This window comes from Enterococcus sp. AAFC-DPL-6103, from assembly GCF_058216595.1.
Window position 1 is genome coordinate 172096 of record NZ_CM177102.1, and the last position, 57671, is coordinate 229766.

Annotated in this window: 58 protein-coding genes and 1 other annotated feature (2 of these 59 only partly in view); of the genes, 40 read left to right on the top strand and 18 right to left on the bottom strand. The window is 36.6% G+C overall.

The genetic code is table 11. The features are described 5' to 3' along the window. The 3 genes in view from AC4BC3_RS00890 to AC4BC3_RS00900 are tightly spaced (at most 3 nt apart) and all read right to left on the bottom strand, a layout consistent with a single transcriptional unit that may run on beyond the window. Window positions 1–283: the start of an osmoprotectant ABC transporter substrate-binding protein gene (locus AC4BC3_RS00890; protein ID WP_490466718.1), read on the bottom strand. The gene continues 638 nt to the left of window position 1, outside the view; 283 of the gene's 921 nt are visible here — the first part of the coding sequence; it begins with the start codon at window positions 281–283; its stop codon lies beyond the left edge, outside the window. Continuing rightward, window positions 280–921 carry an ABC transporter permease gene (locus tag AC4BC3_RS00895; RefSeq protein ID WP_206907424.1) on the bottom strand — a complete coding sequence of 214 codons (642 nt, stop codon included), beginning with the start codon at window positions 919–921 and terminating at the stop codon, window positions 280–282. Before AC4BC3_RS00895 ends, AC4BC3_RS00890 begins: the two co-directional genes overlap by 4 nt. 3 nt (window positions 922–924) lie before the next feature. Next, window positions 925–2100 (bottom strand): betaine/proline/choline family ABC transporter ATP-binding protein, encoded by a 1176-nt coding sequence (locus AC4BC3_RS00900; protein WP_206907426.1) that lies wholly within the window; start codon window positions 2098–2100, stop codon window positions 925–927. A 212-nt stretch (window positions 2101–2312) separates the two neighbouring features. On the opposite strand from AC4BC3_RS00900, the gene queA reads away from it, so the two are divergent. Beyond that, entirely contained in the window at window positions 2313–3344 is a 1032-nt protein-coding gene (queA, locus tag AC4BC3_RS00905) for a tRNA preQ1(34) S-adenosylmethionine ribosyltransferase-isomerase QueA (protein ID WP_490466719.1), read from the top strand. A 667-nt stretch (window positions 3345–4011) separates the two neighbouring features. Next, a complete protein-coding gene (locus tag AC4BC3_RS00910; protein WP_206907430.1) occupies window positions 4012–6654 on the top strand; it encodes a cation-translocating P-type ATPase in 2643 nt (880 codons plus the stop codon). A 65-nt stretch (window positions 6655–6719) separates the two neighbouring features. On the opposite strand, the gene AC4BC3_RS00915 is transcribed toward AC4BC3_RS00910, so the two are convergent. Continuing rightward, window positions 6720–7430 (bottom strand): DUF975 family protein, encoded by a 711-nt coding sequence (locus tag AC4BC3_RS00915; RefSeq protein WP_206907433.1) that lies wholly within the window; start codon window positions 7428–7430, stop codon window positions 6720–6722. Between the two features lie 211 nt (window positions 7431–7641). Here AC4BC3_RS00915 and tgt point away from each other — a divergent pair, with 211 nt between their 5' ends. From tgt to AC4BC3_RS00960, 9 genes are all read left to right on the top strand, one after another. After that, the gene (gene tgt, locus AC4BC3_RS00920) at window positions 7642–8787 is read left to right on the top strand and encodes a tRNA guanosine(34) transglycosylase Tgt (protein WP_067483328.1); all 1146 of its coding nucleotides are present in this window, start codon (window positions 7642–7644) and stop codon (window positions 8785–8787) included. Window positions 8788–8886: 99 nt separating this feature from the next. Next, window positions 8887–9264, top strand: a complete 378-nt coding sequence (yajC, locus tag AC4BC3_RS00925) for a preprotein translocase subunit YajC (protein ID WP_206907436.1) — start codon at window positions 8887–8889, stop codon at window positions 9262–9264. 314 nt (window positions 9265–9578) lie between these two features. Then, on the top strand, window positions 9579–12176 hold the full coding sequence (adhE, locus tag AC4BC3_RS00930) for a bifunctional acetaldehyde-CoA/alcohol dehydrogenase (RefSeq protein WP_206907438.1): 2598 nt from the start codon (window positions 9579–9581) through the stop codon (window positions 12174–12176). A gap of 394 nt (window positions 12177–12570) precedes the next feature. Beyond that, window positions 12571–13680: a beta-galactosidase BglB gene (gene bglB, locus AC4BC3_RS00935; protein WP_206907439.1), complete on the top strand. Its 1110-nt coding sequence runs from the start codon at window positions 12571–12573 to the stop codon at window positions 13678–13680. Window positions 13681–13698: 18 nt separating this feature from the next. After that, entirely contained in the window at window positions 13699–14712 is a 1014-nt protein-coding gene (locus tag AC4BC3_RS00940) for a TRAP transporter substrate-binding protein (RefSeq protein ID WP_490466720.1), read from the top strand. 3 nt (window positions 14713–14715) lie between these two features. Next, complete coding sequence (locus tag AC4BC3_RS00945) at window positions 14716–15177, top strand: TRAP transporter small permease (protein WP_490466721.1); 462 nt, start codon at window positions 14716–14718, stop codon at window positions 15175–15177. A 29-nt stretch (window positions 15178–15206) separates the two neighbouring features. Then, window positions 15207–16502 carry a TRAP transporter large permease gene (locus AC4BC3_RS00950; protein WP_206907445.1) on the top strand — a complete coding sequence of 432 codons (1296 nt, stop codon included), beginning with the start codon at window positions 15207–15209 and terminating at the stop codon, window positions 16500–16502. A gap of 10 nt (window positions 16503–16512) precedes the next feature. After that, window positions 16513–17355, top strand: coding sequence for a sugar phosphate isomerase/epimerase family protein (locus tag AC4BC3_RS00955; protein ID WP_490466722.1), 843 nt, complete (start codon window positions 16513–16515; stop codon window positions 17353–17355). A 108-nt stretch (window positions 17356–17463) separates the two neighbouring features. Continuing rightward, window positions 17464–18363, top strand: a complete 900-nt coding sequence (locus AC4BC3_RS00960) for an AraC family transcriptional regulator (RefSeq protein ID WP_206907449.1) — start codon at window positions 17464–17466, stop codon at window positions 18361–18363. A gap of 105 nt (window positions 18364–18468) precedes the next feature. Here the strand turns inward: AC4BC3_RS00960 and AC4BC3_RS00965 are convergent, their stop codons facing one another. Then, on the bottom strand, window positions 18469–19338 hold the full coding sequence (locus tag AC4BC3_RS00965; RefSeq protein ID WP_490466723.1) for a helix-turn-helix domain-containing protein: 870 nt from the start codon (window positions 19336–19338) through the stop codon (window positions 18469–18471). Window positions 19339–19485: 147 nt separating this feature from the next. Between AC4BC3_RS00965 and rhaB the strand changes: the two genes are divergently transcribed. The 10 genes from rhaB (at window position 19486) to AC4BC3_RS01015 (ending at window position 28894) form a co-directional block, all read left to right on the top strand. Beyond that, the gene (gene rhaB / locus AC4BC3_RS00970) at window positions 19486–20934 is read left to right on the top strand and encodes a rhamnulokinase (RefSeq protein WP_490466724.1); all 1449 of its coding nucleotides are present in this window, start codon (window positions 19486–19488) and stop codon (window positions 20932–20934) included. Beyond that, the gene (rhaA, locus tag AC4BC3_RS00975) at window positions 20931–22187 is read left to right on the top strand and encodes an L-rhamnose isomerase (protein ID WP_490466725.1); all 1257 of its coding nucleotides are present in this window, start codon (window positions 20931–20933) and stop codon (window positions 22185–22187) included. Before rhaB ends, rhaA begins: the two co-directional genes overlap by 4 nt. Before the next feature lie 12 nt (window positions 22188–22199). Then, entirely contained in the window at window positions 22200–23045 is an 846-nt protein-coding gene (gene rhaD / locus AC4BC3_RS00980) for a rhamnulose-1-phosphate aldolase (RefSeq protein WP_206910163.1), read from the top strand. Between the two features lies 1 nt (window position 23046). Next, window positions 23047–23358, top strand: a complete 312-nt coding sequence (rhaM, locus tag AC4BC3_RS00985; protein WP_206910162.1) for an L-rhamnose mutarotase — start codon at window positions 23047–23049, stop codon at window positions 23356–23358. Window positions 23359–23413: 55 nt separating this feature from the next. Beyond that, window positions 23414–24565 carry a lactaldehyde reductase gene (gene fucO, locus AC4BC3_RS00990; RefSeq protein WP_490466726.1) on the top strand — a complete coding sequence of 384 codons (1152 nt, stop codon included), beginning with the start codon at window positions 23414–23416 and terminating at the stop codon, window positions 24563–24565. A 126-nt stretch (window positions 24566–24691) separates the two neighbouring features. Beyond that, complete coding sequence (locus tag AC4BC3_RS00995; RefSeq protein ID WP_490466727.1) at window positions 24692–25453, top strand: IclR family transcriptional regulator; 762 nt, start codon at window positions 24692–24694, stop codon at window positions 25451–25453. Window positions 25454–25551: 98 nt separating this feature from the next. Then, window positions 25552–26196 carry a bifunctional 4-hydroxy-2-oxoglutarate aldolase/2-dehydro-3-deoxy-phosphogluconate aldolase gene (locus tag AC4BC3_RS01000; RefSeq protein WP_490466728.1) on the top strand — a complete coding sequence of 215 codons (645 nt, stop codon included), beginning with the start codon at window positions 25552–25554 and terminating at the stop codon, window positions 26194–26196. A 6-nt stretch (window positions 26197–26202) separates the two neighbouring features. Next, entirely contained in the window at window positions 26203–27210 is a 1008-nt protein-coding gene (locus AC4BC3_RS01005; RefSeq protein ID WP_490467270.1) for a PfkB family carbohydrate kinase, read from the top strand. A gap of 14 nt (window positions 27211–27224) precedes the next feature. Next, on the top strand, window positions 27225–28067 hold the full coding sequence (gene kduI, locus AC4BC3_RS01010) for a 5-dehydro-4-deoxy-D-glucuronate isomerase (protein ID WP_490466729.1): 843 nt from the start codon (window positions 27225–27227) through the stop codon (window positions 28065–28067). A 23-nt stretch (window positions 28068–28090) separates the two neighbouring features. Further along, on the top strand, window positions 28091–28894 hold the full coding sequence (locus tag AC4BC3_RS01015; protein ID WP_490466730.1) for a gluconate 5-dehydrogenase: 804 nt from the start codon (window positions 28091–28093) through the stop codon (window positions 28892–28894). Window positions 28895–29112: 218 nt separating this feature from the next. On the opposite strand, the gene fni is transcribed toward AC4BC3_RS01015, so the two are convergent. The 4 genes from fni to mvk are packed head-to-tail and all read right to left on the bottom strand — an operon-like array spanning window position 29113 to window position 33171. After that, window positions 29113–30156 carry a type 2 isopentenyl-diphosphate Delta-isomerase gene (gene fni / locus AC4BC3_RS01020; RefSeq protein WP_490466731.1) on the bottom strand — a complete coding sequence of 348 codons (1044 nt, stop codon included), beginning with the start codon at window positions 30154–30156 and terminating at the stop codon, window positions 29113–29115. Continuing rightward, window positions 30153–31238, bottom strand: a complete 1086-nt coding sequence (locus AC4BC3_RS01025; RefSeq protein ID WP_206910149.1) for a phosphomevalonate kinase — start codon at window positions 31236–31238, stop codon at window positions 30153–30155. The genes fni and AC4BC3_RS01025 overlap by 4 nt, the downstream gene beginning before the upstream one ends. Before the next feature lie 12 nt (window positions 31239–31250). Further along, window positions 31251–32228 (bottom strand): diphosphomevalonate decarboxylase, encoded by a 978-nt coding sequence (mvaD, locus tag AC4BC3_RS01030; protein ID WP_490466732.1) that lies wholly within the window; start codon window positions 32226–32228, stop codon window positions 31251–31253. Then, window positions 32221–33171, bottom strand: a complete 951-nt coding sequence (gene mvk, locus AC4BC3_RS01035) for a mevalonate kinase (protein WP_490466733.1) — start codon at window positions 33169–33171, stop codon at window positions 32221–32223. Before mvk ends, mvaD begins: the two co-directional genes overlap by 8 nt. 330 nt (window positions 33172–33501) lie before the next feature. Between mvk and AC4BC3_RS01040 the strand changes: the two genes are divergently transcribed. Together AC4BC3_RS01040 and AC4BC3_RS01045 are read left to right on the top strand one after the other, a co-directional pair. Beyond that, a complete protein-coding gene (locus AC4BC3_RS01040; RefSeq protein ID WP_490466734.1) occupies window positions 33502–34161 on the top strand; it encodes a deoxynucleoside kinase in 660 nt (219 codons plus the stop codon). Between the two features lie 89 nt (window positions 34162–34250). After that, window positions 34251–35156 (top strand): magnesium transporter CorA family protein, encoded by a 906-nt coding sequence (locus AC4BC3_RS01045; protein WP_490466735.1) that lies wholly within the window; start codon window positions 34251–34253, stop codon window positions 35154–35156. Here the strand turns inward: AC4BC3_RS01045 and AC4BC3_RS01050 are convergent, their stop codons facing one another. Continuing rightward, a complete protein-coding gene (locus tag AC4BC3_RS01050) occupies window positions 35157–35789 on the bottom strand; it encodes a pentapeptide repeat-containing protein (protein WP_206910140.1) in 633 nt (210 codons plus the stop codon). It lies immediately after the preceding gene. A gap of 140 nt (window positions 35790–35929) precedes the next feature. Beyond that, window positions 35930–36056: a sequence feature (ribosomal protein L20 leader region), on the top strand. A 43-nt stretch (window positions 36057–36099) separates the two neighbouring features. Here AC4BC3_RS01050 and infC point away from each other — a divergent pair. The 10 genes from infC (at window position 36100) to AC4BC3_RS01100 (ending at window position 44259) form a co-directional block, all read left to right on the top strand. Further along, entirely contained in the window at window positions 36100–36624 is a 525-nt protein-coding gene (gene infC / locus AC4BC3_RS01055; protein WP_067483298.1) for a translation initiation factor IF-3, read from the top strand. A gap of 71 nt (window positions 36625–36695) precedes the next feature. Beyond that, on the top strand, window positions 36696–36896 hold the full coding sequence (rpmI, locus tag AC4BC3_RS01060; protein ID WP_067483297.1) for a 50S ribosomal protein L35: 201 nt from the start codon (window positions 36696–36698) through the stop codon (window positions 36894–36896). 57 nt (window positions 36897–36953) lie between these two features. After that, window positions 36954–37313, top strand: a complete 360-nt coding sequence (rplT, locus tag AC4BC3_RS01065; protein WP_144776139.1) for a 50S ribosomal protein L20 — start codon at window positions 36954–36956, stop codon at window positions 37311–37313. A gap of 264 nt (window positions 37314–37577) precedes the next feature. Further along, on the top strand, window positions 37578–38315 hold the full coding sequence (locus AC4BC3_RS01070; RefSeq protein ID WP_490466736.1) for a GntR family transcriptional regulator: 738 nt from the start codon (window positions 37578–37580) through the stop codon (window positions 38313–38315). A gap of 187 nt (window positions 38316–38502) precedes the next feature. After that, window positions 38503–39690, top strand: coding sequence for a glycoside hydrolase family 88 protein (locus AC4BC3_RS01075; protein WP_490466737.1), 1188 nt, complete (start codon window positions 38503–38505; stop codon window positions 39688–39690). Between the two features lie 22 nt (window positions 39691–39712). Then, window positions 39713–40216: a PTS sugar transporter subunit IIB gene (locus AC4BC3_RS01080; RefSeq protein ID WP_206910134.1), complete on the top strand. Its 504-nt coding sequence runs from the start codon at window positions 39713–39715 to the stop codon at window positions 40214–40216. Window positions 40217–40235: 19 nt separating this feature from the next. Further along, on the top strand, window positions 40236–41051 hold the full coding sequence (locus tag AC4BC3_RS01085; RefSeq protein ID WP_206910132.1) for a PTS mannose/fructose/sorbose/N-acetylgalactosamine transporter subunit IIC: 816 nt from the start codon (window positions 40236–40238) through the stop codon (window positions 41049–41051). Next, window positions 41041–41856 carry a PTS system mannose/fructose/sorbose family transporter subunit IID gene (locus AC4BC3_RS01090; RefSeq protein ID WP_490466738.1) on the top strand — a complete coding sequence of 272 codons (816 nt, stop codon included), beginning with the start codon at window positions 41041–41043 and terminating at the stop codon, window positions 41854–41856. Before AC4BC3_RS01085 ends, AC4BC3_RS01090 begins: the two co-directional genes overlap by 11 nt. A 36-nt stretch (window positions 41857–41892) precedes the next feature. Then, entirely contained in the window at window positions 41893–43818 is a 1926-nt protein-coding gene (locus tag AC4BC3_RS01095; protein ID WP_490466739.1) for an alginate lyase family protein, read from the top strand. A gap of 18 nt (window positions 43819–43836) precedes the next feature. Next, window positions 43837–44259, top strand: coding sequence for a PTS sugar transporter subunit IIA (locus AC4BC3_RS01100; RefSeq protein ID WP_206910127.1), 423 nt, complete (start codon window positions 43837–43839; stop codon window positions 44257–44259). 166 nt (window positions 44260–44425) lie between these two features. On the opposite strand, the gene AC4BC3_RS01105 is transcribed toward AC4BC3_RS01100, so the two are convergent. The 3 genes from AC4BC3_RS01105 to AC4BC3_RS01115 all read right to left on the bottom strand — a co-directional run bounded on the left by AC4BC3_RS01105 (window position 44426) and on the right by AC4BC3_RS01115 (window position 45954). After that, entirely contained in the window at window positions 44426–44593 is a 168-nt protein-coding gene (locus AC4BC3_RS01105) for a hypothetical protein (RefSeq protein ID WP_172843716.1), read from the bottom strand. A 73-nt stretch (window positions 44594–44666) separates the two neighbouring features. Further along, window positions 44667–45110, bottom strand: coding sequence for an acyl-CoA thioesterase (locus AC4BC3_RS01110; protein ID WP_490466740.1), 444 nt, complete (start codon window positions 45108–45110; stop codon window positions 44667–44669). Window positions 45111–45126: 16 nt separating this feature from the next. Further along, a complete protein-coding gene (locus AC4BC3_RS01115) occupies window positions 45127–45954 on the bottom strand; it encodes an NAD(P)H-hydrate dehydratase (RefSeq protein ID WP_206910123.1) in 828 nt (275 codons plus the stop codon). Between the two features lie 145 nt (window positions 45955–46099). On the opposite strand from AC4BC3_RS01115, the gene pepV reads away from it, so the two are divergent. Beyond that, the gene (pepV, locus tag AC4BC3_RS01120; protein ID WP_206910120.1) at window positions 46100–47524 is read left to right on the top strand and encodes a dipeptidase PepV; all 1425 of its coding nucleotides are present in this window, start codon (window positions 46100–46102) and stop codon (window positions 47522–47524) included. Between the two features lie 60 nt (window positions 47525–47584). Here pepV and AC4BC3_RS01125 read toward each other — a convergent pair whose 3' ends face one another. From AC4BC3_RS01125 to AC4BC3_RS01140, 4 genes are all read right to left on the bottom strand, one after another. Further along, window positions 47585–48772 carry a hypothetical protein gene (locus AC4BC3_RS01125; protein ID WP_490466741.1) on the bottom strand — a complete coding sequence of 396 codons (1188 nt, stop codon included), beginning with the start codon at window positions 48770–48772 and terminating at the stop codon, window positions 47585–47587. Next, complete coding sequence (locus AC4BC3_RS01130; RefSeq protein WP_490466742.1) at window positions 48759–50534, bottom strand: DUF6020 family protein; 1776 nt, start codon at window positions 50532–50534, stop codon at window positions 48759–48761. The genes AC4BC3_RS01125 and AC4BC3_RS01130 overlap by 14 nt, the downstream gene beginning before the upstream one ends. A gap of 15 nt (window positions 50535–50549) precedes the next feature. Beyond that, window positions 50550–51497, bottom strand: coding sequence for a glycosyltransferase family 2 protein (locus AC4BC3_RS01135; RefSeq protein ID WP_206909445.1), 948 nt, complete (start codon window positions 51495–51497; stop codon window positions 50550–50552). Between the two features lie 172 nt (window positions 51498–51669). After that, window positions 51670–52023 carry a PepSY domain-containing protein gene (locus AC4BC3_RS01140; RefSeq protein ID WP_490466743.1) on the bottom strand — a complete coding sequence of 118 codons (354 nt, stop codon included), beginning with the start codon at window positions 52021–52023 and terminating at the stop codon, window positions 51670–51672. A gap of 195 nt (window positions 52024–52218) precedes the next feature. On the opposite strand from AC4BC3_RS01140, the gene pepA reads away from it, so the two are divergent. The 4 genes from pepA to ytpR all read left to right on the top strand — a co-directional run bounded on the left by pepA (window position 52219) and on the right by ytpR (window position 55048). Further along, window positions 52219–53298: a glutamyl aminopeptidase gene (gene pepA, locus AC4BC3_RS01145; protein ID WP_206899439.1), complete on the top strand. Its 1080-nt coding sequence runs from the start codon at window positions 52219–52221 to the stop codon at window positions 53296–53298. A gap of 147 nt (window positions 53299–53445) precedes the next feature. Continuing rightward, window positions 53446–53766, top strand: a complete 321-nt coding sequence (locus tag AC4BC3_RS01150) for a thioredoxin family protein (RefSeq protein ID WP_206909443.1) — start codon at window positions 53446–53448, stop codon at window positions 53764–53766. 21 nt (window positions 53767–53787) lie between these two features. After that, window positions 53788–54249 (top strand): universal stress protein, encoded by a 462-nt coding sequence (locus tag AC4BC3_RS01155; protein ID WP_490466744.1) that lies wholly within the window; start codon window positions 53788–53790, stop codon window positions 54247–54249. 193 nt (window positions 54250–54442) lie between these two features. After that, window positions 54443–55048, top strand: coding sequence for a YtpR family tRNA-binding protein (gene ytpR, locus AC4BC3_RS01160; RefSeq protein ID WP_206909441.1), 606 nt, complete (start codon window positions 54443–54445; stop codon window positions 55046–55048). 71 nt (window positions 55049–55119) lie between these two features. Here ytpR and AC4BC3_RS01165 read toward each other — a convergent pair whose 3' ends face one another. Beyond that, window positions 55120–56400, bottom strand: a complete 1281-nt coding sequence (locus tag AC4BC3_RS01165) for a S1C family serine protease (RefSeq protein ID WP_490466745.1) — start codon at window positions 56398–56400, stop codon at window positions 55120–55122. 431 nt (window positions 56401–56831) lie between these two features. On the opposite strand from AC4BC3_RS01165, the gene rlmH reads away from it, so the two are divergent. Both rlmH and AC4BC3_RS01175 read left to right on the top strand, forming a co-directional pair. Next, window positions 56832–57311, top strand: coding sequence for a 23S rRNA (pseudouridine(1915)-N(3))-methyltransferase RlmH (gene rlmH / locus AC4BC3_RS01170; RefSeq protein ID WP_490466746.1), 480 nt, complete (start codon window positions 56832–56834; stop codon window positions 57309–57311). A gap of 313 nt (window positions 57312–57624) precedes the next feature. Further along, a protein-coding gene (locus tag AC4BC3_RS01175; protein ID WP_425165107.1) for a hypothetical protein crosses the window boundary here: on the top strand, window positions 57625–57671 show its beginning. It continues 877 nt past the right edge of the window; the window shows 47 of its 924 coding nt (coding positions 1–47); the start codon lies at window positions 57625–57627; the stop codon falls past the right edge of the window.

The following is a 57671-nucleotide window of genomic DNA, read 5'->3' on the forward strand; positions in this document are numbered from 1 at the left end:
CTGTTCCTGTATAACGCGCCGCGGAAATTGAAGCATCACCGTTGATCATCGCTTGGTGATTGATCGTTGTTGTTGCTAAATTATTGATAATCGTTGTGTTTTTGTCGGTATAATGTTCGACCATTCCAGCAACCATTCCAGCAAGAATTTGTGCTTCTGAAGTAATTCCACCAGTAATTGAGATGGTTTGGTCATCCGTATTACTTGCCAAACCTGGCAAAGAACAGCTACCGAGAATGAGTGAGAGACCAAAAAGTAAAATGAGTTGTTTTAATCGTTTCATTCATCATTCTCCTTTCTAAGTGCAATCGGAGTGAGCCGTGTTTCTAACAAACCAAGTAAAAAGTCTGCAAGTAAGGCCAAAATAGTTACAGGAATCGTTCCAGCAAAAATTAAATCTGGTTGATAATTATTTAAACCGCTAAAAATCAGATCACCTAAACCACCAGCACCAATGTAAGAGGCTAAAGTTGCCCAAGCAATCACATAGACTGCGGCCAAACGAATCCCTGCCATAATAGTTGGCATTGCAATAGGTAGTTCCACAGAAATAATAGATTGCAGATTCGTCATACCCATTCCTTTGGCGACATCTCGATAGTTCCAATCTACATTTTTCATCCCAATATAAGTGTTTCGTAAAATAGGTAATAGTGAATAAATAAAGAGGGCAATAATTGCGGGTGTTTTTCCAACGCCTAGTAAAGGTATCATCAAAGCTAACAATGCCAAAGAAGGAACTGTTTGAAGTGCGCTACTAATACCAATCACAATCGTTGCCGCTTTTTGAAAACGAGTCAAAAGAATCCCTAGCGGAACTGCGACCAAAATACCAAGTGCTAAAGCGAAGAAAGAAATATAAAGATGTTCAGCACTTTTTGTTAATATTTCAGCGCCATGCTGATTAAAAAACTGCTGCATGAGCTAGACCTCCTTTGTTTCTGCAGGCTTCGTCGACTCAATCGCATCTGTGATGGATTGCTCTTCTCCCCAAATAACATCGTAAACAATATCGACAAGTGAAGCACGCGTTAAGATGCCAACTACTCGGTTTCGATCATCAACGACAGGGACGTATTTTAGTCCACGTTTTAAAATCCGTTGTAAAGTGTCACGTAAATAAGCAGATTCTTTTACGTAAAATACATGAGGATTTAAGATGTCTCCTACACTTGAAACTTTGCCACGTTTTCGGTCAAGAGTCTCAACATCGATGAAGCCTTTTAGTACATTGGAATTGTCTGTTACTAAAAGGGTATCCACACGTTTTTCACGCATGAGTTTGATTGCTTCTTGCAATGATTTTTCCGGCGTAATCGAAATGGCTGTATTCAACATTACTTCGTTAACGCGAGTCGTGTCTGGTTTTGCTTGCAGCAAACGATCCTCACCAATTAGTTCTTCCACGAATTCATTGGCTGGGTTACGTAAAATATTTTCTGGTGTATCAAACTGAATCACTTTTCCTTCACTCATGATAGCGATTCGACTTGCCAGTTTCAATGCTTCGTCCATATCATGAGTAACAAAGACAATCGTTTTTCCCAAGCGTTCTTGCAAGTCTTTCACCAAATCTTGCAATGCGTCACGAGTAATGGGATCGAGTGCACCAAATGGTTCATCCATCAAAATAATATCTTGATTAGCAGCTAATGCTCGAACAACACCAATCCGTTGCTGTTGTCCACCAGATAGTTCACTTGGATAGCGGTCAAGCATCTCACGAGGTAATTCGACAAGGTCAATCATTTTTTCGGCAGTTTTATTTCGTTCTTCTTGACTGACTTTGAGTAACTTTTGAACAAGTGTGATATTTTCTCTAATGGTCATGTGTGGCATTAAACCAATATTTTGGATAACGTAACCGATTTGTCGGCGCAACTCAACGGGATTGATATCTAGGATGTTTTTCCCATCGATTAAAATCTTTCCTTTAGACGGATCAGTCATTCGATTAATCATACGCATTGTCGTTGTTTTTCCACTACCACTGGTTCCGATAAAGCAGATGAATTCTCCTTTTTCAAACGAAAGATTCACATCATCGACAGCAACTTTGTTTCCTTTATAAATTTTTGATACATGTTGAAATTCAATCAAAATTTCTCACCTCAAATTATCATTTTTTTAATCTTCACATAACTAGTATGGCTGAAAATTCGTTAACATACAAATCGAAGGGTTTGGAAGAAAAAAATTTTTCGTTTCAACATGGAATTATATGGACAAAAAAGTATAGGCGAAGCTGTTCGCCAAGTTTCTGAAAAAGTGTTAGAATAGCTGAAGATAAATGACCAGAAAGAGTGGATAAGATGTTAACAACAGAGGATTTTGATTTTGATTTGCCAGAAGAACTCATTGCACAAACACCGTTAAAAAATCGTGACCAATCACGTTTGTTAGTGGTAGACCGTACAACAGGAGAGTTAGAAGATAAACATTTCCATGATATTATTGATGAATTGAACCCGGGGGATGCCCTAGTCATGAATGACACGCGCGTACTACCTGCACGCTTATATGGAGAAAAGCCAGATACTGGTGCTCATCTGGAAGTATTACTTTTAACGAATACAGAAGGGGATACATGGGAAACGTTGATCAAACCAGCTAAACGTGCCAAAGTAGGTACAACGATTTCGTTTGGCGATGGTCGACTAAAAGCTGTGGTGGAAGAAGAACTAGAACACGGCGGACGTATCATTACGTTTAAATATGACGGAATTTTTCTTGAAATTTTAGAATCGCTGGGTGAAATGCCTTTGCCACCTTATATCAAAGAACGCCTAGAAGACCCAGATCGTTACCAAACAGTGTACGCCAAAGAAAATGGTTCTGCGGCAGCCCCAACAGCGGGATTACATTTTACAAAAGAACTATTGGAAGAAATTGAAGCCAAAGGAATTGAATTAGTCTATTTGACACTTCATGTTGGCTTAGGAACGTTCCGTCCAGTTAGTGTGGATAAGATTGAAGATCATCACATGCATAGTGAATTTTATCGATTAACAGAGGATGCTGCGAAACGTTTGAACCAAGTTCGCAAGAATGGTGGAAAAATCGTAGCAGTAGGAACCACTTCGATTCGGACGTTAGAAACAATTGGAACGAAGTTCAATGGTGAAATCAAAGCAGACAGTGGTTGGACCGAAATTTTTATTACACCAGGTTATGAGTTTAAAGTCGTCCAAGCATTCTCAACAAACTTCCATTTGCCAAAATCAACATTGGTTATGTTAGTAAGCGCGTTTGCTGGTCGTGAATTGATTCTGTCTGCATACCAACATGCGATTGACGAACGTTACCGCTTCTTTAGCTTTGGTGATGCGATGTTTGTCAAATAAATTTCCAAATGAACACAAAAGAGTGAACGATTCTCGATCGTTCACTCTTTTTTTCTAGAAAAAAGTTCTATGTAGTTTTCGACGAAATAAAAAAAGCTGGACTCTCGACAAGTCCAGCCTCTGTATTTCGGAAGGAATCAAATAAGTAGAATTTTTGTTACTTTCCATGATACATGTAAAGCACTTTGTTGAATTTCTTCTTGATAAACAAAAAATCTTGTTTTCGTTACATCTTCAACACTCATTGACACATCTTTTACTAGTATTCAATTTTCAGATGTTCACTGTTTATTTTACGTATCTTTGTTACTTCTGGTTTTGGGAAACGAATCATCCAAACTTTTTATACGCATTCACTATTTTCATCAATTTGACGCTGTGTACTTCACACGTATACTTGGTGAAACCTGTACTTCTAACAACTTTGTTTGCTTACAATACTTCATCGAGAAATTCTTCGACTTATTTGATGTTATCCTCCTTCCTTACACCTATATAATAGCATATTTTGTTAGCGCTTGCAAACGGAATGCTTGCAATTTTGTGCCTTTTTTATGAACAAAATCCATAAATTGTCCGAAATAGTTTATTAAGTTGAAAAAAATAAAAAAATGATGTTATATTTAATATAGGATTATTATTTAATGAAGATTAAAGGAGGAATAGGATGGAAGAATATAAAAAAACAGTGAGAGAAGTCCGAGAAGAAACCAATGTAAATTTAGAGCGTGGATTGACTTCCCAAGAAGCAACTAAGCGAAGCAAGGAACAGGGGCCTAACCGTTTTGATGAAGCAAAGAAAGAATCATTAGCCAGAAAATTTTTTAGAAGCTTAGCCGATTTTACAACAATTATTTTATTAGTTGCTGCTGTAATTTCTTTTTACACGGCCTTTGCAACAGAACATGGAGATTTGTTTGAAGGTCTGTTGATTATCGCTATCGTTGTCATCAACTCTGCACTTACAATTGTTCAAGAAGGAAATGCAGAAAAAGCTTTAGAATCGTTACAGGATATGAATAAGCAGACGGCGCTAGTTTTACGAGATGGTAAACGTGAACAAGTTGATGCCGAACAATTAGTTGTTGGAGATATCTTGATTTTAGAGTCTGGGGCAACCATTCCTGCAGATGCTCGTTTGATTCAAAGTTCACAACTTCGAGTGGAAGAATCGGCGTTGACTGGTGAGAGCGAAGCAGTTGAAAAAGATGCCACTTATGTTAGCGAAGAAGAAGTACCTCTAGGTGATCAAATCAATATGGTCTTTAAAGGATGTAGTGTAGCTGCCGGTCGTGGTCAAGCAATTGTTACGGCAATTGGGATGCAAACTGAAATGGGAAAAATTGCTGGACTATTAAGTGGCGATATGATGCAGAAAACACCTTTACAAGTTCGCTTGAATCAGTTAGGTAAACGAATTAGTTTTATTGCATTAGGAGCTGCTGCATTAGTCTTCATTATTGGTGAACTGCAAGGGGAACCATTACTAGAAATGTTTATGACGTCTGTCTCTTTAGCAGTTGCTGCAGTACCAGAAACATTGACAGTTATCGTGACATTGACTTTAGCATTTGGTGTTCAGAAAATGGCAAAAAAACATGCAATTATTCGTCAACTGCCTGCAGTTGAAACATTAGGAACAGCTAACGTAATTTGTTCTGATAAGACGGGAACTTTAACCCAAAATAAAATGCGTGTGCGTCGAGTTTGGAGTCGCGGAGATGAAGTTACTGACACAGAAGATGCTATGACAGATAGTGCGATGGAAGTCTTAAAAATGGCAGCTTTGTGTACAGATGTAAGTGTTGAAAAAGAAAACGATGAGCTAATTATCAAAGGCAATCCAACAGAAGCCGCAATTGTGCGTGCAGTGGAAGAAAACTATCATACAAAAGCAGAGTTGGAAGAAAATTATCCTCGAATTGGAGAATTGCCGTTTGACTCAGAGCGAAAAATGATGACAACGGTACATAAGATGGGAAAAAAATATATTTCCATTACTAAAGGTGCTTTTGATGTATTAGCTCCGCGTTTCCGTTATGGAGATATCGAACAAGCGACAGTTGTCAATGACCGTTTCGGAAAACGTGCACTCCGCGTGATTGCAGTTGGCTTTGCTGTCTATGATGAAGAACCACAAGATATTCGTTCAGAAGTCTTAGAAAAAGATTTACGTTTGATTGGTTTGATTGGTATGATTGATCCACCTCGTCCAGAAAGTAAAGGAGCAATCGCTCGTGCGAAAAAGGCTGGAATCAAAACAGTAATGATTACTGGTGACCATGTGGTGACAGCGAGTGCGATTGCTAAAGAACTTGGGATTCTGGAACATTCTTCTGAAGCTTTAACAGGTGCAGAACTACATGCGTTGACGGATGAAGAATTAGATGAACGAGTGAAAGAATTGGCTGTTTATGCACGAGTAACGCCAGAAGATAAGATCAGGATCGTCAAATCATGGCAACGAACGGGTGCGGTTGTGGCGATGACTGGTGACGGAGTAAATGATGCGCCTGCGTTAAAAGCAAGTGATGTTGGCTGCGCCATGGGAATCACTGGGACGGATGTAGCTCAAAGTGCGTCTGATATGATTTTAACCGATGATAATTTTGCAACGATTGTCGATGCAGTTAGCCAAGGTCGTTCTGTTTATCAAAATATTCGAAAAGCAATCAACTTCCTTTTGAGTTGTAATATCTCAGAAATTTTCATTGTGTTGATTGCTATGCTTCTAGGATGGGGCGCGCCATTTACGGCAGTTCAATTATTATTTGTCAACGTAGTAGCTGATGGCCTACCAGGATTTGCGCTTGGAAGAGAGCCAGCAGAAGCAGGAATTATGGATCAAATGCCAATTCCTCGGAATGAGGGGATCTTTGCGCGCGGATTGTGGCAAAAAATTGCAGTGAATGCAAGTGTGTTTACGGTTGTGACACTCTTCGGATACTATTTAGGAAGTTTTGTTGATACAATCAGTCCTTGGGTCGATGCTAGTCAAGAAGTTGGTCAAACAGTTGCTTTTCTAGTATTAGCTTACTCTTCCATTTTGCATGTCTTTAATGTGCGAAGTAGCCAATCCATATTTAAGGTCAATTTATCTTCAAATAAATCATTATTAGAAATGGCAGTGTTGGCGGTAGTGATTACTACGGCAATGGCACTATTCCCATTCACACAAGAACTTTTTGGACTTGTTCATATTAGTTTGAATCATTGGTTACTGGTATTCATTTTATCAGTCACACCAATTGCAGTGAGTGAACTAATTAAGTTCCATCAACTGCCAGATGTGGACGATGAAGAAGAATAAACAAAAAATGAACACAAAAAAGCTGCGGTAACTAACCGCAGCTTTTTGTATACCTGTTGTGAAGCTTAGTACGCAACGTCTTTTGGCAATTCATTGTAGAAAGCAGCTTTTGTTGCTGTAATATACGGATTCAACCATAAGTAGCCGATTCCTGCGGTCATCAATGCAAGAATATGCCAACCGATAAATGATAAATCCAACCAGAACAATTTTCCTTTGTAACCATCCATTAGCTTGCGACTTGCTGTAATCGTATCAAGCACACGAGGTTTTTGTCCTGTTTCTTGAATCGTGTCGTAGTAGATAAAGTAGCTTTGAGAGTAAGCATAACTTTTGATAATCCCAGGGATAATAAACAACAATGTCCATAATGTAGTGAATAACCAAATCAAAATGGCTAGGCCAATAATGCCTCCAATAAAGAGACCTGAAAATCCACGGAATGCATCTTTAAATGGTTCAATTTGTGATTTTTGTCCACGTAGCACATCAAGGTAAGTCCAAGAAATACCACTCATAAACAATGCAGAAATAATGCCGGAAACAACTCCGCCACCACTGCTGCCAGCACTAGAACCGCCATTGTCATTCACCATCGTTTCCTGAAGGCTTGTAACATCTGACATACTTGCAATAAACAAGATGAATGGTACAAGAATCAAAAGAATAAGTGCTATAGCAATTAATGACGGAATTAAATTCAATAATACCGCTTGCCCCCAACGACCTTTCAAACTAGCTTTTGCTTGTGATTTTAATTCAGCAGAAGATTTCATCTATTTTTCACTCCTTTTCCATAAGTTAAAATTATTATAACAAAGATTAACTTTTTTGCCTCTCTTCTTGCATTGCTTGTTCCAGAAATACTTCTAAAAAAAGAGGATTAAATAGAACAAGAGCCACAGATAAACTCTTGCAAAAAAGTGCTGAAACGATTATGATTGTGTGAGTTGTCAACGCTATTTTATAGAGAAAGTAGGGAATTGAATGTCACAACCTGCCATTCGCTATCGTTTAATCAAAAAAGAAAAACATACTGGTGCTCGTTTAGGTGAAATTATTACACCGCACGGTACTTTTCCAACTCCCATGTTCATGCCTGTAGGAACATTGGCGACAGTCAAAACTATGTCTCCTGAAGAATTAAAGGAGATGGGGGCAGGTATCATTTTGAGTAATACGTACCATCTGTGGTTGCGACCTGGAGAAGACTTGGTTGCTGAGGCTGGTGGTTTGCATAAATTTATGAATTGGGATCAACCGATTTTAACTGATTCAGGTGGTTTCCAGGTATTTTCATTAAGTGATATGCGTAATATTGAAGAAGAAGGCGTCCATTTCAAAAATCATTTGAATGGCTCTCGCATGTTTTTATCACCTGAAAAAGCAATTGATATCCAAAATAAATTAGGCTCAGATATCATGATGAGCTTTGATGAATGCCCGCCATTTGACGAGAGCTATGATTATGTGAAAAAATCCGTAGAACGTACGTCACGTTGGGCAGAGCGTGGACTAAAAGCTCATGCAAATCCAGCAACACAAGGTTTATTTGGAATCATCCAAGGGGCAGGATTTGAAGATTTGCGTCGCCAAAGTGCAAAAGACTTAGTCAGCATGGATTTCCCAGGTTATTCAATCGGTGGTTTGTCTGTTGGAGAACCAAAAGCAGATATGAACCGAGTTTTAGAATTTACGACACCATTGATTCCAGAAGATAAACCACGCTACTTAATGGGAGTCGGCGCAGCTGATTCCTTGATTGATGGAGTAATCCGTGGTGTAGATATGTTTGACTGTGTATTGCCAACCAGAATCGCACGTAATGGAACTTGTATGACGTCGCAAGGTCGTTTAGTTGTCAAAAATGCAAAATATGCACATGATTTTCGTCCAATTGATGAAAAATGTGATTGTTATACATGTAAAAACTATACCCGTGCTTATATTCGTCATTTAATCAAGTGTGATGAAACATTTGGTATTCGTTTGACTTCTTATCATAATCTTTATTTCTTATTGAATTTGATGAAACAAGTTCGCCAAGCAATCATGGATGATAATTTGTTAGAATTTAGAGCAGCCTTCTTCGAGGAATACGGTTTTAACAAAGAAAATGCTAAGAGTTTCTAAATTCATGAATTTTATGTGAAATTTAAGTAAAAAGCTAGTGTAGATAGTACTTTTTATGCTAAAGTGGTTTTTGTAGATAGATTGAGTGAGGTGAAAAAAATGGGATCATTACCAATGATTGTGATGTTCGTTGCGTTGTTAGCGATGTGGTACTTTATGTCACGTACACAAAAGAAACAACAACAAGAACGTCAAAATTTGTTAGATAGTATGAAACCAGGTGATGCAGTTGTTACAATTGGCGGCTTGCATGGCGTAATTTCAGAAATCGATGAAGACAAACGGACAGTGGTTTTAGACTGCGAAGGTATCTTCTTAGAGTTTGACCGTGCGTCAATCAAAACGGTTAAACCAGGAGTGACTGTAGAAAACGATGCTACGGTGACAACTGTCGAAGAACCAGTTGATGCAAAAGAAGAAACAATCACTGAAGAAGTAACAGAAGTAGTTTCTGAAGACAACAAAGACGAAAAATGAGCATAGGCTCTACAATTATTTTTCATCTGAAGAGGTACAGCTATTTAATTAGTTGTGCCTCTTTTTTTATTTGAAAAACAAAAGCATGAGAACAAGTTCAATAGTGAACGTGACAACCAAATAAAAGATATTTTTTTCTAAGACAATGAAAAAAATATTGATAGCTAGATAACTTTATAATATCAGTGTTTATCTTTATTTTTAAAACTGTGAAAAAAATCACAAAAAACTATTTACAACCAAAATAAATTATTGTATGATACATATGTGAAATAGTTAACAAACAATAAGTGATACCCACTAGGAGGAAGACAATGGCTAAGACATTGGAAAAAGAACAAGTAAAAACGATCGACGTGCAAGCAATGATCGATGACCTTGCAACAAAAGCAAATGTAGCCCTAAAGGAAATGGAAGACTTTGATCAGGCAAAAGTGGACCATATCGTACATGAAATGGCAATGGCTGCCTTAGATCAACACATGCCTCTAGCAAAAATGGCAGTTGAAGAAACTGGTCGTGGTATTTATGAAGATAAAGCAATTAAAAATATGTATGCTTCAGAGTATATTTGGAATAACATTAAACATGATAAAACAGTTGGAGTAATCAATGAAGACGTTCAAAAAGGATTAATTGAAATCGCTGAACCAGTAGGAGTTGTTTGTGGTGTAACACCAACAACTAACCCAACTTCAACAACGATTTTCAAATCAATGATCGCATTGAAAACAAGAAATCCAATTGTGTTTGCTTTCCATCCAAGCGCACAAAAATCTTCTGCAGAAGCAGCGCGTGTTGTCCGTGATGCAGCAATCGCAGCTGGTGCACCGGAAAACTGTATCCAATGGATCGAACATCCATCAATTGATGCAACTTCAATGTTGATGAATCATCCCGGCATTGCAATTGTTTTAGCAACAGGTGGAGCAGGAATGGTTAAATCTGCTTATTCAACTGGGAAACCAGCTTTAGGCGTTGGACCAGGGAACGTGCCAGCGTACATTGAAAAAACTGCAAAAGTAAAACGTGCAGTGAATGATTTAATCGTATCAAAAACATTTGATAATGGAATGATTTGTGCATCTGAACAAGCGGTGATAGTTGACAAAGAAATTTATGCAGCTGTGAAAGCAGAATTCCAAGCTCATCAAGTGTATTTTGTAAAACCAAGCGAACTTGCAAAATTAGAAGATGCGGTGATGAACGAAGGCAAGTATGCTGTTAACCCAGCAATTGTTGGGCATTCTGCAATGGAAATTGCTAAATTAGCAGGCATCAAAGTACCAGAAGGAACAAAAATGCTAGTTGCTGAATTAGAAGGTGTTGGTGCTGATTATCCACTTTCACGTGAAAAATTATCACCAGTTTTAGCAATGGTTAAAGCAAATAATACAGATCATGCATTTGAATTATGTGAAGGTATGTTAAATCTTGGTGGATTAGGACATACAGCTGTTATCCATTCAGAAAACGAAGATTTACACGTGAAATTTGGTTTACGAATGAAAGCTTGTCGTATTCTAGTTAACACACCATCAGCTGAAGGTGGAATTGGTAATATCTACAATGAAATGATTCCTTCATTAACTTTAGGTTGTGGTTCATATGGTAAAAATTCTGTTTCTCGTAATGTATCTGCTGTCAACTTAATCAACGTCAAAACTGTAGCGAAACGGAGAAATAACATGCAATGGTTCAAATTACCGCCAAAAATCTTCTTTGAAAAGAATTCATTACTTTACTTAGAAAAAATGGAAAACGTTGAACGTGTCATGATCGTTTGTGACCCAGGAATGGTTCAATTTGGTTACTGTGATACAGTTCGTGAAGTGCTCGCTCGTCGTAAAAACGACGTGAAAATCGAAGTTTTCTCTGATGTTGAGCCTAACCCTTCAACAGATACTGTTTATGCTGGAACAAAACTAATGGCTGATTTCAAACCTGATACAGTAATCGCATTAGGTGGTGGATCTGCAATGGACGCTGCAAAAGGAATGTGGATGTTCTATGAACACCCAGATACTTCTTTCTTTGGAGCAAAACAAAAATTCTTAGATATCCGTAAACGTACGTACAAAATTGCAAAACCTGAAAAAACTCAATTTGTATGTATTCCGACAACTTCAGGAACAGGTTCGGAAGTAACTCCTTTTGCCGTTATTACTGATAGCGATACACATGTTAAATACCCATTAGCAGACTATGCGTTGACACCAGATGTTGCAATTGTTGACCCACAATTTGTTATGTCAGTTCCGGCTTCTGTGACTGCAGATACTGGTATGGATGTCTTGACGCACGCAATTGAATCATATGTTTCTGTCATGGCATCTGATTATACTCGTGGCTTAAGTCTACAAGCAATCAAGTTGGTCTTTGATTATTTAGAAAAATCAGTAAAAACACCTGATATGGAATCACGTGAAAAAATGCATAATGCGTCAACAATGGCTGGTATGGCGTTTGCAAATGCGTTCCTAGGGATTTGTCATTCAATCGCCCACAAAATTGGTGGTGAATATGGTATTCCTCATGGACGTACAAATGCAATCTTGTTACCACACATTATTCGCTACAACGCAAAAGATCCACAAAAACACGCAATGTTCCCTAAATATGACTACTTCCGTGCAGATACAGATTATGCAGACATTGCTAAATTCTTAGGATTAAAAGGTGAAACAACTGCTGAGTTAGTAGATGCATTAGCAGAAGCTGTCTATGAGTTAGGTCAAAATGTAGGTATTGATATGAACTTGAAAGCACAAGGCGTAACACAAGAGACACTTGATACAACAGTTGATCGTATGGCTGAATTAGCTTACGAAGACCAATGTACAACTGCTAATCCAAAAGAACCATTAATTAGCGAATTAAAACAAATCATCATTGATGCTTACAAAGCTTAATGATTGTTAAAAGATAGCGTACGGCTGACAGCTGTCCGCTACCGGAATCCCCCGCACAAATTTCCGCTCAAATTTGTGTGGGGGATTTAAAACTATATGGATTCATGTAAGTTTGTCTGAATGATTCTCTCATTCAGACAATTTTTTTGTGTAAAGAGAAAATATGCGTTCAAATATGTACTTGTGAGATTACTTATAAAAAATTTTGTCATTGAAAAAGAGAGAAACATTTCGATGACCACTTAGCTATCAATTATTAAGATAGGTAAAAATTTCAAACATAAGATCAACTTTAGATATTTTTTTCTCAATTTATCCTATTTATAGGGTATAGGATTCTTGCTATATTAAGGATATCAATAAATGAAAGCGTTTTAGAAAGGACGTGGATGAAATGTCAATTATTAAAGAAGAAATTTTTGTACCAAAAGAATTAGTAAAAGAGAAAATTGCTTTACTTTTAGAAAATTTAACAACCATAAAAGATGAAAGTGGCGATTTTCTATTGGATTTTGATGGATTAAAGGTTGATGATAAAAGCTGGACAGTATGGAATTGGCCACAAGGAATTGGTCTGTATGGGACCTATAAGAATTATCAATTAACTAAAAATCATCGAGCTTTAGAAGTTGTTAATGATTGGTTTGAAGCACGTATGGAAGAAGGCGCACCACCAAAAAATGTAAATACGATGGCTCCATTATTAACAATGGCTTATTTGTATGAAGATACAAAGGATTCACGCTATTTACCTTACTTGGAACAATGGGCAGAATGGGTAATGTATGAGATGCCTAGAACAAACGAACAAGGGTTACAGCATGCGACATATGGTCCAGAAAATAAAAATCAGTTATGGGATGACACCTTGATGATGACAGTATTACCTCTGGCTAAAATTGGGAAGTTATTAAATCGCTCAGAGTATTTAGAAGAGGCTCGTTATCAGTTTATGATCCATATTAAATATTTGATGGATAAACGTACTGGTTTGTGGTATCACGGTTGGACCTTTGAAGGAAATCACAATTATGCGGAAGCGTTTTGGGCGCGTGGTAATTGCTGGTTAACAATGGCAATCCCTGAAATCATTGAGATTTTAGAATTATCTAAAGATGACGCTCTACGAAAACTTTTAGTTGAAACGTTAGAAGCGCAGGTTCAGACATTAGCTAAATATCAAGCAGAAAGCGGTTTGTGGCATACATTATTGGATGATGAGTCCTCTTATGTTGAATCATCAGCAACAGCTGGCTTTGCATATGGCATCTTAAAAGCTGTTCATAAGAGATATTTGGAACCAAAGTATAAAGAAGTTGCTTATCGTGCAATACAAGGTTTATTAGAACAAATTGATGAAAATGGTGAAGTACACAATGTTTCGATCGGTACAGGAATGGGGGACGATTTAGAATTTTATCGCAATATTGGAATTACTGCTATGCCATATGGTCAATCGTTAACGATGCTTTGTTTAACAGAATTGTTAGTTTCGTATTGTTAAAAAAGAAAGGAAGACAAAATGAAAAAAGTAATCTTGCTAGCAGGAATATTTGGCTTGAGTTTACTGGGATTAAATGGTTGCGGTAGTACTGTAAACGTTACAGCTACAGATGAAAAAGAAACAATCAATTTACGTTTTGCTTATGCTAGTAATAGTCAGCCTGTGATTGATGCGATGAACGAATTTGGTCGATTAGTAGAGGAAAAGACAGACGGAACAGTTAAAATTCAATATTTTCCAGATGGTCAACTTGGCGGTGAAAGGGAATTGATTGAATTAACTCAATCAGGAGCCGTAGATTTTACAAAAGTCAGTGCCTCTGCTTTAGAAAGTTTTTCAAAAAATTACTCTATTTTTTCTGTTCCGTACTTATTTGAAAGTGAAAAACACTTTTTTGACGTAATGGACAATGAAGAAATAATGACGCCGATTTATCAATCAACCACAGATTTAGGTTTTACTGGTTTAACCTACTATGATTCAGGTCAACGAAGCTTCTATATGGTTGATGGTCCTATTCAAACACCATCAGATTTGTTAGGAAAGAAAATCCGTGTTATGCAAAGTGAAACAGCTATTAAAATGGTAGAATTACTTGGCGGATCTGCGGTACCTATGGGAAGTGATGAAGTTTATACTTCTTTACAATCGAATTTGATCAATGGTTCCGAGAATAATGAATTTGTGTTACATACAGCAGGGCATGGAGGAGTTGCGAAATACTATTCTTATGATGAACATACTCGTGTACCGGATATTATGATTATGAACGATGCAATCAAAGAGCAACTAACAGAAGAGCAAGAAACGGCGATTTATGAATCAGCAAAAGAATCGACAGTTTTTGAAATTGAAGCCTTTTCTAAGGCTGTTGAGGAAGAAAAAGCAACTGCGCAAGAAGCATATGGGGTTAAATTTAATAAAGTCGATAATACGCCATTTCGTGAAGCAGTGGCTCCACTTCATGATGAATTCAAAAATGATCCAGTTTATCAACAACTGTACCAGCAAATTCAAGATCAAGGAGCCTAATAAATGAAAAAAATAATGAATCAATTGTTAGAAATTATTGGTGCTGTATTGTTACTTGCAATGGTAGGAGTAGTTTTGTGGCAAGTGTTTTCTCGGACGGTATTAGGTAATCCCAATACCGTGACAGAAGAATTTGTTCGTTTTGGACTTGTCTGGTTTGCCATGCTTTCTTCAGCTTACGTTGTAGGACAAAAAGCACATTTAGCTGTAACAATTTTAAGTGAAAAATTAACAGGAACTAGAAGTTGGGTGTTAGAGATAGTAGTACAAACATTGTTTCTATTATTTGCTACTATTATTATGGTTTATGGTGGAATGAATGCGGTTACCTTGACGATGGGACAATTATCTCCCTCGTTAGGAATACCTATGGGCTATGTTTATTTATCGGTACCTGTATCAGGCTGCCTGATTGTTGTTTACAGTTTAATAAATTTGATTGATACATTCAATACTGTTAAATAATTGAAAAAGTATAGAAATGGAGAAATAATATGGCATTAGAAGCTGGAATGGTTCTGTTTTTCGTTTTTGTTATATTGCTTATTGTAGGGATGCCAATTGCAATTAGTATTGCATTTTCATCAATGATGACGTTGCTGCTAGTGATTCCTTTTGATGTTGCTACCTTTAGTTCAGCACAGAAAATGGTTGGGAGTATTAATAGCTTTTCTCTAATAGCGATTCCATTTTTTGTCTTTTCAGGAATAATTATGAATAATGGTGGGATAGCGAAAAAGTTAGTAGATTTTTCGATGCTTTTTGTCGGACGTATTCCGGGCTCTCTAGCGCATACGAATGTATTGGGAAATGCTTTATTTGGCTCAATTTCGAGTTCAGCAATTGCTGCTTCAACAGCCATTGGTGGCGTACTAATTCCTCAACAAGTGGAAGAAGGCTATGATCGCAAGTTTGCAACGGCAGTGAACATTGCTTCGGCACCTACTGGAATGGTTATTCCGCCAAGTACAGCATTTATTATGTATTCATTAGTTGCAGGTGGGACTTCTATCTCGGCTTTGTTTATGGGAGGATATCTCGTAGGCGCACTTTGGGCATTAGGAATCATGGTAGTTGCTTTTGTGGTTGCTAAAAAGAATAAATACCCTACAGTACAAAAAAATCAGATAAAACATTCAGGTAAAGTATTGAAAGAAGCAATTCCCAGTTTATTGTTGATTCTTATTATCATTGGTGGGATTTTAACAGGCATATTTACTGCAGTAGAAGCTTCAGCAGTTGCTGTGATTTATTCATTACTGATTTCGATGTTTTATTATAAAACGGTTAAGTTAAGAGATATTCCAAATATGTTGGTTCAAGCGGTTGCGATGTCAGGGACAATTATGTTTTTGCTGGCTACTTCATCAATGATGTCATTCTCAATGGCTTTTACAGGAATACCTCAAGCAATTAGTAGTATGATTATAGGGATTACTGATAACAAAATGATTATTTTATTATTGGTCAATGTCGTTTTATTGTTAGTCGGGATGTTTATGGATGTGGCGCCAGCAATTATGATTTTTACTCCCATCTTTTTACCAATCGTGACAAGTGTGGGTATTGACCCTGTTCATTACGGTTTGTTTTCGATAATGAATTTATGTGTAGGTTCGATTACTCCTCCAGTTGGCACAGGATTATATGTTGGAGCTAGTGTAGGCGGAGTAAAAGCAGAATCCATGCTTAAACCACTATTACCTTTTTACGGCGTGATATTAGGTGTTTTATTCTTAATTACGTACTTCCCACAGCTTGTAATGTGGTTACCTGATATATTAGGATAGGAGAAAGAAAATGTTAAATCTAACGATACGTGGACATGATCTTTCTGGTGTTCATACAGCCGAAGAACTGGCTAGAAAAACAAGTGATCAAGGAGTGCATACACTACAACTAGCGTTGGGACTATCTTTTAAAGGACTCAATTCCGATGCTTCTGCCATCAATGCCGGGATGGGTAATTTTATGAGGCGGACATTATTGCAAGAAAATGTTCATATAGGTATTTTGAGTTGTTATATCAATATGATTCATCCGGATTTAGAAGTCAGGGAACAGTTGTTACTCAAATTTGAACATTATTTACAGTATGCTACTTCTTTTGGTGCCGCTATAGTTGCCACAGAGACAGGTTGTGTTTTTCCAGAAATACGTTATACAGAAGAAAATTTTACAGACAAAGCTTTTGAAACTGCAGTTACGGTAATCCGTCGATTAGTGAATGCAGGAGAAAAGTACAACATGGTGGTAGGAATCGAACCGGGTTTGAACCATCCAATCTATTCGCTAGAACGTGTTTGTCAGCTAATTGAAGCTGTAGATTCTGATTATTTAGGCATCATTTTAGACCCAACGAACCTGATTAGTAGTGATAATTATCAACAACAAGTCCAACTTGTAGAAAGCGCCTTTGATTCATTTGGCGAAAAGATATGTGCGGTTCATTTAAAAGACTTTATTGTAGAAAAACAACAAATTATACCTGTAAATTTGGGTGAAGGAATGATGGACTATCAAAAAATCATAAAGCTGATTGCACAGAAGAAGCCTTATTTATTTGTTGTTTTGGAGGAGACAAAGGACCGAGCTATTCAACGTGCCGTTAAGTTAATTGAGGACTCATATTCGTTTGGATAAAAGTTACTAGCCAATGAATCAAGAGAGCGATACTTAAGAGGAAAGTAAAATGGGCTATGATATTGTTTATTCACCATTGAATAAACGAGGCTTTGGGAGGGACGATCAATGAATCAAAAAAAAATAAATGGTGAACAAGTCAATACGATGGTGTCAAATCAATATGAAATTTATCATGTGAAAAATGTCGTTAGCCAAAGTCAAACACTTTATCATTATCATGATTTTTATGAAGTCCATGCAACTTTGAAAGGGAAAGCAACTTTTTACTTGAACGGCCGACAATTTACGATTGAAGAAGGAAATATTTTGTTGATCCATTCCAATGACTTACATCGTATTGTTCGCCAATCCTCAGACGTTTTTGAGAGAGTATACATATTTATTACATCCTCATTTTTAGAAAGTCGATCTACACAATGGTCTAATCTAACTTCTTGTTTTAAACCACTGGGGGATAAGCGGAGCCGTATCTTGAAAGTCCCTCCTAAATTATTAAGAGAAAAATTAGCCTTTATTGATTATCCACCTAATAAACAGAGTTATGGAGAGGATATTAAATATGAACAAACATTAGTGGATTACTTTATTTTTTTGAATAGGATCGTTCAAAAAGAAGAACAGACTCACGTAGAAAATGCCGTGATTCTGAATGAACGAGTTGAACAAATGCTAGAATATATCTCAAAAAATTTGTCACATCCACTGACTCTAGAAGAGATGGAAAAAAAGTTTTTTGTAAGTAAATATCACATTACAAGAGAATTCAAAAAATATACAGGTTTTACGTTCCATCAGTATGTTATGAAAAAGAAATTACTTTATGCGAAACAACTATTAAAAGAATATCATAGCTCTAGTGCTATTTATAGTAAATGTGGGTTTACATCTTATCCACATTTTCTAAAAGCTTTTAAAAAAGAATTCGGACTGACACCGAAAGAATTTTTAAAACGGAATACGCAAAATCAGATTGTTCATTATGAACATTTTGAAGATGAGCGGTGAAAATCAATTCAAAAGAAATCGTCACACCTGCAAAAAGAACTTGTAGGTGTGACGATTTCTTTTCTTTTTTGTGTTCTTAAACAGTTCAGGAACAATCTCATATTTTTAATTAAATTGCCGAAATTCTCTTGGGGAGCGTCCGGTCTTTCGCTTAAATAGCCGACTAAAGTACGCAAAATTATCTATCCCTATCTCTTCGGCTATCGCACGAATCGTAAAGTCTGTATAGCGAAGTAAATCTTTTGCATAAGACAATTTTTTATTAATTAAATAATCAATTGGTGGAGATCCAATAAATTTAGAAAAGTCTTTACTTATCTGATACTTATTCAGTAAAAATCGCTGCTCTAATTGTCTTAAAGTAATATTTTCTCTGAAGTGTTCATCTAAGTAGTGCTGTAAATCACGAATGTAGTTTGGAATATCTTCTTCTTTGAAATCCAATTGATATTTTTGCAAAATCAGTTCATTAAGTAACTCGTGGATGACTAACGAAGATTGAAATTCAGTACGTGTATTTGCTTGTTGTTGTGTATGTATCAGTTCGGTTATTAACTGGTGAATTTTGTTATCGAATGGATCAGTTGGTGTATGAAAAATTGGCTGGCCATCTTTGATGAATTCTTCATAAAAATAAGCAACATTGCTACCGTTAAAATGAACCCAATCCATTTCCCAAGGTGTGTCACTGATTGTTTGGTAATATTGATATTCCTGACAATCAATGAAGAAAATATCCCCTGCACATAAATGATACTTGTTTTCTTTATAAAGCAGCATACCTTCGCCAGACAACGTAAATTTAATCAAGTAAGAAGGTAGGTTTGTTCGCTCAGTGTAGTAAGGAATAGATGCTTTGAAATGTCCAATCTCTTGAATATAAAAAAATAAATTTTGACTTCTTTGAGTGGGCGTCAAAATAACGCGACAAGAATCTTCTGACCAAGTATGATTTGCTTTTTCCCAGTAATTCATCTCTTTCTCCTTTTTATCAAGATAGTGCAATTGTAAACCAATATAGTGTGCAGAGAAATGTCTATAGTTGTACTATAATTGCCTTATTCAACAAATGATAACGCTTACTAAAAGGCGTAATAATGATTAGTAAAGAAGAGGTGGAAAATGAAATCAGCATTTGTTGCAATCGATATTGGTGCCTCTAGTGGAAGAGTTATCGTTAGCTGGCAAAATGTGCAAGGTCGATTGTGTCTAGAAGAAGTTCATCGATTTAAAAATGGATTTATAAAAAAACAGGGACATGAGCGCTGGCAAATGGATTATCTGATTCAAGAAATTTTGATAGGTTTAGAGAAAGTCAAGAAAGTTGGAATAGAGTCATGCTTTGTTGGGATTGATACTTGGGCGGTAGACTATTGTCTGATAAATAAGCATGGGGAGCGGATGGCGGAACCAATTGTTTATCGAGATTCGCGAACAAAACTAGCTGTTCAAAACTTTGCGCAAGGATATCCATTAGCAAAACTATATCAGAAAACAGGTATTCAGATTCAACCATTTAATACATTATTCCAGTTATTTGTGGAGGAGAAGAGTGTCTTAAAAGAAGCAGATAAATTGTTATTGATACCTGACTATTTAGGATATGTTTTAACGGAGAAAATGGTCACAGAAAAAACAAATGCGTCGACTATGCAGTTATTAAATGTCGAAACAAAAATTTGGGATGAAGACTTATTAACCATTTTGGATATTGATAAAAAGTTGTTTGCTCCATTAGTGGATCCAGGCACAATTTTAGGTCCAGTGAAAAAAATAAATTTTCCTAATTATGATTTACCAGATGCAACAGTAATCAATGTTGCAAGTCATGATACAGCTTCTGCTATTTTAGGGACTCCTGGAAGCAATGACACATGGGCATATTTAAGTAGTGGCACGTGGTCATTGTTAGGAATTGAAACAACTAAATTCGAATTATCAAAACAAGCTTTTGATGAAAATTATAGTAATGAATGGGGAGCCAATCAATCGGTTCGCTTTTTAAAAAATATTATGGGGATGTGGTTGATTCAAGAAGTTGCTCGTTTACAAAAGTATCGTTATTCTTATGCACAACTTGCTGAACTAGCTTGCAAAGAAGAACCACTTCAACAAATCATTGATATCAATGATGTACGTTTTTTGAATCCACAAAATATGATTGAAGAGTTACAAGATTATTGTGTCGAAACCAATCAAAAAATACCAAAAACAGCAGGTGAAATTGCGCGGTGTGTCTATGACAATCTAGCATTATGTTATGCAAAAGAATTAACAAAACTCCAACAGTTGACCAAACAAGAATTACAAAAAATTGTGATTGTCGGAGGTGGAACAAACAATCATCTACTAAATCAACTGACAGCAGATTATGCAGGTATTGTTGTAGAGTCTGGACCAGAAGAGGCGACTGCTATTGGCAATATTTTGCAACAAATGCTTAGCGTTGGTGAATTTGCAACAGTTGAAGAAGCACGTGAAGAAGTTCGAAAATCATTTCCTAGTCAATTTTTTTATCCGGAAAAGCAACAACTAAAGTATTTAACAAGTGATGGAGGAGTAAGCAAATGAAGACAGTTGAAAAAAATTATGCGTACGCAAAAGAAAAATATGCAGAAATCGGCGTAGATACAGATGAAGTCCTTGAGCAGATGCAAAAGGTTAAGATTTCTGTTCATTGCTGGCAAGGTGATGATGTAAAAGGTTTTTTAAATCCTGATGGCGAACTAACAGGTGGCATTATGGCAACAGGAGATCAACCTGGTGTAGCGCGAACACCAACGGAGTTGCGTCAAGATTTAGAAATCGCTTATTCCTTGATTCCTGGCAAACATAAACTGAATTTACATGCGATTTATCTCGATACACAAGAGTCAGTGGAGTTAAATCAACTTGAACCTAAACATTTTCAAAAGTGGGTTGATTGGGCAAAAGAAACTGGATTAGGTCTTGATTTTAATCCTACTTTTTTTTCACACCCAATGATGAAGGACGGCTTTACATTGGCACATCCTGATGAAAACGTTCGTCAATATTGGATTGAGCATGGCAAGAGGTGTCGAAAAATTGCAGAGTATTTTGGAAAAGAAACAGGTCAAACGTGTATCAATAATTTTTGGGTACCTGATGGAATGAAGGATCTTCCGATTGATCGCTTCACTCCGCGGCAACGTTTGATGGAATCACTAGATGAAATTTTTAAAGAGAAGCTAAACGAAATAGATGTGCAAGATGCGGTGGAGAGTAAATTATTCGGTTTAGGGGCAGAAGCATATACTGTCGGTTCGCATGAATTTTATTTAGGTTACGGACTTACTAGGGATAAATTGATTTGCTTGGATGCTGGACATTTTCACCCGACAGAAGTGATTTCCAATAAATTATCCGCTTTAGCTTTGTTTAGTAAAGGGCTGATGTTACATGTGAGTCGACCAGTGCGTTGGGATTCTGATCATGTTGTTTTGATGGACGACGAATTGCAAGAAATTGCAAAAGAATTAGTCCGTGGTGATTTACTTGAAAAAACGAACATTGGTCTTGATTTTTTTGATGCAACAATCAATCGAGTTGCAGCTTGGGTTATTGGAACACGTAATACGCAAAAGGCATTGATGAAAGCAATGTTAGAGCCAATACAACAATTAAAGAAATGGGAAAATAATTTTGATTTTACTACACGAATGGCGTATACCGAAGAGCTTAAAGATTTTCCTTATGCGGATGTTTGGAATTATTTTTGTTATCAAAATGATGTTCCAATTGGTTTAGATTGGCTTGAAGTCGTTAACAACTATCAAAAAGAAGTTTTAGATTTAAGAAAGTAGTAGGTGATCATAGTGAAAAAATTATCAATTCTACAAGCTCCTTTTGTTCAAGAAATGATGAAAACAACAGCGAATCTTTATCGTTTGGGGTGGGATGAACGAAATGGTGGGAATATTTCCTATTTGCTGAAGGAAGAAGAAATAACGCCATTTTTAACGACGACGGATGTACTTCGAAAGATTCCAATGGATTTTAAGACAGAGAAGTTAGCTGGATGTTATTTTATTGTGACAGGATCGGGTAGGTATTTTAAAAATGTTTGTGAGGAACCAGCAGAAAATTTAGGTATTGTACGAGTATCAGAGGATGGACGGTCGCTAGATTTATTATGGGGATTAGAAAATGATGCTTTACCAACAAGTGAGTTACCTAGTCATTTAATGAGTCATTGCGCACGATTGTCTGTTGACCCAGAACACCGTATTATCATGCATAATCATGCGACGCACTTACTAGCGATGAGTTTCACTCATTCATTAGACGAAAGAGAGTTTACGCGTACGTTATGGCAGATGTGTACAGAATGTTTAGTTGTATTTCCAGAAGGGGTTTCGATTCTTCCTTGGATGGTGCCAGGTAGCAATGAGATTGGGGAGGCTACTGCAAAAAAAATGAAAAAAACACGTCTGGTTTTGTGGCCACAACATGGAATTTATGGTGCAGGAAAAGAGATGGATGAAGTGTTTGGCTTGATTGAAACAGCTGAAAAGGCAGCAAAAGTGTATACCTATGTGTGCGCGCAGGGGGGGATACAACAAACAATTACAGACGAAGATCTATGGCGTTTATCAGAGACCTTTGGGGTATCACCAAGAGAGGGTTTCTTGAATGTTTCTCAAGATAAAGTGGGTGTCTAGAGTGCCCGTAAAAGTATTTTGTATGAGAATCTATCCGGATAAACAAGAAGAGTACCAAGATAGACATGAGCACCTGTGGCCTGAAATGCGACTTGCCTTACGAGAACACGGAGTAGTAAATTATACTATTTATCTTGAACCAAGTAGTTCTACTTTATTTGCTTATCTTGAAATAACAGATGAGGTACTTTGGCTAAAAATGGCAAATACGCCCATCAATCAAAAATGGTGGAAATACATGGAAGACATCATGGAAACGAATGTTGATGCATCACCGATTAATTGGGAGTTAAAACCAGTGTTCCAGCTTTAGGGATCATGCAGGCTATTTTAGTATGAATCCAACTGTAAATAAGGAGGGAAATAGAATGAGTAAACGAATGGTTTTAAATGAAACAGCCTATTTTGGCAAAGGGGCAATTAAGTCAATTGTGTCAGAATTTCAAAAACGAGGATTTAAAAAAGCATTAGTGGTTACCGATAAAGGCTTGATTGAGCATAAAGTAGCCACTAAAGTAACAGAACATTTAGATGCTGCGGATATTGCTTATGAGATTTATGAAGATATTACTCCAAACCCTACTATCCAGCAAGTACAAGTTGGTGTAGCTTTTGCAAAAAAAATAGTTGCAGATTGTTTAATTGCTATCGGAGGAGGCTCACCAATTGATACAGCCAAAGCAATTGGTATCATTGTAAATAATCCAGAATTTTCAGATGTCGTCAGCTTAGAGGGAGTAGCCGATACACAAAGGCCCTGCTTACCTATTTTGGCTGTACCAACAACTTCTGGTACTGCTGCAGAAGTAACCATAAATTACGTAATCACCGATGAAAATAATCATCGTAAATTTGTATGTGTTGATCCGCATGATATTCCAATTGTAGCGTTTATTGACAGTGATCTCATGATGGGGATGCCTTCAAAATTAGCCGCATCAACGGGTATGGATGCTATGACACATGCAATTGAAGGTTTTATTACAAAAAATGCTTGGGAAATGACAGATATGCTTCACTTAAAAGCAATTGAAATCATCGGTCATGCTTTAGAAGCATCTGTCAATGGTGAACAAACTGGTCGTGAAAAAATGGCATTAGGTCAGTATATTGCTGGGATGGGCTTTTCAAATGTGGGGTTAGGATTGGTTCATGGAATGGCGCATCCTTTAAGCGCTTGGTATGACATTCCTCATGGCGTAGCTTGTGCCACTTTGTTACCAACGGTGATGAAATACAATAAAAACGAAACTGGCGAAAAGTATCGTGAAATTGCACTTGCCTTAGAAATTACTGAAGCAAAAGAGATGGCTTTAGAAGAAGTAAGAGAAGCAGCTTGTAGAGAAATCAATCGTTTAAGCCAAGCTGTCGGAATTCCAGCGACTATTTCAGAATTGGGTGTGAAAGAAGAGGATATTCCAGCAATTGCAGAAGATGCTTTACGTGATGTATGTACACCAGGCAATCCAAAAGAAACATCATTGGAAGATATTGTCGCTCTTTATCGGAGTTTGATGTAAATCGTAAAAAAATGGAGGTATTTTTCTTATTGAGAAAGAAAAGTATCTCTTTGTTCCATGGTTGGTTCTTTTAATATTTGACCACTTCCGCTATAATTTTCCTATAAAGAAACGGGAGTGTACAATATGGAAAATAAAAAACCTTATGGAACAGTTTTGATTAAAGCATCATCTATTTTAGATTATTTAGCAGAAACGCCAGATTCTTCCTTACAAGAAATTGCTAAAGGCACAGGAATGACTGCTTCTACTGCTTTAAAAATTTTAGATACATTAACTTTAATAGGATACACAAATAAAAACGTTGACAAAAATTATCGTCTAGGCAGTAAATTTATCCGTTATGCGAATAAAAGTATTGAAGAGCAAGATTTAGTGGAAGCAACGCGGCCGTATCTTGAACAACTCCAAGACACAATTGATGAAACCATTCATCTAGGAGTTTTAAATAATGAAGAAATTTTATACGTCAATAAACTAGAAGCGAAAAATCAAACGATCCGAATGTCTTCAAAAATCGGAGTGACTAGACCACTCTATAGTTCTGCTATGGGAAAAGCCGTACTGGCCGAGTTTGATGAGGAACAATATGATGCATATTTGACGAAGCATCCGCTCGTTCCATTTACGGAGTATACGATTACTAATCCATTACGTTTAAAAAGTGAGATTGAAAAAGTACAACAATCCAAAATTGCTTATGATGACGAAGAAATGGAACAAGATATCTTTTGTATCGGAGCAGCTATTGTCAAAAATGAAGAAATTATTGGTGCTTTTAGTATCAGTATGCCCAAATATCGTTTAACAGGTGAAATTAAAAATCAAATTGTGGCAACGGTAAAGCAAACGAAACAAAAAATAGAAGAAACCTTAACGAAAAAATGAAAAAGCGTTTGCATTTTTTCTTTTCTCCTTTATAATACGAGTATAGATTTCCAAATTATAAAACTTAATTTCTAAATAGGAAATAAGGGGTGGGGAAAATGAAAAAATTTGATATTTTATCTCGATTGAAAAATGCCGGTGTGATTGCTGTAGTTCGTGGAAAAACAAGTGAAGAAGCTCTGAATGCTTGTCATGCAATTATCAAAGGTGGCTTAACAGGAATCGAGCTTACGTTTACTGTGCCACAAGCAGATCAAGTTATCAAAGAACTTTTAGCAACGTATCAAGAACAAGAAGAGATTGTCATTGGAGCTGGAACGGTTTTAGATGCAGTAACTGCTCGTTTAGCGATTTTAGCTGGTGCAGAATATATTGTTAGTCCATGTTTTGATAAAGAAACGGCGGAGTTATGTAATTTATATCAAGTGCCTTATTTACCAGGGTGTATGACGATTGATGAAATCAAAACAGCACTGAAGAGTGGTGTAGATATCGTGAAATTATTTCCAGGTAGTGCATTTGGTCCAAGTATTGTTTCGGCATTTAAAGCACCTATGCCACAAGTCAACATTATGCCAACTGGTGGTGTAAGTTTAGAAAATATGCAGGACTGGTTTGATGCTGGTGTGGTAACTGTGGGTGTGGGTGGTAATTTACTTGCGCCAGCTGCTACAGGTGATTTTGAGAAAGTGACAGAAGTAGCAAAGCAATACGCAGCGAAAATGAAAGAAATCACGGGGTAATTCATGATGGGGAAAGTGGTCACTCTTGGAGAAATCATGTTGCGGTTATCGACAACTCAAGGAACACGTATCATAAAAAGTGAACAGTTCAGAGCTGATTATGGTGGCGGCGAAGCTAATGTTGCTATCTCATTAGCAAATTATGGACATGAAACCATTTTTGCTAGTAAAGTTCCGACTCATGCACTAGGCGACGCAGTTCAGAAATATCTTCAAAGCTATGGTGTGTCAACAAATTACTTGTTACGCGGTGGTAAGCGATTAGGGACATATTACATGGAGGCTGGAGTTGGAGAGCGAGCAGCCTCAGTCATTTATGATCGAGCGGGTTCCAGCTTTGCGACAATGACAGAAATTGAATGGTCATTAAAAAATTTATTTGAAGGCGTTGACATCTTCCACGTCTCTGGAATCACACCTGCTTTGTCTATCAAATGGCAGCAGATGACAAAAAGATTGATGGAAGTGGCGAAAGAAGCAGGATGTTTGATTAGTTTTGACATCAATTATCGCGGAAAACTATGGTCGCAAGAAGAAGCAAGCCAAGTAATCAAGCAATTGCTACCTTTAGTAGATATTTGTTCAGCTGGAGAAATGGATGCGCTTTACTTGTTGGGAGTAAATCAAGCACCAGAAGAAGAAATAGAACCTCTGATTTATTATTATCAAAAAATGCAAGAGAAGTTCCCAACGATTAAAGCATTCTATTCAACTAAAAGAAAAGTTTATTCAGCTAGCGCAAATCAACTAGTAGGAACCTTATGGATGGACGAAACTTATTTTGAATCACAAGTTCATGAAATCGAACCGATCGTTGATCGTGTTGGAGGTGGTGATGCTTTTGCTGGGGGGATATTACATGGTATATTGTCGGGCATGTCGCCGCAGGAAATAATCAACTTTGCGACAGCTGCGTCCGCGTTAAAACATACGGTTCATGGTGATTGCAATCAATTCAGTCAAGAAGAAGTCATACAATTTTTAACCTGTGGTTCTGGAAAAATTATACGATAGGGAGAGTATTTATTATGCAAGAAATGAAAACACGTTATACACATAGTCCGAAAGATATCCGTCACTATTCTACGGAACAGTTACGAGATGAATTTTTAGTTGAAAAAGTATTTGTTCCTGGAGAAATTCGTTTGACTTATACGCACAACGATCGCATGATTTTTGGCGGAGTGACACCTACAACAACTACTTTAGAAATCAAATTAGATAAAGAACTAGGTGTTGACTATTTCTTAGAGCGTCGTGAATTAGGTGTCATCAATATTGGTGGTCCTGGTTTTATTGAAATTGACGGACAAAAAGAATCGATGCAAAAACAAGATGGTTACTACATTGGGAAAGAAACGAAAGAAGTAATTTTTTCTTCTGAAGATGCTGAAAATCCAGCAAAATTTTATTTGAGTAGCGCACCAGCGCATCATAAATATCCCAATGTAAAAATTGGTATTGATCAAATCAAGCCAATGGAAACGGGTGAAGGTGTTACATTGAATGAACGAAAAATTTATCAATACATTCATCCAAATGTTTGCGAAAGTTGTCAGCTTCAAATGGGTTATACGATTTTAGAACCAGGTAGTGCTTGGAATACTATGCCTTGCCATACGCATGAACGTCGAATGGAAGCGTATGTTTACTTTGATTATGCAAATGACGACACTCGTGTATTCCATATGATGGGTAAACCAGATGAAACAAAACATTTGGTGGTTGCAAATGAACAAGCAGTTATTTCACCAAGTTGGTCGATCCACTCAGGTGTTGGGACAAGTAACTATTCATTTATTTGGGCAATGTGTGGAGAAAATATCACTTATACAGATATGGATATGGTTCAAATGGATCAATTAAAATAAACCAATATAAAGGAGAAATCATTATGGATTTTACAATGGATAGCTTTCGATTAGATGGAAAAGTTGCACTTGTTACAGGTGCGGTTTATGGAATTGGTTTTGAGATTGCTCGTGCATTAGCATCAGCAGGTGCAACAATCGTTTTTAATAATTTGACACAAGAATCTGTTGATGAGGGAATCAAACACTATCAAGAAGCTGGTATTGATGCAAAAGGATATGTTTGTGATGTAACGGATGAAGAAGCTGTTCAAGCGATGACAAAACAAATTAAAGAAGAGGTTGGTTCGGTAGATATTTTGGTGAACAATGCGGGAATCATCAAGCGAACACCAATGATTGAAATGAGTGCTGCGGATTTTCGACAAGTCATTGATGTTGATCTAAATGCACCATTTATCGTAGCAAAAGCTGTTATCCCAGATATGATTGAAAAGGGTGGCGGGAAAATTATCAATATTTGTTCGATGATGAGTGAGCTAGGTCGTGAAACTGTTAGTGCATATGCTGCTGCAAAAGGCGGTTTGAAGATGTTAACAAAGAACATCGCTTCTGAGTATGGACCATACAACATTCAATGTAATGGTATTGGCCCTGGATATATTGCAACGCCACAAACAGCGCCCCTTAGAGAACTACAAGAAAATGGCGAACGCCATCCATTCGATCAATTTATCGTAGGGAGAACACCCGCTGCACGTTGGGGTGAACCGAGTGATTTAGCTGGACCCGCAATTTTTCTTGCTTCAGGTGCTTCAGATTTTGTTAATGGACACATCTTATATGTAGATGGTGGAATTTTGGCATATATTGGTAAGCAACCATAGGGAAATAGCAGATTCTTTCTTTCAATTAAACTAAAAAGTGTCTGGAACATACTCAATTTGAGTATGTTCCAGACACTTTTTTTGCGAATACACGGTGTCCTAAAAGCTACTTTGTGGGAAACTATGCCGAATAATCTCGAATAGGTATAACAACTATTCTGGGATGAAGCTTGTTCCTCAACGTTGATCGATTTTAGCTTAATATAGTTTAAGAACAGTTATTTTCGACGTCCGTATTTTACTAAAGATATTTCTCTAGCTTCACACCAATCTTTGACGGCACCAGAAAAAATAAGTGACTGATACTTTAAATCATTTGTTGTTCTAGCACCAACTAAAGTATAGAGCAACCTTAGTTCTTCTTGCCATTGCTTAATCAATGAAATGGTTTCTTCTACGCCGTGATTCATTAGGTGTGTTAAAACTGTACCAGAAGTACCAGCAGCTTGAGCACCTAAACAAAGAGCTTTGAAAATATCATATGCAGAACGTATACCGCCAGAGGCAAGCACCTCAACAGTAGCATTGGCTTCGTGTGCTTCGAGTAATGAGGTGACGGTTGACTGTCCCCAGTCAGCAAGATAAGTTAATTCACGGTTTTTTCGACGAGCATTTTCAATTTGAGTAAAGCTAGTACCGCCACGTCCACTGACATCAATGGTTTTGACACCGATTTGTGCGAGTTGTTCGATTGTTTCACGTGTCATACCGAAACCAACTTCCTTTACGATTAAAGGTACGCTGATCGTTTGCTGAATTTCTTGAATCAATGTCAACCAGTTTGAAAAGTCACGGTCCCCTTCAGGCATGACTAATTCTTGAGGAGCATTGAGATGGATTTGCAAAGCGTCTGCATGGAACAATTGGATCGCTTCTTGTGCTTTTTCAGCAGAAGTTCCAGCACCAATATTAGCAAGAATCTTTCCTTCAGGATATTCTTCACGCATCACGGCATAACTGTCAATTAAACTTGAATCTTTCAAAGCAGCACTAACTGAACCTGTTGCAATCATCAAATCAGTTTCTCGCGCAACAATTGCGAGGTCACGATTGATTTTTTTTGTTTTTTCGCTACCACCCGTGATAGCGTTGATATAAAACGGACTGGTCAAGGTAAAGTCAGCAACATTCGTTGATAAGTCGACATCCGTTGTCGCTAATTGTGGCAACGCAGTATGAACGAGGTGAACAGAGTCAAATTCATTTTTTTGCTTATTATGAAAAGCCTTAGCTAATGAAACGTGTTCGTCTTTTCGATTCATGATTGGTCCTTTCTTCGATAACTATAAACGTGAAGTGGAAGTGGTGTGATTTCTGCATTTTCCCATGCACTCATTAGTGGTAAAATCCCAGATTTTTGATCAACGATCACGATTCCACAATCACCACCACCAGCGCCAGAGGACTTAGCAGCACCTTCGTATTCTTCTGCTAAGTTACATAATTCATTTAACGCGGGTGTTTCAATCACCACACCGGTAACGTTAGATAAGTTACGTAATAATTGCCGATTGTGCCGAATTTGTTTTTGAATTAGAGCAACATCGTTCTGCTTGAATCCTTGAATCATTTTATTGACGCAACTTTCGCTATTGCTAAGAAATATTTCATAAGCAGACCTTTTGTCTTCTCGTGAACGATGAACTTGATCAACTAAATCAGAAGTAGAAGCTGGGCTGCCGGTCCAACCAATGAGCAACCGTAAATCTTTTGGTGCTTCAAGGGGCTCAATCGAAAGTCCCGGCCAATCCATTGCAAGTAATTCACTAATTGTGTGTTGTTTTTCTTGTTGTTGGACCCAACGATGATCAAAAGTCGAAAAAGCAATCCAACCACCATAACAACTAGCGGCAATATCCCCGCAAGAGCCATTGTCTTGAACAGCTAAATTTGCTAGGGCAGCAATTTTAAAAATTTCCAACTGGCTTAGGTGCAAATCATAAAAAATATTTAATGCTTTAACAGTTGCCACTGTCACTGCGCCGCTTGAACCAAGACCATATTTTCGACCATTTGAACTATCCAACTCGCTGGTTACTTTCAAGTCATAAAAAGAAAGTAAACTGTTTTTTTCTTGGGCATATTTTTCAGTTAACCGAATTGCTGCCAAAATATAATGAAATGGATTTTCTCGAATATCTAAAACTAGCTCCCCATTTCTTCTAGTCCAGCGAATCGGCATCTCACTATATTGAGCAGACTGGATACTTCCCACTTTTCTCGCCGCTTCGACTGTTACTGTGACAAATTGGTCAACAGCCACGATGATGGCAGGATGCCCAGTTTCTACAACTGCATACTCACCAGCAATGTAAAGTTTTCCCGGTGCAGATACTTCAATCATAAAAATCTCCCTTTACTTGATAATCGTCATTCCAGAACCTGCTTGGGCTGAAACGACTTGTTTTTTGCTAAATAAATGACTACAAGCTGTTTTGACTGCAGCGACATGTTTTTTTTCAACTAAAATTTTTACATTTGGACCAGCATCCATTGTAAAGTAACATGGAATGCCTTGTTTTCTCAAATTACGGACCGCTTGCATGGCTTTTAAACTATCAGGAGACCAATAAGTAAATGGTGGGTTCGCTGCTAGTGTAGTTCCATGCATCTTTAATGCGTTTCGTTCCATTGTTTCACCTAAAGATTGGAAATTTTTGTCGGCAATTGCTTGTTTTAACTGAGCTAAATCTGCATCTAGTGAGTCAAGCCAACCTTTATAAAAGCTTGAAGTTTCAACTGTGCGACGCATGCCATCCCGACTAGAAACGTCTTTTTGCTGATCGTTTAGTAGTAAAAAGACCATAGCTAGATCATCTTCAAAACCATCAGAAGGAATTTGCTTTGCATAGGAGGTAAGATCGTCAACTCCTTTTTCCCACTCAACAAATCCGCCGTAAATACTCCGACAAGCTGAACCAGAGCCTCGACGAGCTAATCGAGATAATCCTGTCTTATCTAAACCTAATTGAAGTGCTTCATTACAAGCACCAGCTAACGCAGCTAAGCCACTCGCCGAGGAAGCAAGTCCTGCAGCTGTAGGAACAAAATTCTGACTGATAACTTTCGCGTTGAGCGTTGTTTGGCCTTTTTCTCGTACGAGATCGAGAAAAGTACTTATTTTTTTCGTTGCTTTGTCATTTTGTTGCTCACCATCCAAATAAAATTCATCCTTTGTGAAAGTATCAGAGAAAATAACTTCTGTTTCAGTATAAAAAGCATCTAGTGTAAGGGATAAACTATTATTCATTGGTAAAATGAGCTCTTCATCTTTTTTTCCCCAATATTTGATGAGCGCAATATTCGTGTAAGCACGAGCTTTTCCTTTAAACATGGGTATGTACTCCTAATCCTTGAATCCAAGTAGCTACAGCACCAGCATCTTCCAAAGCGGTACAAATTGCTTGGGCTTCTGTTTTTGTTTTAGCAAGAGCGAGCATGCAACCACCGCGTCCGCCCCCAGTTAATTTTGCTCCCAAAGCACCAGCAGTTAACGCTGTTTCAATCAACAAATCTAGAAAGTGATTACTGATTGTTAATTCTCTCAAAGTCACTTGTGCAAGATTCATGACTTGTGCTAAATTTTCGGGATCATTCTCGATAATTGCTTGTTTTGCTTTTTGTGTGAGTTGTCCTAATTGTTGAATTTTTTGTCCAGTTTTGTGTGAGTTTTTTTCAAATAAATGAGCGACATCTTTAACAGCTTCACGTGTCTGTCCTTTGATTCCAGTATCAGCAACAATCAAAAAAGCATCCAAATTGATTGTGAAATACTCGAAAGGTTGCCCTTTAACAAAATAGATTGGATTATGACTACTGGTAGCAGCAGCATCGATGCCACTTGGGTTGCCATGAGCAATCTTTTCAGAAATCTGAACATAGCTTAACAACGTTTCATGTGTGAATGAAAGTGAAAGATAATCATAAAAAGCGCGTGTGATTGCTACTGCCACGGCAGCACTAGATCCCATTCCGCGTTCAGAAGGTATCGTACTTTCAATAGTGAGACTGATTGACTCCTTGATACCGTGATCTTGTTTTAACTGTGTGACTAAAACTTTGATATTTTTGAGTGATTGTGGTGCATGAATCAATTTTCCTACATAATAAGCTGAAAACAATTGATCTTGATTGACGTCTTCAACTAACGTTTCAAATTGTGCAGTGACTTTCGTTGCATAGAAGGGAAAGGCAATTGCCGGTTCACCATATACAACGGCATGCTCACCCATCAAGATAATTTTTCCACTTGATTCCCCTTGGCCATAGTTTGCCATAACTTAACTCCTTTTCCTCACATAACAGTAACTTTTAGACAAAAAATAAAGCGCCCTAAATAGTTGCGCTACTCAACGAGAATTTGGTTTAATACTATAGAAAAAAAACAAACCAAAAATCATTTCCTCCTTATTTTACTAAATCCGCTCAATAAGTAAAACCAAGAATACGTTTTCTAACCAAAAATCACTGTTTTCTTAAGAATTTTTTTTAGTTTTTCGTCAAATAATTTCAAATGAATTCTATTTGACACTACTAGATATTGGGGGTATATTTAAAAAGATTGAAAAACATATACAATATTTAGTGATGAAGTGAGTTGGAGGTAAATGAGCGTGATCGTTTTAGCTGGTACAATTGGCGCAGGAAAGTCAAGTTTAACAGAAATGATAGCTGAAGAATTTAATAGTCAGGCTTTTTATGAATCAATCGATGATAATGAAGTATTACCTTTGTTTTATGCTAACCCTGAGCAATATGCTTTTTTATTACAAATTTATTTTTTAAATAAACGTTTTGCAAGTATTAAACAAGCAATGAAGGATGATAACAATGTTTTGGATCGTTCAATTTATGAAGACTCTTTATTGTTCCATTTGAATGCAGATTTAGGAAGAGCGACAGAGACAGAAGTGCGTGTCTATGATGAATTACTAGAAAATATGATGGAAGAATTACCATATGCAGCGCATAAAAAAAATCCTGATCTACTGATTCATATTCGCGTTTCTTTTGATACCATGTTGGAGCGAATCGAAAAGCGTGGCCGTTCGTATGAACAATTATCCTTTGATCCATCTTTATATGACTATTATCAAGAATTAAATCGTCGATATGATCGATGGTACGAAGACTATGATGAAAGTCCTAAGATTCAAATCGATGGAGATCGTTATAATTTTGTCGAAGATCCACAGGCAAAAGAAGAAGTCATCCGACTTGTGAAAGAAAAATTAGCGGAAATTCGTCAAGAACAACTTGTATATTAAACAAAAACTATTCAAGCAATGGCTTTTACCTTGTTTGAATAGTTTTTTTATTTATACTAGTAAGAGAAACCGTTATGAGGAGGTAAATAATGAGTAATAAACGCTTTTTTAATTATGACCAGAATTTTTGGTTAAACATTCAAAGAGACAATGTTATTGGTGTTAAAAACCTAAAAGAAGAGTACAAGTTAAGTGATGAGATGTTGACTTACTCTCTTGATAAAAATGAACGCGCACGTGTGGAGTATGATGTGCTCGATGAGGCGATGCTTCTTGTTTACAATGTTCCTCATCAAAGAAAAAGTGAAAATCATTACGAGACAACACCAATGGCTTTTATTTTGAAAGAAAATGGGATTTTTACATTTACTACAGAAAATACTGGTTACGTAGTACGTCTTATGGAGTCGTTGCTACAACGTACGCCGAATATGAGCGTATACAGCCTATTGTTTCAAACCTTATTTTTAATATCAGATTCCTTTTTCCCATTAGTTGAAGAAGTAAATAGTGAGCGGCAAAGATTAAATCAAAAGTTACGAGAAAAAACCAGTAATCAAAACTTGTTACAATTATCTGATTTAGAAATCGGATTAGTTTATTTAGTGACAGGAACAAAACAAAATGCCGTGTTGATTGAGCAAATAAAAGCATTGGCTATCTATCGTAAAATGTCTGAAGGCGAAAAAGAACAACTGGATGACGCATTGATCGAGGCGAAGCAAGCAGTCGAGATGACGAACTTGGCATCTCAAATTTTAGATCAGTTATCTGGAACTTATAATAACTTGCTGAATAACAACTTAAATGACACGATGAAATTTTTAACTGTCTGGTCATTATTATTGACTGTTCCGACAATCGTCACTGGCTTTTTTGGAATGAACTTACAGTTACCCTTTACTCATTCCGTGTTTGGCTGGGGAATTGCTTTGGTTATTAGTTTAGTTTTGTCGGTTTGGATGCTAGTCGCTTTGTGGCGGCGCATCAAATAGTTATTCTTCAATAATCAGTCCCAAGTTAGCGGCGATGACTAAAGCTTGTTCTTGGTCAACCAACAAACCCGCGAGATTTTCTAGAGAAAGTGCAATTTTAGTAAAATCATTTGTTCTAAAATCTAACTCTTTTAGAGGGGTACGGAACCAATTAGAACCTGTGAGTTGGTTGCTACTTAAAGCTAAGTTTTTCCAACGAACCTCATAAAATTCGGTGTCTTCCAATTGACAATCAGAAAAGCGGACTGTTTTTAAATTCGTGTTACTGAAAGAAGCCATTGATGCTAAACACTCATTGAACGAGCAATCACGAAGGTAGCTTTCCGCAAAATTTGTTCCGGTTAACTTACATTGCTGAAAAGTCACCTGATGAAAACTTGCGCCAATCCATTCCAAATTGGAAAAATCACAGTGGTCGAAAATGACATTGCTACATTCAAAATTTTCCAAAATAGTCTTTTGCATGGTTAGTTTTTGAATGTGACTATCTCTTATAATCAAATTCTTTGCTGACAAATAACTTTGGTCGCTATCTTTGACTAAAAGATTTGAAAAAAGTTCTTCATCTTCTAAATAAAAATTGCCTTCTTCTAGGTGAGATAAGATAGGTGAAATAGGATCATTCTTTTTCATAAATTGCCTCCAAATTATTTTCTTATCTTAAAGATAAATAAAATTAAGAAAAAATGCTAGATTATCTTATTAAAATAGATCCTTTATTTTAATAAAGAGTTGACATGTTCAAGGGAATTTGATAAACTAGTGGAGTTGAGAAATAAAAGCAGAAGCACGCGCTTCTCGCCTTAGTTGACGTAGTCACTGGGCTAGATAGTTTTCGCCGGTTATTTAGGTGGATTATGCGCGGGTTCTGATAAAAAGAACTCGTTTTTTTATTACCGAAAATTCGGTAAGCTTTTCTTTCTCTCATAATATTTGGAGGTGAATGACCATAGCAAAGGATATGATGGTTAACGACGGCATTCGTGCACGAGAATTACGATTGATCGGTTCAGAAGGCGAGCAGTTAGGTGTTAAAACAAAAGCAGAAGCATTACAAATTGCTGAACAAGCAAACTTGGATCTTGTGTTAGTTGCCCCAGGTGCGAAACCACCAGTTGCGCGAATCATGGACTACGGTAAATTCCGTTTTGAACAACAGAAGAAAGACCGTGAAGCGCGTAAAAAACAAAAAGTGATCAATGTTAAAGAGGTACGTTTAAGTCCGACAATTGACGTAAATGACTTCAATACAAAACTTCGTAATGCACGTAAGTTCTTAGAAAAAGGCGATAAAGTGAAAGCTTCTATCCGTTTTAAAGGCCGTGCCATTACCCATAAAGAGATTGGTCAAAAAGTCTTAAATCGCTTAGCTGAAGAAACTGCTGATATTGCAACAGTGGAACAAAAAGCGAAAATGGACGGACGCAGCATGTTCTTGACGCTGGCACCGAAAAACGACAGTAAGTAATTTGAATGACTAACTGATTGTTGAACAGTCAATGGTCGGATAACGAAAGATTTTGAGGAGGAAATATAGTCATGCCAAAACAAAAAACACACCGCGGATCAGCAAAACGATTCAAACGTACTGGTAAAGGCGGATTGAAACGTTACCGCGCGTTTACAAGTCACCGTTTCCACGGCAAAACAAAAAAACAACGCCGTCAATTGCGTAAAGCACGTATGGTTGCTAGTGGCGATTTCAAACGTATCCGTCAACAACTAGCAAAAATGAAATAAGCAACGCAAATTTAGAAAAATTTCAATGAGAAGATTTATTTTTAGGAGGAATTAAACATGGCACGTGTTAAAGGTGGAACAGTAACTCGTAAACGTCGTAAAAGAATGCTAAAACTAGCAAAAGGTTACTACGGTTCAAAACACACTTTATTTAAAACAGCAAAAGAACAAGTAATGAATTCATACAACTACGCATATCGCGATCGTCGTCAAAAGAAACGCGACTTCCGTAAATTGTGGATTGCACGTATCAACGCAGCGGCTCGTATGAATGGCTTAAGCTACTCAAAATTGATGCACGGCTTGAAATTAGCTGAAATCGACATCAACCGCAAAATGTTAGCTGACTTGGCTGTAAACGATGCAGCAGCATTTACTGCATTAGCTGACCAAGCAAAAGACGCTTTAGCTAAATAATTCAGATTTTCGTTAAGTATTCTTGATGAAATTCTAGTTAAGTAACTAAGTTAAAATCAATTTAGGCAGAGACTGCTTAAATTGATTTTTTTTTGCAGTTTTTATCAAGTAACGTAAATTGTTATTTTCACATAAATGTTGATCTACTTAAAAGTTACGAGGAAACGTTAGTCGATCTATTCTCACAGTCAAGCAATCTATTTACAGAAAACGAAAAATTATTTATCATGTAAATAAACGGTTAACAGGTTAAGGGAGAATAACATGGCATCCAAGTACGAAATAATCAAACAGGATATTATCAAAAAAATTGAATCAGGAGAATTTAGTGCAGGTGAAAAAATTTACTCAGAAGGTGATTTAAAAAAAATCTATGGCGTCAGTAACACAACAGTAGTAAAAGCATTAAATGATTTGGTCAATGAAGGTTACTTGATTCGTCGCCAAGGAGAAGGGACTTTTGTTAGAAAAAATCTGAAACACAGAAAGGTCTTTTTTTCTGAACAGCTTTCTTTACCAAATGATCCTAAGAAAAACTCAATTGAAAAAACGATCACTTTGAATTTTGGACAAATAAAGGACAAGTATATTGCACAACAACTGGGGGATAAAACGGGGCAAAGAACGCTAGTAAAAATAAGTCAGATTGCATTGACTAACGATCGTCCATGGAAAATACAAAATCGGTATCTTTTTCGAGATAAATTGGCAAAAGATTCTTTAGAACGTTGGGTGAATGGCGCAAGTCTGTCAGAAGAACTTGGGTTAGTTGGACACATGTCGAACCTTCCGATGACTATGGAAGTTCGAACGATTTTATTAAGAGAGGGAATGAAAGAACTTGAACCACTAAAGCTGATTGATAAAAGTTTTGGTGACGAAAAAATCTATTCTTTATTTGACATTCGGCGTTTGATTTCAGGAAATGATGGCATACCGATTGAGTACAGTCGAAGTTTTATCCATCCAGATTTCTATCAAATTGAAATTGTTGGAGAATAATTTTTTAGTAGAAAAATAATTGAATGTTTCAAACACTGAGAAGTTATCAACCCTTTTCAGTGTTTTTTTTTGTATAAAAAATAAAATAAGCAAATTACCTTCTGAAAAAGAAAGGGTTTACAAAGAATGAAAAATAAGCTAAGATGTTTTTACACCGGTTAACACGTTAAGTGATGGAGGGATTTTTTTGAAGGAAAAAAAGAGAGAAAAGTTATTGTCTAGTGAGAGATACTTTGGTCAAGGATTGATTTCAGAAGAAGTGATTGATCAAGCGATAGCTGATGTGGTGAGGAAAGTGAAAAAAAATATTTCTCAATTGAATGATCAATATCCTACACCAGCGACTAAGAATAATTCGTATGTACCAATGGCCAATACGGAATGGACAAATGGTTTTTGGACAGGCATTCTCTGGCTTTGCTATGAAGTTGCACAGGATGAAGATTTTAAACAAATGGCAGAAAAAAATGTTCAAAGTTTTATTCATCGGATGGATCAGAATATTGAGATTGATCATCATGATTTGGGTTTTCTGTACAGCTTGTCTTGTGTGAGTGCCTACAAACTTATGGATGACCAGCAAGCCAAGCAAGTGTCTTTAAAGGCAGCAGAAAAATTATTGTCACGTTACCAAGAGAAAGGGCAATTTATTCAAGCATGGGGGGAGTTAGGAAAACAAGATAATTACCGTTTGATTGTCGATTGCCTTTTAAATATTCCATTACTTTTTTGGGCAACAGAAGTGACGGAAGACAAAAAGTATCGTGAAGTCGCAATCAAGCACTACTATACGACTATTGAACATGCAATTCGGGAAGATTCTTCTGCTTATCATACATTCTTTTTTGATACGAAAGATGGACGGCCTCTTTATGGAAAAACACGTCAAGGCTATTCAGATTCATCAAGCTGGGCACGTGGACAATCTTGGTTAATTTATGGAATTGCACTTTTTCGTTCTTATTGTCCAAATGAACAGAATACTGAATTATTTGAAGCAGTCACAAATTATTTTTTAAATCGGCTACCAAAAGATTTTGTAAGTTATTGGGATTTGATTTTTACAGATGGTTCCAATCAACCCAGAGATACTTCGGCAACAGCCATTGCTGTTTGTGGAATGAATTTGATGGATAAATTTTTACCTGAAGCAAATCAATCCAAATTGGTTTACAAGTATGCACAACATTCAATGCTGAAAAGCTTAATCGAAAATTATACGGAATCTAAAACGGAAGGTATTACAGCTTTAATAAATGAAGGTGTGTATTCATGGCATAGTGGCAAAGGAGTAAATGAAGGGAATATTTGGGGAGATTATTTTTACTTGGAGGCTTTAGTTCGATTCAAAAAAGACTGGAAAATGTATTGGTAGAACAATAACAGGAGGGAAAAATATGGATAAACCAAATGTAAAAATGGTACGAGTAGATGCACGTCTGATACATGGACAAGGGCAACTGTGGATCAAAAGCTTAGGAGTCAATTTAGTGATTTGTGCAAATGATAAAGCAGCCGAAGATAGTGTACAACAAATTTTAATGAAGACAGTTTTACCTAAAGATATCAACGTTCGATTTTGGACAATTGCACGAACTGCCGAAGTGATTTGGAAAGCAGCTCCGCATCAAACGATTTTTGTGGTTGTTGAAAATTTACACGATGCGTTAAAACTTTGCGAATTAGGTTTCCCAATGGAACAACTAAATATTGGGAACATTCATGCTGCTGAAGGAAAAGAAAAAATTTCTCAATTTATCTATTTGGGTGAAGAAGACAAAAATGACTTGAAAAAATTGAAAAATGAACATCACGTGATATTTACTACCAAAACGTCGCCAATGTCTAATGATGGCTCGCAGCATTTAGATGCTCTAATGGAAAAAATTAAAAACAGCTAATTTAGAGAGGAAATAAAAAATGGAGATTACATTAGTACAAGGAATACTTATAGGATTAATTACTGCATTTTGTTATTCTGGACAATTATTGGGAATCTATACGAACCGAGCACTGGTCATGTCCTTTTTTGTTGGCGTTGTTTTAGGAGATATTCCAACAGCTTTGAAATTTGGTGCCTTAGCAGAGTTAGCTTACATGGGATTTGGTGTAGGTGCGGGTGGAACAGTTCCACCAAATCCAGTGGGTCCGGGAATTGTTGGGACGATTATGGCGATTACGTTGAGAGATCAAGGTGTAACAGCTGAGTCTGCGTTAGCATTGTCATTTCCATTTGCAGTTTTATTCCAATTAGTGACAACTGCATTGTATACGTTCTTTTCAGGAAGTGCTAAGTGGTCTAAAAATGCTATTGAAAGTGGACAATTTAAAAAATTCACACTTATTTCTCACTCAACTTATATTGCGTTTGCTTTAGCAGGGTTCCTCATTGGTATACTGGCAGCATTGAGCCGTCCAGGATTACAAGCATTTGTGGAAGCGCTACCTCAGTGGTTGATTAATGGTTTCTCAGTAGCTGGTGGGCTTATCCCAGCGATTGGTTTTGCAATGATCATGTCTGTCATGTTAGAAAAAAGTCTGATTCCATATGTGCTGTTAGGTTATGTTTGTGTAGCATATCTTGAGTTACCAACGATGGCAGTTGCAATGGTTGGTGCAGTTTTTGCACTGATCCAGTATTATGGAAAAGATAAAACGCCTGTAGGAGAGAAAAGCTTAGTAGCAAACAATCAAAGTTTATTAGATGAAGAGGAGGACTTCAGTAATGGAATCTAAAAACCTTAAATTGACACAAAAAGATTATATGATGACTGCTCTTCGGTCATACTTTCTACAAAATGCGTTTAACTATACCTCTTACCAAGGTGTGAGTTATTTAAATACGATTATGCCTGCTTTGAAGAAAATCTATAAAAACGATCCAGAAAAATTAAAAGAAACAGCAACAGCCAATTTAGAATTCTACAATACAAATCCTCAAATGGTACCGTTTATCACTAGTATGCAGTTAGCGATGTATGATAATGATCAAAGTATCTCGGATACTCGCAGTATCAAAATGGCACTCATGGGTCCGATGTCAGGAATTGGAGATTCTATCGCTCAGTTTGGGATTGCTCCCTTATTCTCAACGTTATTTGCAGGGTTAGCATTGGATGGTCTGGGATTCGCTCCAATGGGCTTTTGGTTCTCAATGGTAGTGACGATGCTAGCAATTAAAATTCTTATGGGCTATTTGGGATTCAAATTAGGCACTAGTGTTATTGAAACATTAAGTGATCGAATTGGAAAAATCTCTGCTGCTGCAAATATCGTAGGAGTAACAGTTATCTCAGGCTTAGCCACATCGTTTGTAAAAGCTAATATTGCTATTCAATACGCTAGTAAAGTGGAGTCGGGAGAAAAACAAGTCATTGCTATTCAAGATATACTGGACAAAATTATGCCGAATATGTTGGCTGTTCTACTTACTATCCTTGTGTTTTATTTGATTAAAAAGAAAAAATGGAACACATATCAGCTATTGGTACTGTTATTTGCAATTGGTATCTTAGCATCTGTATTTGGCATTTTGGCGTAGGCAATTTGAAGTCATTGAAGAAAAAAGGAGAAGAGAGTGGACTTTCAAAGAGTTGAGACATACCAACAGAAATTTTTCAAAGATGATTGGGTGTCAAATTATGCTGAGCAACAAAAAAAATTTTTAGAACCATTGTTTGCTCGAGTAGATTTCTTAATGAACGATCAGATTATTTATACTGATGCAATGGATATGGAAGCATGTTCAACACCTTATTCATTGAAGAATGCTGGTTGGAATAATTTTCCTGAAGAGGATCCAGAATGGTTATTCATGCTTAGCAGACATGGGTTTATGGTGGATCTAGCACAATGCTATGCTTTAACAAAAGAGCAATGCTATATGGAGAAATGGACAATGCTACTGTTGGATTTTATTACAAACTGCGAAAGCGATAGTCCAGCGAATGAAAATAGTTGGCGCCCGCTAGATGTTGGTCTGCGTTTAACTAATTGGATGAAAAGTTTAACTTATCTTCCCATTTCACACATGAAAAATGCGGAAGTTGAAAAAATGTTACACCGGTCAATCCAAGAACATCTTGTAATTTTAGAGAATAGTTACATTGATAAATATCGTCTGAGTAATTGGGGTGTTCTAGCAATCGGAGGGATGGCTGCGGTAGACTTGTTTTTCCCAGACTTGGTAACAGAAACGCAAAGAGCATTCATCTGGAAGCGATTGACGGAACAACTTGATTTACAGTTTTATGATGACGGTATGCATTGGGAGCAAAGCCCGCTCTATCAACATGAGGTTATCATGACTTATGTTTATTTATTACAGATTTCAGAGTATCTTGAGCAGCCTCTTCCTATAGATTTAAGGGGAAAATTAGCTCAACCTATCCAAACTACTTACTATTTAGCTGATAATCAAGAAAAGTTGCTTCCATTGAATGATAGTGATCACGTGGATTTTCATTACGTTTATGCTATTTATCGAAATCTAGGCTTTTTAAAAAAGAGGAAAAAGGATTCGAATCTGGCAGTCCTTTGGACAGGGAGCTTGTATTCTGATTATCCATCAGTAGGCATAAAACTAGCTCCTATTTTTGCCGGTCGAGATAGTGGAATGATGGTGTACAAAGATCAAGATATTTATTTTACACTTTTCAATGGTCTACATGGTAGCGGTCATGGGCATGCGTCAATAGGTAGCTTTACTTTACAGCTGGATGGACAGGATATAATCGTTGATAGCGGTCGCTATACTTATGTAAATAGTGAACAAAGAATTCAATTAAAGGAGCTAGCTGCCCATAATACGTTATTTGTTGCTAAGGAACCACATACTATAATTAGGGACACTTGGGGATATGATAAATTACCAAAGCCACTATTCCATAACATACGAAATATTCCTGAAGGTTTTTTTGCTGAATGTGGTTGGTCTGCTAAGAGTGATCAAGAATGGACGATTTTTGAACGACGATTTTTATATTTAGAAAAAATAAATTCTTTAATCATTTTAGATAACTTTTCTGGTCAAAAAAATACTGAGGTAACTTCTAGTTATAATTTATCCTCAATAGTTACTTCTCAAAAAATGGATAATCAAGTTCATATAAAAATCAAGGAAAATCAGTACAAGATTCATTTTTCTGAAGGACAAACGATGCAAGAAACTGCTGAAAGTTCAGAGATATATAACCAACTGACTACGCATCAACGAATCGAAAACAAAGTTCAATGCCAAGAAACAGCTCATACTTGGGTGACTGTAATCAGTCCAACAGATGTCAAAATTTCTCCAGTAGAAGTCAAACAGGTTGGTGAAACAAAAAAATTTGATCAAGCAATTGGCTTAAGATTGGAGAACCAAAAGGAGAAGTTTGATCTGTTCATACTGCAAGAAGATATTGTTAGCGGAAATAAACTGCTGGTTAGTGAATTCGACCAATTCTTTTATGGTCAGGTCGTACTAATTGATCAGGATGAAAGAATGCAAAGAATAAAGTAAAAGGATAGGAGATAGTACATGAAATTTTTGATAACAGGACATAATGATTTCTCAATTGGGATGAAAAGTGCATTGACAATGATTGCAGGATCTCTTGAAGAATTAACCATCGTTCCTTTTAGCGCAGAAGAAACAGTGGAATCTTATCGTAAAAAAATTGAGTTAGAACTACAGACAAAGGATAGTGTCATCTGTTTTACTGATTTATTGGGAGGCACGCCGTTTAAAATTTGTGTAGAATTAGCCATTACAAAAAATCAGGTTTTTGTATTGAGTGGTACCAATCTAGGGATGTTACTGGAAGCAAGTTTGTTGAGAGAATCGGTTAAAGAACCAGCTGAATTATGCCAGCTAGTTTTGCAGTCTGGTAAAGATAATATCACGCTGTTTAGTCAGAACACTAAGACTTTGATAGAAGAAATTTCTGAGTCAGGAATCTAATGTTGTTTATTGGAAACTGACATTTGTCAAATGACTAGAGAAATTAAGTTTGAATAAATAATAAAATCCCGCTCAGATGAGTGGGGTTTTATTATTTATCTATGAAAGAAAAAAGCAATACTCAATAGATAAGAGTATTGCTTGATAGATGTGGTTTAAGTATTTTTTAGTCAGGGCGCATCTCTTGCAAGAGCTTCACGCGACCACCGATTTGTTTGGCGAAAGTTTCAGATTTCTTTTTGTCTTTAAAAACGAGTAGATTGTCAGGATTCTTTTCACGAGTGCGGCAGCCAGTTTTGTCAATATAACCATGTAATACTTTAACAACGTACATGCTCATCACCTGCTTTTTTCTTATAATTATACGAACTTGACGGTATAAAACAAGAAAAATGCTTGGACATTTTTTATTTTTCTTTGGCATTGTCCAATTTTGCGTAGCTTTTAAAACGTGCATCAAGTGTTGGCAGAATTCGACTAAGCTTTAATAAACGCTGATTTTCTGCGGAGAGAAAACAATGTCTGCTGCTGCCAATCGTGCGTAATTTTTGATCTTCAGTACCATAAATCTGATAACTAAAGTCTAAGCGTGTACCAGTATATTTTTCAATTGTTGGATAAATAATAACTGACTCGCCATAGCGAATCATTTCTTTATATTGGCAACTGACTTCAAGGACGGGAATAATTATTCCAGTTTCTTCAATTTTTTGGTAACTAAAATCAAGGTGATTCAGTAATGCGACACGAGCTTCTTCAAACCAGCGAATATAATTGCTGTGATGAATAATCCCCATTTGATCCGTTTCGTAGTAAAAAGGTGTACGAAGATATCCTGTAAATTTGTCCATAATCAAACTCCTATTTTTATTCTGTACAAAAGTGTGCCATCCATTGTGGAATGGCTTGGCTAATCAGTGTCGGCAGTACGACATAGTGTGTTTGTGCTAAGTGATCTCCAATCAAGCTGTGTAAATAAACCGCGGCTGCGACCGTGTGATCGTTTTTAGAAAATTGGGCAAGAAAAGCCGTGATCATTCCTGCCAAGGTATCACCAGTTCCTCCGGTTGCCATTGCTGCAGACCCAGCCTGATTATAATAGATATTATCTTTATTATAAATAGTAGTTTGATGACTTTTAACAACAAGAATCGCGCCCAGTTCGCTTTGTTTCTCTTGATTTGAACGGTCTGTTTGCGCAGCAATAGAAATACCGCTTAGACGTTGCCATTCCATTTGATGCGGTGTTAATACAGTATGCTCAGGGTAAGGTAAAGAAAGTTTTGTTTCAGCAAGCAAAGTTAATGCAGAACCGTCAATAACTAACCACTGTTGTTTTGTTTGAACTTCTAAAATTGTTTGGAGTAAACCTAAACTGAGAGCAGAAGTACCTAATCCTGGACCAATCAATACCACATCAGCTTGTCGAATGGCTGTTAGACAAGTCGCTTGATCCTGCCAGTCAACAACCATTGCCTCAGGAAGATGAACATGGAGTGGAGCATGGTTCTTCTCATCGGTTATAACCGTGGTCAACCCAGCGCCACTATTAACTGCAGCTAAAGCACTCATGATAATTGCGCCACCATACTGCTGATTTCCTCCAATCAAAACAACTCGACCAAAAGTACCTTTGTGAGAGTGACTAGGCCGTTTAGTAATTACCTCTCGTAATAGTTGTTCATCAAGAATCATTAAATATCCCTCCAATAAGTTGAACGATTCGAGTATTTGTAAGGAACGGCAAACTGACGAAATTGTCAGACTTTTTGAACTATTTTTTTCTTGATTTTATGGTATCATAAAACACGAAGACTTAATAAGGTGGAGGATTAACTTTATGACAATTGATTGGCAAAAAGAAGTAGAAGCACGTAAAGAAGATTTGCTTGAAGATTTAAAAAATTTATTACGCGTCAACAGTGAACGTGATGATTCTAAGGTGACGGAAGATGCACCATTTGGTCCTGGCCCACGTGACGCATTAAAACATATGCTTGCTTATGGTGAACGCGATGGTTTTGTAGTGAAAAACGTTGATAATTATGCGGGACATATTGATATGGGTGAAGGCGATGAAACGTTAGGTATCTTTGGTCACATGGACGTTGTTCCTGCTGGTGATGGTTGGGATACCGATCCTTATGAACCAGTAATCAAAGATGGAAAAATCTTTGCTCGTGGGTCAAGTGACGACAAAGGTCCAAGTATGGCTGCTTATTATGCAATGAAAATTATCAAAGATTTAGACTTGAAATTATCTAAAAAAGTTCGCTTTGTTGTTGGTAGTGATGAAGAAAGTGGCTGGGGCGACATGGCGTACTACTTCGAACATGAAGAAGAGCCTGATTTTGGTTTTTCTCCAGATGCAGAATTTCCAATTATCAATGGTGAAAAAGGAAATGTTTCTTTAGGACTGCACTTCCAAGGAAATAATGCAGGCGACTATGTTTTAAAATCTTTCACTTCTGGTTTGCGTGAAAACATGGTTCCAGGAACAGCTGAAGCAAAACTTGAAGTACCGAATACTGATGCTGCAATCGCAATGGAAGAAGCATTCTTCAAATTTACGGAAGCAAATCCTGTTAGCGGAATGATTGAAGCAGATGGAACATTCGTATCAATTGAATTAGTCGGAAAAGGTGCCCATGGTGCAAGCCCTCAATCAGGAATCAATGCAGGAACATTTTTAGCAACATTCTTAGATACTTATGCTTTTGGTGGTGCTGCGAAACAATTTATCCATGTAGCCGCTGCTTATGTCCATGAAGATTTTTATGGTGAAAAATTAGGTGTGGCTTATGAAGATGAAAAAATGGGCAAACTAACGATGAATGCTGGATTATTTGCGTTTAAAGCAGACGAAGAAAGCACACAAGCAGAAAACTTCATCAATATGAACTTCCGCTTCCCTAAAGGAGTAACTGTTGAAGGATTAGAAATCGGCGTAGAAAAAACAGTTGGGATGGAAGGTGCTACTGTTACACGTGGCGCGCGTGTAATGGAACCACATTATGTGCCAATGGATGATCCATTGGTTGCAACACTCTTACAAGTTTATGAAGATCACACTGGTGAAAAAGGCTATGAACAAATCATTGGTGGTGGGACTTATGGCCGCTTATTAAAACGTGGTGTTGCTTATGGGGCAATGTTCCCAGGCTATACAGATACAATGCACCAGGCAAATGAATTTATGAGCCTCGATGACTTGTTCAGAGCAACTGCAATTTATGCAGATGCCATTTATCGTTTGGCGAAGTAAAAGTTGTGATTAGTCAACTAAAATAAAAAGGTGAGACAGAATTTTTTCTGTCTCACCTTTTTATTTGACTATTTTTTTAGGTGGAATAAGGCAAGCAAAACCACCTAATATAGCAAACGTGGTGACGATTTGTGTCCGATAAGTAAACCAATGATGGATTTGTGAGTGGTTAGCTAAAACGTTATACCAAATATAAGGTGTGATGGCAATAAGTAAGAACACTAAAACAAATTGAAACGGTAAATGCTCTGTTCGGTTTTTATATGCAAGATATAGGAAAATAAAACAGGTTATTGCTAACAATAAGATAATTACTTTAGGATACATTAAAGTGAAGTTGTCCTTAAGCATTGCTAATCGATGTAAAGGATATTTTTCATTTCCCTCTGTTCGAAAAAGAATCTGATTGAAAGCATCCTTTACGATATTTTGTTTAAGAATGACTGAAGAAATGATCCATTTACTCAACCAAGTTAAGCCGTAGCCGATTGACCAGAAAAAACCAGTGGATAAGAATATTTCTATTTTTTTGCCTAAAGAAGTATCCTGCTTTTTAACATCTTTACTATTTAGATAGAAAAGGACAACAATCGGAATTCCCCAAGAAATCAAAGGTGTTGTTAGTAAATCAAAAAAGTTTGCTAGAGAACCAATACTAAAAAAATAAAGAAGAATGCTACTTTTGTCTTGAAATAGTTTTGGTTTTACTAAAAGTAATAATAAAGCGAATAAGGTCAGAATCAAAATATTTGAAAACTGCATACTGAAAAAGAAAACTGACACGTTAGCTGCAGCTAACGACAATAAGAAAGCAATCCCCAAATAAATGTCTGTTCTTTTTATTAAAAAGTAGGAGACAATTCCAATCAAAAGAAATAAAAGAGAAGCATAAATCATTCGGATACTGCCAAGAGACATAGCTGCTAACAATGGACGTAAAAATACTTGATAACCATGCCAATACCGAGGATAGCCGTTTATCGACATAATATTTTCTACAAGGGATAATTTATGATCTTTAATTGATTTCTTTACCATCAACTTGTCTGTAAAATTATCTAATTTTGTACCATTTTCATTCGCTGAATTGATTGTAGGATAATTGCCTTCTTTTTCAAATATTTTGACTGAACTGGTTACATGAGACGAAAGAAAACGATCTGGAATGCTATAAGCGATAGTTAAAGTTAGACAATAACTAAAAATTAATAAAAAGAAAATAATCGTAGTTTTTTTAATTAGTTTCATAATCGACTCCTTCTTTTTTTTCAAAATCAAATTTGATAAATGGTATCAAAAGATAAATAGGTAGCCCCAATGCTAAAATAAAGACATAGCGTAAGCTAAACGCAACAGGAGTGGCAATCATGATAGTTAGAAAGACAAGTATTCCTGGTGATAGAAGTAATAAAAATCGATATTTTTTTTGAGATAGTAAAAGAAAAACACTAAAAATAAGTAACCATAATAAGGTGCCAGAACCCAAAAAATTTCGTGCGTCAATCAATTTTGTTGTGCTTGAGATACCCATAAAACGCTCAATTAAATTAATTTGAGTGATACCATAATTATTGGTGTTGACACGAGTATCAAGAAAACCATAGTTATTTTTTACGCCAGGAACCCAAAAACCAAATGTTTCTAGAATATAAGCGTCAGTGTAAATAGAAAGGTTTTTTGGTAAATTTCTACCCCATAAGAGTAAGAATTCTTTATTATGTTCGTCTAAGAAAGTATTGTTAAAATTTTTATGCCATTTAATGGAGTCAGCTAGACTTGGTGTATAAGCTTCATAGTCTTGTAGAGGTAGGATTTTATCCATTAAGGCTAAATCATCTTTAGCTAAATCTCCATCCATAACGATTGCTCTGGTGATCTGTTGCATTGGTACGCCTAATCGTTCAGCGGAAGCTGTTGGAACTGCATATCTAGTCATGAGTGGTTGAATAACTAAGACTGTGAGTAAAAGATAACCTGCAATCACTTGGGAAATGGCTTTGATTTGTCGGTTCTTGAGTGAAATAACTAGAGCAATAATTCCTGTCCCCACCACAACATACAACCCATTATTTCTTAGATAAGTGGTTAGTAAAGCAAACAAAATAATAACTAATTTTCTTGTGAAATTCACTTTACTCTCAACGATAAAATCAAATAATGTTAACGAGAATAATAGACATGCAATAGAAAACAAAATATCTTTTTGCATATTCAATGCATAGATTGGAAAAACAGGTGCTAAAGCAAAGTAACTAGTTGCGAGAAGAATGACAAATTTATTCACTTTCTTTTTTAGTAACCAGCAGAGAGAATAACTGATGGTAGTTGCTAAAAGAATTGATTGTATAATTGAAAAAAGGAAAACGCCATGATTGATGCTCTTAGTAGGCAAATCATGAACGAAAAATTTTACGATCAATGTAAATAGAACTGGATGATGATTATTTATTGATTGATCTCCCATCGCTTGTGCGACTGAACTTAATGAATCAGGTAAAACTACACCAGGATATAAAGTTAGCGCATAAGGACTCCAACAAATTAATAGAAGTAGTGTGAAGAAGATGAAGTATCTACCAAACGAAAAATACTGAGTTTCAAATCTTTCCAGTTTCACTTTCATCTTAGGTAATAAGATTTGTGCATATTGTAAAATCAAAAAGAAATAAAATAACATTGCAACAAAAAGTGTGAATTGAAAAATACCGAAAGAATCAATTGTTGTTTCGTGATAGTTTCCAGAGACCCTTTCAAAATGAATCCGATTTTTAGTCATTAAAGTCAGTGCAAAAATCATTGAAAAAATCACATTTAAAAAAGCAAGTCTAGGTTGTTTAAATGATAACAGATGTTTTCCTTCTTGCATCAATGCGATTAGAAGTAATCCTACTAGAGATATAATAACTACTGGATTCAGTGAACCAAAGCCGTAAGCTGTTAAAAATGAGAGGAAAAAAGTAGCCAATAGTAATAGAAACTTAGAAAAAGGATAGGCGATAGTTAAATTCATACGAACCTCCTCAAACTACTTTTCTTTTTGTTGTTCATGGTAGACATGGTATAAATTCAGCTCGTATTCTTTTTTTGCATTCGACACGACAGTATCTAAGATCAAACCAGTAATCAAAGAAAGCATAGCCATTGTCATTAACCCAGTGCTCAGAATAGCAGAAGGAATACGTTCGATGAATCCTGTCACCATAAACTCACGTATAACTGGAATACCTACAAGTAAACCTAATACGAAGAAAAGGATTGTCCAAATACCAAAAAAAAGTAATGGTTTGTAGTCTTTACACATCTTGATAATCATCATAATTACTTTAAAACCATCTGAAAAAGTATTTAATTTTGACTCGCTACCTTCTGGGCGGTCACGGTAGTCAATTGGTACTTCGACTAGTTTGAATTTTTTATCCAAAGCATGGATCGTTAATTCAGTTTCGATTTGAAAACCAGAGCTCATAATCGGAAAGCTTTTGACGAAAATTCGATTGAAACCGCGATAACCAGTCATAACATCTTTAATGTCTGTTTTATATAATTTTGCGATCGAGTTTTTGACTAGGTTATTACCAAGATCATGAAAGGGCCGTTTGTTTTCATCAAAATACGTACCGTTTGATAAACGATCACCGATTACCATGTCAGCTTCACCAGAACGTAATTTTTCTAATAAGCCATGAACAGCTTCAGCTGGGTACGTATCATCGCCATCAACCATCAAGTAATAATCGGCATCAATATCAAAAAACATTTGGCGAATCACGTTTCCTTTACCTTGTCGTGGTTCTTTTTTGACGATAGCGCCACCTTGAATGGCAAGATCATAGGTTTTGTCGGTTGAATTATTGTCATAAACATAAATATCTGCCTCAGGTAGTTCCCGTTTAAAATCAGCAATAACTGTTGAAATCGTTGCTTCTTCATTGTAGCAGGGAATCAATACAGCAATTTTTTCACGTTGTTCCATGTTGCACTCTCCTTAATTTAAAAACTAGTTTAAGAATAACGTATATTAGCTTAGAATGCTAGATAAGTTCAGATAGATAAAAATCATTTTTGCTAAAAGTAAAGTTATTTTTTAACGAAAAAGTCCCTTAGAAAAAATGCAGATTTTTTCTAAGGGAGAGGTGTTTTTCGTCTTAAAAAGTGGATTCATACTTTTCTCGGGAAATATCTAACACAGTTCCAGTATGAGCATCGGCTAAGAATTCATAGTAGACGATTTCGCCATCTTCCATTCGAGAAATTCCCCCGCGATAACCATTTGAGTGGATCGCAAATTTTCTAATTGGTTCTTTTTCAAAAGAGATCCATGAACCTTCAATTGAGCCTTCTTTTAAAAAGGCATTTTTAATCTTGGAAAGGACTTGATCCGCGGTCAATGATTTTTTGTGATGATACCAGACTGTGGAAGCAACACCAGTTAAGAGACCAAGGCCAACACCAAGCACTAATCCGCCTTTAAAATAATTGTAGTCTTTTTCTTTGGACATTCAGGTAATCCTCCTTCTTTCACTTCATGTATCTGGGTTTATTCTACCATACTCTCGGTTTTTCTCAGAAATAAATAACCAATCTTTCGCAAAATAAGTTATAATGAAAACGTCGATTTATTCGGAGAAAACTTTTTTTGAATGGATCAAATAAAAGTCTGAGAGGAGTTTAGTCTGAAATTTAGACGATATATTATGGAAGAAAAAACATTTCAACGTATTAAAGAACTAACTGAATTACAAGGAACAAGTGGATTTGAACAAGATATTCGTGCATACATGGAAGGACACATGGAACCATTAGTGGATGAGTTACAACTAGATGGTCTTGGTGGCATTTTTGGGTTGCGTAACCATGAAGATGCAGATGCACCACGAGTAATGGTGGCAGCACACATGGATGAAGTTGGATTTATGCTAACTCAAATCCAAGATAATGGTTTATTTAAAGTAGTTCCTTTAGGTGGCTGGAATCCTTATGTTGTTTCGGCACAACGTTTTACTTTGAAAACATCATCTGGTAAAAATTATCCTTGTATTTCTTCATCAGTTCCACCACATTTACTACGTGGAACAAGCGGTCAAAAATCAGTCGAAGTAACAGATATTTTATTTGATGCAGGATTTGAATCACGTGAAGAAGCCATGAGCTATGGCGTCTTACCTGGTGATACGATCGTACCTTTTGCTGAAACGATCAAAACGGCAAATGGGAAAAATATTATCAGCAAATCTTGGGACAATCGTTATGGTTGTACAATGGTTTTAGAAGCACTAGAAGCGTTACAAAATGAAAAATTAGGCCACACTTTGATTGCAGGGGCGAATGTGCAAGAAGAAGTTGGCTTGCGTGGATCAAAAGCATCTGTCAATAAATTTAAACCTGATTTATTCTTTGCGGTAGACTGCTCTGCTGCAGATGATACTGTAACGAAAAAAGGAACCTTTGGACACTTAGGCGAAGGTACACTGATGCGTATCCAAGATCCTGGTTTGATCATGTTGCCTCGTTTACGTGAATATCTGTTAGATGTTGCAGAAACAAACAATATCCCGTACCAATACTTTGTTTCAAAAGGTGGAACAGACGCAGGTGCTGCTCATACTCAAAACGAAGGAATCCCAAGTACAGTTATTGGCGTAGTAGGACGTTACATCCACACACACCAAACAATGTTTAGCATCAGCGACTTTGAAGCAGCAAGAGAAATGCTGATTCAAACACTGAAAGGCTTAGACAAATCAACTGTAAATACGATTGTTTACGGAAAATAATTGAAGCTAAATATAAGAAATCTGATAAGATAGAAATTTTCTATTTTATCAGATTTTTTTATCAAAACAAAAATCTTCAAACGTTTGTCAGTTTGTGAGAAAGGTGTATAATTTAAGTAAAGATGATAGTAGGAGGAAAGAAAACGGATGATTATTCCAAAAAGTCTAGAGGAATTAGCAAGTTATGTAGAAAAAGGAAAAAACGTATTTTTCTTTACAGCCGATTGGTGCGGTGATTGTCGTTTTATCAAACCACAGCTACCAGAAATTGAACAAGATTTTTCTGATTGGCATTTTATTGAAGTCGATCGTGATAAATATATCGATATTGCTGCAAATTGGAGTATTTTTGGTATCCCTAGTTTTGTAGTCATTGAAGATGGTAAAGAGTTAGGACGATTAGTGAATAAAAATCGTAAAACGAAGCAAGAGATTGAAGATTTCCTAAAAAGTGTCACAGTTGATTAACATCTATTAGGAGGGGTCGAAATGGATCAAGAGTATAAAAATATTTTAGTAGGTATTGATGGTAGCGAACAAGCCAATGCTGCATTTAAAAAAGCAGTAGAGGTTGCTCGTCGAAATAACGGAACAGTTTATGTGGCCAACGTGATTGACCAACAATTTTATAATTTTATGGGTTATGCACCAATGGATCAAAATTTGATCGATCAAGGAACGGAAAACGCTAAAGAAATGATTCAAAGTTGTAAAGACTATGGAAAATCAGTCGACTATATAAAGATTGAAGGAATTATAGCTTACGGGTCAGTTAAAGAAGCAATGGCTGTTAATTTACCAAAAAAATATCAGATTGACCTTATCATGGTTGGGCAATCTGGCTTAAATGCTGTTGAACGTTTTATGACCGGTAGCGTGGCTAGCCATGTTATTCGTCGAGCACCTTGTGATGTATTGATTGTGACCGAAGAAAAAGACGAGGAAGCATAGAATCTTCGCTTTCTTTTACTCAATGATTGTTGAAAAGTACTATGTTGAAAAAAGTGGGTGGCAAACTCAAAAGTTGACTTTTGTCACTCCCTTTTTTTGGTCATTTTTCATGACGCGAATGAAAAAAATCTCATGCAGAAGTGTGTTTTTTTTGTTAAGATAAACCCCAGCAAGAGATAATGGAGGAAAGAACATGATTTTTGCTTATAACAAAGCACACGTCGGAGATACCTTAATGGTAGTTGTAGCCGACGACAAAGGAACTGAAAATAAAGTTGAACGGAAATGGAATGTAGCTCAAGTGAAAGATGCTTCTGGTCAAATCGTTGCTTGGAACTTTTTCCACATTTCTGATCATTTGGCTATTGAAGGAAATGGACAAGTAACAATTAACCAAGAACAATTAGCGGAATTAAATCGTTTGATTAAAGAAGCTGGTTTTACCGAGACATTGATTGCGGATAATGAACCTAAAATTGTTGTTGGCTATGTTAAAACATGTGTCCCACATCCTGATTCTGATCATTTATCCATTACAGAAACAGAAGTTGATAATGGAAATGTTTTACAAATCGTTTGTGGCGCGCCCAATATCGAAGCTGGACAAAAAGTGGTTGTGGCAAAACCAGGCGCAATGATGCCTGATGGCTTGATGATTTGGCCTGGATCATTACGTGGCGTAGAGAGCTACGGTATGATCTGTTCGGCTCGCGAATTACATTTGCCAGATGCGCCAACAGAAAAAGGAATTTTAGTCTTACCAGAAGATGCAGTTGTTGGTGAAGCATTTCCTAAATAGAAATTAAATGAATGGAAAAAGGTGGGACAAAACGTCGTTTCGTTTTGTCCCACCTTTTTTGTTACACATTATTATTGATTTGAATTATTTTGTTTCAATGAAGATTGATCGATTGTCAATTCTACCGTAGTAGTTTTTTCTTCAGATCCTCGGTAGTAAGTTACTTTGACACTGTCACCAACTTTTTTCTTGTAAAGTGCAGTTTGTAACTCTACGCCAGAAGAAACTTCAGTATCATCAATTTTAGTGATAACGTCGTATTGTTTCAATCCTGCTTTTTCAGCAGGAGTAGCTGCTTGAACATTAGTTACGATGACACCATTTGTCACTGAAGTTGGAATCTTCAATACTTGTTCTTGTTGTTGTGTAGAGATAGCAGACAAGTCGACCATTGTGATTCCTAGTGCAGGACGGGTTACTTTTCCATCTTTTTCTAATTGATTGATTACATTCACTACATCATTACTTGGAATTGCAAAGCCCATGCCTTCCACATTTACGTCAGATGAAGATTCTGATGTACTAGCAATCTTGCTTGAGTTGATTCCGATTACTTGTCCTTCAATGTTTACTAATGGACCACCTGAATTCCCAGGATTGATTGCCGCATCGGTTTGGATTGCATTGATATTGACTGTTTCGTTTGATTCGTTGGTACTAGTTACTTGACGATTTAAAGAAGAAACGATACCTGAAGTTACTGAGTTAGCATAAGCTGAGCCAAGTGGCGAACCGATCGCAATAGCAGGCTCACCAACTTTTAAGGATTCAGAGTCACCAAATGAAGCAACTGTATCGACTTTATCAGCATTGATTTTTAGTACTGCTAAGTCAGAATAAGCATCCGTTCCCACTAATTCGGCCTTTACTTTACTTCCGTCTTTCAGTAAAACTTCTAAACCTTGTTGGCCATCGACTACGTGATTGTTTGTAACGATATAGGCAGAGTTTCCATCTTTCTTATAAATGACACCACTACCTTCGCTATAAGCTTCTAAATTCTCATCAGAACTGCTTTGTTCCTGTTGTCCAAAGAGCTGACCGAATTCGCTTGATTGATTTTGGTTTTGCAAATTGATGACTGAAACGACAGCGCCTTGTACTTTATCAACAGCACTAGTAATATCAGATTCAACATTAACTTTGACATTCTCAACGACTGTTTCACCAGCAGAATTTTGATTGCCGCTTGCGCTGGTTGAAGAAGTTGTAAAAGACGAGCCCATAGCACCATAAAATATACCTGCAGTAATCAATCCGCCAAGGACACCACCAACGAGGCCAAGTCCTAACTTTCTCCAAAATCCCTGATTATTTTTTTTCATTTTAGGTGTCACATCTTTTTTATCCATGTGTTCCTCCTCCGTTCACTTTTTTATCTATCATTAGTATAGACTCATTTGATAAATTTAGTCTACTTTTAGACTGTGAACTTTTTATGAAAAACTTTAGGAAAAATATTTGTTTACAGATGAAAAAATTTAGTTGTTGTTTTCCACAGTAGTTGTGCAAAACTTTTTGTTTTTATTGAGGAAAACTAAGTATGAAAGTTATACACAGGGTGTTGATAAAGTGGATAAAAATGGGAGAAACATATGTTTGTATCAAAAATAGTGATAAAACAAGGAAAAAAACAGGGATTTCTGTGGATAAACCTGTGGATGTTGTGTATAACTATGTGTGCAAAACTTTTCCACTTGTGCGGAAGAAAAAAAGAAAAAAGCATGATAAACTAAAGTGAAATGTTAATAGCAGTAATTTTGTGTGGATAAAGGGGTAGAAGATGAATATTAAAATAATATCTGTTGGGAAATTAAAGGAAAAGTATCTAATTCAAGGAATCAACGAATATGTAAAACGTCTTGGGGCGTATGCAAAAATGGAATTGATTGAAGTGCCTGATGAAAAAGCGCCAGAAAATTTAAGTGATGCACAGATGCAACAAGTCAAAGACAGGGAAGGTGAGCGTATTCTTTCGAAAATCAAAGAACATGATTATGTCTTTGCATTGGCAATTGATGGAAAAAACCCAACGAGTGAAGCATTTGCAAAACAAATTGATCAATTAGGTATCCAAGGGAAAAGTCATCTGACATTTGTGATTGGTGGGTCACTTGGGCTAAGCGAGTCTGTGGTGAAACGAAGCAATACGCAAATCTCATTTGGTAAAATGACTTACCCACACCAATTGATGCGCCTTATTTTAGTGGAACAAATTTACCGTGTGTTTCGGATCAATACGGGGGCTCCATACCACAAATAATGATATTTTTTAAGAGAAAAAATTATTAGTGAAATTCTCACGTTAATGTTTTAGTTAAAGCTATCAAGCCACAAGAGCTAATTCTATAAAAAAAAATAAAACATGAAAAATTTATTGGAGATTTATACCCTCATATTTTTCATATAGCTGAATAGTTTAACTCTATTTCTTAGTAGACAAAGGGGGTTTTTAATATTTTTTAGGGGATTTGAGTGCTATACAAAAGATGCTTTTTTATTACCATTTTCTAGTCTACCGGTAAATTTTGAGAGGAGCGTCATATAAAATTTACTATGAACAAGGAGATGTATTAATGGCTACAAATTATGCAAAAAAGATAAATCTTGATGTGGATAAACT

Bases quoted from the DNA above. Each gene is read 5' to 3' on its own strand.
- rhaB (WP_490466724.1), top strand. From the start codon at position 19,486: ATGAAATCAGCATTTGTTGCAATCGATATTGGTGCCTCTAGTGGAAGA.
- AC4BC3_RS00995 (WP_490466727.1), top strand. From the start codon at position 24,692: ATGGAAAATAAAAAACCTTATGGAACAGTTTTGATTAAAGCATCATCT.
- AC4BC3_RS01040 (WP_490466734.1), top strand. From the start codon at position 33,502: ATGAGCGTGATCGTTTTAGCTGGTACAATTGGCGCAGGAAAGTCAAGT.
- AC4BC3_RS01085 (WP_206910132.1), top strand. From the start codon at position 40,236: ATGGAGATTACATTAGTACAAGGAATACTTATAGGATTAATTACTGCA.
- AC4BC3_RS01005 (WP_490467270.1), top strand. From the start codon at position 26,203: ATGGGGAAAGTGGTCACTCTTGGAGAAATCATGTTGCGGTTATCGACA.
- AC4BC3_RS01015 (WP_490466730.1), top strand. From the start codon at position 28,091: ATGGATTTTACAATGGATAGCTTTCGATTAGATGGAAAAGTTGCACTT.
- mvaD (WP_490466732.1), bottom strand. From the start codon at position 32,228: ATGTTTAAAGGAAAAGCTCGTGCTTACACGAATATTGCGCTCATCAAA.
- AC4BC3_RS01115 (WP_206910123.1), bottom strand. From the start codon at position 45,954: ATGATTCTTGATGAACAACTATTACGAGAGGTAATTACTAAACGGCCT.
- AC4BC3_RS00910 (WP_206907430.1), top strand. From the start codon at position 4,012: ATGGAAGAATATAAAAAAACAGTGAGAGAAGTCCGAGAAGAAACCAAT.
- AC4BC3_RS01000 (WP_490466728.1), top strand. From the start codon at position 25,552: ATGAAAAAATTTGATATTTTATCTCGATTGAAAAATGCCGGTGTGATT.
- bglB (WP_206907439.1), top strand. From the start codon at position 12,571: ATGTCAATTATTAAAGAAGAAATTTTTGTACCAAAAGAATTAGTAAAA.
- AC4BC3_RS01050 (WP_206910140.1), bottom strand. From the start codon at position 35,789: ATGAAAAAGAATGATCCTATTTCACCTATCTTATCTCACCTAGAAGAA.
- AC4BC3_RS01025 (WP_206910149.1), bottom strand. From the start codon at position 31,238: ATGATTGAAGTATCTGCACCGGGAAAACTTTACATTGCTGGTGAGTAT.
- AC4BC3_RS00895 (WP_206907424.1), bottom strand. From the start codon at position 921: ATGCAGCAGTTTTTTAATCAGCATGGCGCTGAAATATTAACAAAAAGT.
- tgt (WP_067483328.1), top strand. From the start codon at position 7,642: ATGTCACAACCTGCCATTCGCTATCGTTTAATCAAAAAAGAAAAACAT.
- AC4BC3_RS01135 (WP_206909445.1), bottom strand. From the start codon at position 51,497: ATGGAACAACGTGAAAAAATTGCTGTATTGATTCCCTGCTACAATGAA.
- fucO (WP_490466726.1), top strand. From the start codon at position 23,414: ATGAGTAAACGAATGGTTTTAAATGAAACAGCCTATTTTGGCAAAGGG.
- AC4BC3_RS01165 (WP_490466745.1), bottom strand. From the start codon at position 56,400: ATGGATAAAAAAGATGTGACACCTAAAATGAAAAAAAATAATCAGGGA.
- pepA (WP_206899439.1), top strand. From the start codon at position 52,219: ATGGAAGAAAAAACATTTCAACGTATTAAAGAACTAACTGAATTACAA.
- pepV (WP_206910120.1), top strand. From the start codon at position 46,100: ATGACAATTGATTGGCAAAAAGAAGTAGAAGCACGTAAAGAAGATTTG.
- AC4BC3_RS01125 (WP_490466741.1), bottom strand. From the start codon at position 48,772: ATGAAACTAATTAAAAAAACTACGATTATTTTCTTTTTATTAATTTTT.
- rplT (WP_144776139.1), top strand. From the start codon at position 36,954: ATGGCACGTGTTAAAGGTGGAACAGTAACTCGTAAACGTCGTAAAAGA.
- kduI (WP_490466729.1), top strand. From the start codon at position 27,225: ATGCAAGAAATGAAAACACGTTATACACATAGTCCGAAAGATATCCGT.
- AC4BC3_RS01070 (WP_490466736.1), top strand. From the start codon at position 37,578: ATGGCATCCAAGTACGAAATAATCAAACAGGATATTATCAAAAAAATT.
- AC4BC3_RS01155 (WP_490466744.1), top strand. From the start codon at position 53,788: ATGGATCAAGAGTATAAAAATATTTTAGTAGGTATTGATGGTAGCGAA.
- rpmI (WP_067483297.1), top strand. From the start codon at position 36,696: ATGCCAAAACAAAAAACACACCGCGGATCAGCAAAACGATTCAAACGT.
- AC4BC3_RS00950 (WP_206907445.1), top strand. From the start codon at position 15,207: ATGGCATTAGAAGCTGGAATGGTTCTGTTTTTCGTTTTTGTTATATTG.
- ytpR (WP_206909441.1), top strand. From the start codon at position 54,443: ATGATTTTTGCTTATAACAAAGCACACGTCGGAGATACCTTAATGGTA.
- AC4BC3_RS01130 (WP_490466742.1), bottom strand. From the start codon at position 50,534: ATGAATTTAACTATCGCCTATCCTTTTTCTAAGTTTCTATTACTATTG.
- AC4BC3_RS00965 (WP_490466723.1), bottom strand. From the start codon at position 19,338: ATGAATTACTGGGAAAAAGCAAATCATACTTGGTCAGAAGATTCTTGT.
- AC4BC3_RS01105 (WP_172843716.1), bottom strand. From the start codon at position 44,593: ATGTACGTTGTTAAAGTATTACATGGTTATATTGACAAAACTGGCTGC.
- AC4BC3_RS01150 (WP_206909443.1), top strand. From the start codon at position 53,446: ATGATTATTCCAAAAAGTCTAGAGGAATTAGCAAGTTATGTAGAAAAA.
- AC4BC3_RS00945 (WP_490466721.1), top strand. From the start codon at position 14,716: ATGAAAAAAATAATGAATCAATTGTTAGAAATTATTGGTGCTGTATTG.
- AC4BC3_RS00940 (WP_490466720.1), top strand. From the start codon at position 13,699: ATGAAAAAAGTAATCTTGCTAGCAGGAATATTTGGCTTGAGTTTACTG.
- AC4BC3_RS00915 (WP_206907433.1), bottom strand. From the start codon at position 7,430: ATGAAATCTTCTGCTGAATTAAAATCACAAGCAAAAGCTAGTTTGAAA.
- AC4BC3_RS01100 (WP_206910127.1), top strand. From the start codon at position 43,837: ATGAAATTTTTGATAACAGGACATAATGATTTCTCAATTGGGATGAAA.
- queA (WP_490466719.1), top strand. From the start codon at position 2,313: ATGTTAACAACAGAGGATTTTGATTTTGATTTGCCAGAAGAACTCATT.
- adhE (WP_206907438.1), top strand. From the start codon at position 9,579: ATGGCTAAGACATTGGAAAAAGAACAAGTAAAAACGATCGACGTGCAA.
- fni (WP_490466731.1), bottom strand. From the start codon at position 30,156: ATGAATCGAAAAGACGAACACGTTTCATTAGCTAAGGCTTTTCATAAT.
- rhaA (WP_490466725.1), top strand. From the start codon at position 20,931: ATGAAGACAGTTGAAAAAAATTATGCGTACGCAAAAGAAAAATATGCA.
- AC4BC3_RS01140 (WP_490466743.1), bottom strand. From the start codon at position 52,023: ATGTCCAAAGAAAAAGACTACAATTATTTTAAAGGCGGATTAGTGCTT.
- AC4BC3_RS00955 (WP_490466722.1), top strand. From the start codon at position 16,513: ATGTTAAATCTAACGATACGTGGACATGATCTTTCTGGTGTTCATACA.
- AC4BC3_RS01090 (WP_490466738.1), top strand. From the start codon at position 41,041: ATGGAATCTAAAAACCTTAAATTGACACAAAAAGATTATATGATGACT.
- AC4BC3_RS01045 (WP_490466735.1), top strand. From the start codon at position 34,251: ATGAGTAATAAACGCTTTTTTAATTATGACCAGAATTTTTGGTTAAAC.
- infC (WP_067483298.1), top strand. From the start codon at position 36,100: ATGACCATAGCAAAGGATATGATGGTTAACGACGGCATTCGTGCACGA.
- rlmH (WP_490466746.1), top strand. From the start codon at position 56,832: ATGAATATTAAAATAATATCTGTTGGGAAATTAAAGGAAAAGTATCTA.
- AC4BC3_RS01080 (WP_206910134.1), top strand. From the start codon at position 39,713: ATGGATAAACCAAATGTAAAAATGGTACGAGTAGATGCACGTCTGATA.
- mvk (WP_490466733.1), bottom strand. From the start codon at position 33,171: ATGGCAAACTATGGCCAAGGGGAATCAAGTGGAAAAATTATCTTGATG.
- yajC (WP_206907436.1), top strand. From the start codon at position 8,887: ATGGGATCATTACCAATGATTGTGATGTTCGTTGCGTTGTTAGCGATG.
- AC4BC3_RS01110 (WP_490466740.1), bottom strand. From the start codon at position 45,110: ATGGACAAATTTACAGGATATCTTCGTACACCTTTTTACTACGAAACG.
- AC4BC3_RS00960 (WP_206907449.1), top strand. From the start codon at position 17,464: ATGAATCAAAAAAAAATAAATGGTGAACAAGTCAATACGATGGTGTCA.